Origin of the sequence: Dehalobacter sp. TeCB1, assembly GCF_001707455.1 — a bacterium.
Lineage (GTDB): Bacteria > Bacillota > Desulfitobacteriia > Desulfitobacteriales > Syntrophobotulaceae > Dehalobacter > Dehalobacter restrictus.
This window is the reverse complement of record NZ_MCHF01000056.1, coordinates 172,671-230,341: the sequence shown is the minus strand read 5'-3', so window position 1 is coordinate 230,341 and position 57,671 is coordinate 172,671. Positions and strand designations below refer to the sequence as shown.

Genomic DNA, 57,671 nt, shown 5'->3' with positions numbered 1-57,671 from the left:
TCCCCTCTTCCGACCCGAAGCGAAACGTTGTCAACTGCGGTAAAGTCACCAAATTTTTTTATCAGGCCTTCGGTAATAATCACATTTTCCATCTATTTTCCTCCTGCCATGATGACAAAGACATCTTCAATGGAAGGGGCCACTTTTTGCAGCTGGCTAAAGGTGCAGCCCTTTGTCGTAAGGGTCTGTTCAATAAAGGCTTCTGCCTCGACGTTCTTGTCCATGATCAAACGGTACTTGTCTCCAAATAGGGAATAATCCAGGATTCCATCTGTTTTCCCGAACAGCCAGGGTTCTTTTGTATCAGCCATAACCTCCCAGACCTGATAAGGGAATTTTTCTTTCAGGCCCACTGGCGTATCCAGCACATGAACGCTTCCTTCATTCATGAACGCTACCCAGGTACAAAGTTCCGCCTCATCCATATATGGGGTAGACACCAGCATGGTCATTCCTTCCCGGTTCAACTGGTATAGAATCTTCCAGAACTCCTTCCGGAATTCCGGATCAACACCATAGGTCGGTTCATCGAGAATCAACAGTTTCGGCCTGGTGACAAGCGCGCAGGTCAGCGCCAGTTTTTGCTTCATTCCGCCGGAAAGTTGATCCGCAAATCTTTTTTTAAACGCAACCAGGTTGGTGATTTCCAGAATCTCTTCCGAACGATGGATAATGACTTCTTTTTTAAGGCTGTACATCTCCCCGAAAAAGAGTAAGTTCTCCATGACCGTAAGGTCGCCATAGAGGCTGAAACGCTGCGGCATATAACCAAAATTTCTGGCACCGGCGTCTTTTCCTTTTTCCCGTTCTCTGTCCGTGAGCCCCAAAACCCTTACTTCACCGGCATCTGGGGTCAACAGCCCGCAGATAACCCGAATGAGCGTCGTTTTACCTGCTCCATCCGGACCAATCAAACCAAAAATCTCTCCCTCGCTGACGTTCAGACTTACATCGTTAACGGCCAGCAGAGATCCAAATTTTTTAGACAGCTGATTTACCTTAATCATTGGCCGTCTCTACCATTTTGATCACAACATCTGCCGGCATGCCTGGTTTCAATAATCCTTCGGGATTATCCACTGCAATTTTGACTTTGTAGACAATATTGGCCCTTTCTCTTTTGGTTTGAATCGTTTTGGGCGTAAATTCTCCCTGGCTGGCAATTTCAGCAATCGTGCCTGTAAACACCCTGTCCAGACCACTGATCGTGAAATTCGCTTCCCTTCCCAATTCTAAAAAAGGCAGGTCATCTGTCGGTATATATACGTTAATCCAGACCTGGTCCAGATTGACAACCGTGGCCAACGTGGATCCGGCCGTGACATATTCACCAATTTCATAATCTTTGGCTTGAATGGTCCCGTCAATCGGAGATTTTATCTGCAGATCAGCCAGCTGCGCCTCCGTTGTTTTGACGACAGCCTGCATCAGCATTACCTGATCTTGGGCAGCTGTAATTGTATGGTCACTGCTTCCCGACGGCAAAGCATCCAGATTGTTTTGAGCAATTGCTACATTTAGTTTATCCCTTTCCAGCTGGGCTGCCAAATCATTACGCTGTATCTCGGCAATGATATCTGCTTTCTTGACCTTATCCCCGGATTTTACCTGAAAATTCTGAACCTTGCCGGCGATCATCACACGCAAGTCCACGGTGGTAGCTTCAATTGTACCGGATGCCTCAACCGTCTCGTCATCAGAAGAATAAAAATATTCCCACCCCAGATAGCCTGAAAGCAATACAGCTGCAGCAATAATGGCTGCCACGATTTTCTTTTTTTTCGCCATTTTCGCGTCCCCTTTTCAAATATGCTTTTTTCTCTGCCGTTTCAGCAATATCATACAGGATGTGATACAGTTTATCCATTTATATTTTATACGGAAGTCACGAATTTATGACTATAGTGACATTGTAGCATGACAACATTGTTTTGCAAGATAGAAAATCAAACAGAATGAAAAGTTGGCTATATTATTATTTTTTTGGCATACTGAAAATAGTGTTGTATCATTTTTTAGACTGCAAAGGAGGCTAATTCAATGAAAATTGTCCCCGAACCTATTACACATGTATTAAAGAAAAAGCATGCCCTCTGGAGCATTATCGTTCTGGCTCTCTTGTTTTTTAACGGATGCTCTCTCGCCAAACCGGAACCGAAACCGGCCCCTTCTCCCTCCAGCGAGCAGACTGAAAATATTGCCGCGTACATTCCGTTGAGTGTCGGCAATTACTGGTTCTATGAAGGAATCGGTAACGAATATGCTTCTTATACAGAAAAAGTTACGTACCAGCAGCGTAATCAATACCAGGTCATAATTGACAATGGCGGCACTGTTACAGCTAACAGATATGAAGTTGCAGCAGACCGTATTGTTAATACCTTTAGACAGTCTGAATTCTATGAAGATAAAAATATCTTGGATCAACCATCAAATATTGAGGCTATCCTTCTGCAATCACCGCTTACCTCAGGCAATTCGTGGACCAGTGAAGGAAATTCATATGAGATCATTGACACGGCCGCCACGGTAGAAGTGCCAGCCGGGATTTTTGAAAATTGCCTGACTGTAAAAATCACGTATCCTGAAAGCGGAAATTACAGCTTATATTACTATAAGAAAGACGTCGGTCTAATCAAATCTGAGTATGTGATGCCGGAAAACGAAAAAGTAGTCTCGCAGCTTAAAGAATATGATGTCCAGCACTAGTGCCTTGTCAACCCTCTAATTCATGTAAACCACCGAGGAAAACTCTGTATGGCAAGGAGCTGCAAGACAACGCCGTATACTGAAATTTTACCAGTAGGGATATGTAGATTTAGGATAGGCATGATACTAAATAAAGAGGGTTTGCTCTGAATCAATGTTCAAACAGCAAACCCTCTTTATACTTAAATCGAATGCTTGTTCCTTTTTTTCAGGATAGCCAGACTTAAAATTATAAGCACGAATGCCGCACCGCCAATAAGATAATCTTCTCGACGGTTTATCCATCTATTATTAGAATTCTGACCGGGCGCTTCCTGCCAATTTATGCCCGGTATCTTTTGCTTATAATCCATTCCTTCTGGCATATTTCCCGGTGGCTGCATGCCTTGATCCTGTCTTATATCGGGATGTATTCCCTGCAGCCCTTGCTCTGCCCGTTGTCCCCATTGCGCCTGTTGTCCCTGTCTTGTCAGCGGCGGCTGTAGCCCACCTGCATTTTCACCGGCCGCATCCTCTGTTGTTCCCGATGAAGGTAGTTCCCCGCTTAGCTGTTTGGAGACATTATCAATCCGGTCCCGGATAAATGCAACCAATCCTATCAAATCTCCGCTTCCCGGCATATTCTTTCCAGCCCCAAAGCCGCCTCGGGATGTGGTCTTACTGTCTGTTATAGGTTCCTGAGAAGAGCCTTCGCCGATTGCTTGTTCAAATTGTTCCAGCGTATAGAACTTGGTTGGGTCACTTGCGACATAAGGTCTAATCAGATCAGCGGTTTTCTCGATTTTAGCCGTTATTTTCTCCAAAGCAAAAGGCCCTTGGATAAAAGCTTTCATGTATTGGTGATAGACGTCCTTATACGCCTGTACTTCGAGTAGTTTGCCCAGCAGTGGGCGCTGGTCTAATGACGTTCCGGAAACCGGCTGATCAATAGACAGCGCAGTACCTCCGCCAAATCCACCAAAGGACAAATTATAATCCCAGGGGAGGAAACTGAATACTCCGTTCTCCTCATATAAATAATAATTGTGGGTAAACTGTCCCTGATAGCTGTCCATATTGACAAGTACGGTATTAACTGCAAAATATCGTAGGATCTCGTCAATATTCAGGTACGTTTCTAAATCCCCGCCCTCATCTAGTGCTTTGATCATCTTAACTAAAGCCTCATTGCTGCCTTCTTTCAAGGCGGTCACAGCTTGCAGGCCGCTGTAGGATTCAATATTGTCATCACTGTAAACCAAATCGTTTCCTTTACCCCGATCGCCATACGGTTTATAGAGTGTCCCATGGTCCTGGCCAAAGTACCTTTCCGCATATGCTTCTTCAACGCCCTCAACTGCCAGATACAAACCTGCTGGATGATTATTGATATAAAGGTTCGCGTAGCAATAAGCAGGAACAGGAACGTTCATCTCTTTCAGCAGCGAGTAGGATAGGTATTCCCGCATACAGGACGCATCACCCCAGCCATTGTTCAAATTCAGTTTGGTCAGACCCGAAAGGCTTTGCCCTTCAATATAATGATCAAAATCAATTTTAAAGCTGTAGCGGTCGGAATTGCTTTTCAGGACTGAATTAAGGCTGGAATTGCCTTTGGTGCGGATTCCGACACTTTTTGTCTTCAAGCCATCAATCACAACCTGAGCCTCTTTATATTCTTCCTCTGCGGGATTTTGCAGCATGTCCTGATAATCCGCCTCAGGGATTGAAATGCGAATTTCGATGACTTTGTCAGGATCGAAGAAACGTTCCATATAAGCAGAATAAACTGACCCTGTGGAGGAGCTGCCTGTTCCTGTTCTTCCAGTGTTCAAATGGACGGCACTGTCTCCCTGCTTGGAAGACAGTACTGAATAGGCGGTCGTTAAGGTGCATACTGCAAGCAGGGCCGCAACAATCCCTGTAATTTTTTTGTCCATGTTTTAACCCCTCTTTTTCAGGCGTCGGATGCAATGCTGCTTAAAGGATGATTACACTGCAAGCTCTCCGTTATAACTTACCAGGACAACATCGTTTACTCCTTCTATAGCTGCCAAGGTATTGACAAAATCTGTGTTATCAACTCTTAATCGCACTTCAACGGTAAGCTCGATTCCCTGTCCACCGCGAACTGCTTTTGATTTAATTTTCATTCTTTTGACATGCTCCGCCAGCTTTATCAGCAGCATTCTTTCTGCCTCGCCGTTATTGCAGTTTGCAACCACCATATAAGGAATTTCATTGGTTGTCTTACTTGTAAAAATAATCAGCATGATTCCGACGACAATCGACCCGCTAATGGCCAGCAGATACTGCCCTGCCCCGCTGACGATTCCCGCTGCGATGGCCCAGAAGATAAAGACAATGTCCATTGGATCTTTGATTGCTGATCTGAAACGTACGATACTTAAAGCTCCAACCATGCCGAGAGAAAGAACGATGTTAGACGTGACACCCATGATGATGAGTGTGGTAATCATTGCCATCCCTACAAGAGAAACGTTAAAGTTCCTGGAATACATGACCCCATTGAACGTCTTCTTATACACCGCATAGATAAACAGTCCGAGTAGAAAAGAAATCAGTAACGTAATCGCCACATCAACAATAGAAAAATTTGTGACTGCGTTTTCAAGAAAATTGTTTTTAAAAATATCTGCAAAGGTAAATGTTTGATCTGTAGCCGCCGTTGTAACGGCAGTCGTTGTTGCATCCATAATACTATCCTCCATTAAGATTCTAAATTATTTTGATGTTGAGGTTCAATTTTGCGCATTTAATCCGCATTCTTTGTATTTATTTATCTTTTGCGTTTTTATCCGTATTTCCGGCATAAAACATATTTTGAGATTGCTGCCTTCTGTCTGCTGTCTAATTGAATCAGGTTGGCAATATGACTTGGCAGGTAACAGTCATATTTAATTTCCAGAATCGCTGTATCACTCGCTAAAGCATAGGCCAGTGGGGTGGTAAAATCCAAAAAGCTGGTTGCAGCGAGTCCGGTTTTTACATCACCGTCGATCGTGATTCTTACCCTACCCGGTTCCCATATGTAGGCCTGCCGTTGATACTCTACAATTGTCTTTGGCTTAAACAGGCCAGTTCTCATTTTCGTATAAAGATGCCGGCATACAGCTTCCGGACAATTTTTCAAAAATTGATAGTTGCCGTTGATTAAGTCTTGACATTCCTCTTCGGTCAAAATCGCACTCTCTTTAAAGCCTGACCCATCGTTCTTGACTTTTTTCTCAAGCCGGATGATTGCTGTAGAATGATCATATGTTCTGATTCTAAATTTTTCCCGATATTTAGCCCCTATCAACTTCTCCAATAATGCCGTATCATTAATATCATCAAAGTAAAGACTTCTGACGGTATTAAAGCCTTCCGGCCCGGTATGTTTGTCCTTGGGAAGCACCCTATTTAAACGGTTGACCAGTACTGCTCTGTCGAAGTTATTGATGCTCATTTTAATTTCCTGGCGATATTTGCTCACATGCTCACCCCCTGTCGCATATTCCAACGATCTTTTGATGATGCTATTTTATCCACTCTATGTGTCATTAATGTGAACGCTGGTTAACAAATTTGTGAAGAATTTAGGTGATGGCTATGTTAAGAAAACGTTGGCTTCCTATATTTGCAGCGGTGATCTTACTTCTTAGTGTTACCGTTTGGGAAAAAGCCAAGACACCGCTGGCTTCCGAATCCACAGAACTGATGCCTGCCGCCAATGATGCCGTTTCTGAAAGTAATTCGTCAGAGACCGCTGCTTCTGAACCTGAGGCTGCTGAATCTACGCAAATTAAACTTACGCTGCTTGGGGATATCATGTGCCATCCAACGCAATACGAGGCAGCCAAGATAAGCGGAGGCTATGATTTTAGACCTTCTTTTGAAGAAATCGGGGAGGATACAAGGCTCGCCGACCTGACTCTTGCCAATCTTGAAACGACCCTGGCCGGGAAGGAAATGACTTATAGCGGTTATCCTTCTTTTAATACCCCGGAACAAGTGGCTGACGCTGTCCGGAAAACACTTGGTGTAGATGTTGTCTCTACCGCTAATAATCACTCTTTAGACCGGAATTTTTCGGGCCTAAGCCGGATGATCGATTTTCTGGATCAATCTGGTCTGAAACATACGGGAACCTATCAGACCGCCGAAGACAGTCAGAAAATTCTGATCCAGGAAATTTCCGGCCTGCGTATCGCTTTCTTAAGCTATACCTATGGCACCAATGGGGTTACCCTTCCTGAAGATAAAGCTTTTGCTGTGAATTATCTGGATCGGGAAAAAATCCTTAGGGATGCTGAGAAGGCGCGCGCTCTGGGAGCAGACTTAGTTATTGCCTCTTTGCACTGGGGAACGGAGTATGCCGTAAAACCCTCCGCTGAACAGATTAATCTGGCCACCTGGATCTTTGAAAATACGGAGGTTGATATCATCGCCGGCAATCATGTCCATGCTGTCCAGCCGATCACCTTTCTCCAAGTAAAAAGCAAGTCCACTGGTAAAGAAAAAGAAGGATTGGTGATCTATGCCCAGGGAAATTTTATTTCCGATCAAAAAACAGATACGGCGAATATGGGCATCATGGTTGATATTTTTCTGGATATCCGTTCTGCTGAAAAACCAGTTATCACACATGTTGCATACTATCCGACCTGGATTGATGAAACTCCAAGAGCCGGTCCGAAGACATATCGCGTCTTAAATGTGACAAAGGCCCTGGCCAATTATCAGTCAGGGCAGGATCCGCTGCTGGACAGTGCAGATTATGCAGAGATGCTGGCCTATGTATCTCAAATTAAGCAAACTATCCCTTCTGAAAATAAGATTCGTTTCGCCAACAAATAATGTATACAGTATATTTGTCTGTATACATTATTTATCATTATTATCTCTTTACAGCCTGCTGAGTGTTCATTATATTTTTCTTAGGCAAAGGAGCCACAAAAAAAGCCAGCCTGCAGGCCGGTTTTTTGGGGGCTTCTTTTTTTGATGTCTATGGACGGCGGAACAGGAAGCGTGGAGGCGTCTAAATAGCCTTCACGGTGTTGAATACGTCACGGACGATAAAGTAATTCGACTGGACCAATGTCGCGATGCCATGAATGTCAAAAATCTGCTGGCAAGGATGGCAAGGATAAAAAGGAGAGATTGTAATGAATTATGGCGATATTGCCTTTATGCTTTTCAGCACCGCCCTAGTTTTTTTAATGATACCCGGACTCGCTTTTTTTTATGGAGGGCTCGTCAAAAGACGCCATGTCCTGTCGATCATGATGCAAAGCATCGCTGCAATCGGAATTATCTCGATTCTCTGGATTGTTATCGGTTATACCCTGGCTTTTGGGCCGGATATCGGGCATTTGATTGGCGGATTGGACTATGCAGGCTTAAGAGGTGTTGGTCTGAATCCCAAAACAGAAAGTGCAACAATTCCTCATATGTTGTTTATGCTCTATCAAATGATGTTTGCAATCATTACTCCAGCTATTATGACCGGAGCAACAGCGGAGAGACTGCGCTTTCCAGCCTATATCCTTTTAATCTCCCTGTGGAGCCTTTTGATTTATGTGCCTCTTACCCATTGGGTATGGGGCGGAGGCTGGCTGGCTGATCTGGGCGTCTTGGATTTTGCCGGAGGGATTGTTGTCCATATTAGTTCGGGCTTTTCAGCCTTGATTGCCGCTTTGTATATTGGCAAACGCTACCATAAAGACTCAGAACAGGCTATCCCACATAACATTCCATATGTGATTCTTGGCGGAGGTCTCCTGTGGTTTGGCTGGTTCGGGTTTAATGGCGGTAGTGAACTGGCTGCAGACGGTATTGCTGTGCTTGCCTCGACTACTACGCACCTGTCTGCCTGTGCCGGACTACTGGGATGGATAATTATTGAAAAACTGCTTCATGGCAAACCAACCGTACTCGGTGCTGTCTCAGGCATGGTTGCAGGGCTCGGCGCCATCACACCTGCCTGCGCTTACGTGACTCCGCTTGCTGCGGTCTTGATCGGACTGGTTTCTTCAGGTTTGTGCTACTTTGCAGTCGCTTGGCTGAAAGTTAAACTGGGTTACGATGATGCACTTGATGCTTTTGGTATTCATGGTATTGGCGGGACCTGGGGAACCCTGGCTGTCGGCATTTTTTGCACCACGGCTCTAAACCCCAATGGTGCGGATGGACTTTTCTATTCCGGGTCATTTTCCCAGGTTGGGATACAACTTTTGGCCATCCTCGCAACTTATGCTTACTGCGGCGTCATGACCTTCTTGATCCTTAAAGTCATCAGTCTCATTACTCCTCTTGCAGCAACGACTGAAGAACAGGAAACAGGCCTTGATATCAGCCAACATGGCGAAAGCGCCTATCCAGACATTGAAGGAATGACTTCGGATTCCGCCTGGAATATGGTGAATTAATAAATGGCTGTAACGAAATATACCAGATAGAAATTCTTCTATATAAGCCACTAAACCATTAAAAAAGGATTTTCACCGCGTTCACGGTGAAAATCCCTTTTCAATTTTGCCAGGAAAAAGTATACTTGAATTTTTAATTGTAACAATTATTGGGCAAAGGAACGGCTTAAAGATTCGACTTGAACTGCATAAGCCGATTTGTAATGCCCATTATTCTCGTAAAAGGTTAACCTGCCGTTGATCCCCAATCGATATGCCGTGTACGATTCATATTTATTCATATAGACATCCTCTAAATACTTCAGATATCCACCGGCTAAGTAGGTCGCATAATATTTGTCTGCCGACAGGAGTTCCCCGTTCGGATAAGGGATCTCTTTATGATAATATTCGGTGATGGCCATGTAGGCCGTTTTAGCTGTAGCCAATTTCATTTGGGTCGTATTGTAGGATAAGGATCCGCCATCCATATTGGTGGCAGGCACATATTTTGATTCTTGGGCAATTAAGGCAAACAGTTCATAAGGTTCCAGCTGAAAGGTCTCTTCAACGCTCGCAATATACGCTAGATATTCGGGGTCGACCTGATAGTCTCTGGCAATTCGTGCTAAATTCTCTTGTCTGTATGTTTGATCTTCTTTTGCACTAACGACGTTACATTCTTCTTGGCTTACTTTTTCCCTGTCTTCGGCAAAGGCGGCTGTCCCGACAAACATCACCTGTGCAGCAATCGTAAATGCTACCAGGAACATAGCCAGAAAACGGCCAATCCTTTTCTGTTGAAACACGGTCTTTCCTCCTTAAGGACTTTTGACAGCTTTTCGCCATCATCTTTTGTTATTTTGTCAGAATAAAATCTTTCTATGCTTGAGATCCTCCCATAATCTTTGTCCTGTATCTCAAGGTGACAAAATTCTACATTTTTTTACTTTAACCGATTTTACCACATCAAATCAAAAAACGCAAAAAAAGAGGACCATTAATTCCCTCTTTTACCATTATATATGCGGTTATTTTTTGATTAAAGGTGTCTTTAGAACGCCTCGTATCCGTTTAAAGGCCGGTCTGCAGCTCAGGAGAGGTCGGAATCCCTGATCTTCTTTTTTATTTGCAGATACGTCAGCAGTTCTTCCTGATCTTTTTCTTCCCAGAAATCAAAGTCGTCCAATTTCTCTAAAACTTCCCTGAAATGAACGCTTTTATCCGCCAGGGAATAATACTCAGGTTCTGAGCCCGCATCCATCGTTTGTTCACCTAAAAGGTAGGATACCGATACTCCTAGACCCAGGGCAATATCTGTCAGCCGGTCTAAAGAAGGCCTTCTTCTGTTTTGTTCAATATCACTCAAATAAGAGATGGAGATACCGCTTCTTTCAGAAAGCTTACGAAGTGTAAACTTTTTTTCTTTTCTTTGTTCTTTAATCCTATCCCCGACAGTCAACGCAATTTCCTCCAAATTTTCGATAATAGCGAATTAATACTAGTATAATCGCTGAAAAACGCCAGGTCTACTGAGCTGCTATACATTTTTGACGTAAACACGCGCAATGTGGAAGAATATCCTATATTTTCTTGGGATTGGAACCTATTTTTAGCAGACGGCTAAATTTAATCATTGCATAATTACGCTATATGCGTAATTATTAGACGGAGGTGGTGTTATGTCCCTTGGTTCAAAAATCCGGGAGATTCGGAAGAAAAAGCATTTAAAACAAAAGGAACTGGCTGAGATTGCCGGTATTTCCGTTTCTTATCTATGTGAGATCGAAAGAGATAAAACAAATCCATCTATTAAAACACTTTTCCATCTCACTCAAGCCCTTGGGGTCCGTCTATCGACGCTCCTCGGCGATCAGGAATATTAGGAACAGAATAATATTAGTATTTTTCAAAATGAAAAGGATTTTTCTATAGAATGAAGTCCTTTTATTTTTTTGACAAATGCATACAAGAATATTTTAAAAAAACTCCTTGAAATATTCAAACAAAAATGCTAGTATGAATAATTATCGTTTTTCCGATAATCTGTTCAGAGGATAAAAACGACAAGCGGAAATCTTTATTTACCTGAGTTCTTTAGGTAAAAATGTAGCCCAGTTTATGAAGAAACTGTAGAAGGAGACTGTACATGGATAAAAGTTTTGAATTCGGTAATAAAAGCATTGGGAAGCTATTATGGCAATTTTCCTGGCCGGCGATTGTCGGTATGTTGGTGAATGCCTTATATAATATTGTTGACCGGATTTTTGTGGGCCGCGGCGTCGGTACACTTGCGATTGCTGCAACGACAGTGGCCTTCCCAATTATGCTTCTGTTTATGGCACTCGCGATGCTAGTTGGTATTGGTGCAACAGCATTAATCTCCATCCGGCTCGGAGAACAGAAAAAAGAAGAAGCCGAAAAAATTGTAGGTAATGCACTTACTCTCTTGATTATGCTTCCGCTCCTTTTTATGGCTTTCTATTTCTCCTTTGCAGAACAGCTCTTAGTCTTTTTTGGTGCTAATCAGGAAGTATTGCCCAATGCACTTGATTTTACCAATATTATTGTTGCAGGATCCGTTTTTAGCACAATCGGTTTTGGCATGAACAATTTTATCAGAGCTGAAGGAAACCCCAGAATTGCGATGCTGACGCAAATTCTCGGTGCTGTGATTAACGGGGTATTGAATTACATTTTTATTTTCCATTTGGGATTAGGTATAGCGGGTTCCGCACTCGCAACGGTCTCGGGCCAATTCATTACGACGCTTTGGGTATTGGGCTATTTTCTTCTCGGCCACAGCACGCTTAAGCTCCGCCTGAAAAACTTAAAACCGGATTTTCCGATCTATCTGGCCATATTGTCTATTGGCTTTGCTCCGTTTGCGATGCAACTTGCCAACAGTTTGCAGAATATGCTTCTGAATAAGAGTGTCATGCTTTATGGCGGCGACCTAGCGCTGTCTGCCATCGGCGTCATTATGAGTATTTCAACATTGTTCTTTATGCCGATTATCGGTGTCAGCCAGGGTGCTCAGCCTATCATAGGCTTTAACTATGGAGCCGGGCAGTTTGAAAGAGTTAAGGCAGCATTGAAGAAGGCCATCATCGCGAGCACCTGTATTGCTGTTGCCGGCTATCTGGTCATACATTTCTGGCCCGAACAAATCATTGGCTTGTTCAGTGACAACGATAAGGCGCTTACAGAACTGGCAACTCACGTGATACTGGTATTTTTTACCATGTTCCCACTGATTGGTTTTCAAATTATTTGCTCAAGTTACTTTCAGGCAGTCGGCAAACCGCTTCAATCATCTGTTTTGAGCCTTTCACGGCAGGTACTGCTCTATATACCGCTTCTTTTGGTCCTGCCTCATTTTTGGGGAATTGAGGGTGTCTGGCGGGCTACCCCGATTGCAGATATCTTATCCGTTCTGATCACAGCAACGTTGATAACGCTGGAAATGAAACGGCTTAGCAAAAATCAGCCCGCTGTCAGCGTAGGATAATTCAGGCTGATATAAAACTGATATATCTAAAATACGAACAAGGACTTCACAACTGTGAAGTCCTTGTTCGTATTTAGATGACCCGTTCTTTCTCAGAGATCGGGACACTGAAGGATCATATTTTAGCATAGACTCTTATTTACGATATGATCTCCCGATTACACCAGGAACTTAAGCAAGGCGACCACCACAGCAGCAGTCACTGCTGACATGATGAGCGCAAAAATAAAGGCAACGCGCATCACTTTGTTTTCTTCACCAAGTTTATCAATAGATGCGGCCGCATTTTGGAGTTTTGCCGGGGAAATTACGCTGGCTAGTCCTCCACCAAAGGCTAACCCGGCTGTAACGATGATAATACCCTTAAGTCCCCAGTCAAGATTCGTTGCTGTTGACATGGTATATTTCGCAAACATCGCAATCGTCGAAGCTTCACTTCCGGTAATGAATCCTCCGAATAATCCAATAAAGCTTACAATAGCTCCGTAGGCTCCATGAAAAGCCTGCGCGGAATAGTCTGCGAGTACTTTCACCATACTTGGGCACAGTGTTTTCGGCAGTGCGGCATTGAGATTGGAAGCCATATTAAATCCAGACATATTCATGACTTCACCAATCGCAAAGAAGATCGCTGCTGAGAAAACAGGTTTTGGTGCCCTTCGCCACCAAACTTTTATCGAATCTTTAATTTGGGCGGCTTTTGGGCGCATAATCGGGATCGAAATCAAGATGCTGACCAGAATCCAGGTGTAGGCATTCCATAAAGCTCGGGTTGCTATCGGCTTGCCGTCTGCAGATAAGCCGGGAATGCTGAGCGTCAGTGTCCGGTATAAATAATCGAAAGATTCCTTCGGCAGGTTAAGTGCCAGAATCAGAACGATCAAAAGCAGCCAGGGCATAATGGCTTTCCACAAAGGATATTCTTTTTCATAGGCAAGTTCTTCTGGCGTCAGCCGGCTTCGATCAATAATTTTTTTACCCGTTAGCTTAAGGTACAGGATCATTACAAGAATGACTGCAAAACCACTTAAGACTCCTGTGAGGACAACCAGATTGTCATAATGATTGGTAAAATAAGCGACAATCGAAATGGTAATGCCCGTAACCAATACCGGGACGATCCCTTCTTTGACGGCTTTCCACTTTCCGACAATCCAAAGCATCGAAAAGCCGATCAGGGTAGATACAACCGGCAAAAACATAAAGAAGATGCTTCCGGCTTGAGAAAGGGTAATTTCATTGCCTTTTCCTAAAAAGCTGTTCGCGATATCCACAAACACCACGATCGGGGCGCCGAGTAAAGCATACGTACACAGGGAGTCATATCCGATCGCCGGTAAAGCTATGGCCACATACGTAGAGTATCCCATCGCAATCAAGATAGGCGGCAGAAGAGATACAGGAGTTGCCCCGACGGCAACCATCAGCGTTCCAAATCCAATGTTGATCATCATGATCTGAACGGCTCTGTTTTCACTGGCTAAGGTCTTAATAAATATAATAATTCGTTTTAAGGCCCCTGTCTTTTCCATATAGGCCATTTGCAGCAGCGATGTGGCTACGATCAGTGATACTGAAAAAGATTTAATCAGACCGGCCAGCGTCGAGCGTACAATGACTTCTCCCGACGTCTGAAAAAACAAAAACGCCACAAGAGAAACAGCAAGCCAACCCACAATTCCGCTGGTATGGGCTGGCTTTTTAAACACAATAAGCATAACAACAATGACTGCTATCGGCAGCAGTGCAAGCAGCAGTGGCAACATTCTCTCCCATCCTTCCATTCTACAAGTATAAATTTTTTATAACTACCTACTTTATAATATATGATTTTGCTCAAAAAAAAAAGCACTTTTTTAGCTTTTTACTTTTTGCATTATATGTTTCGAGCCAATAGAAAGGCCCGCTTTTCACCATGAAAAACGGGCCGAAACTGAAGATTTCCTCAACTAAGGGATCATGACATATTGCGCGGGTCCCGGAACAATGATCCATCCGTCGTAAATGATGCTGATACTGAAATAGTAGTACTCACCGGAAACTAAATTACCCTGGATATCACCCTGATAATAAGTGTCGGCGTTTATTGTCACCGAAGTCCTGTTCCGGTCTGTAATCCATTCCAGATAACCGTCATTTGGATATTTTGGGTTAGGATTACTCTTTGAAATGACCACTTTGTAGCCTTCAAAATTTGCTGCTTCTGAAGCTGTCCAGCTTAAAATCAAATTACTGCCGCTGGCTGTTGCCGATATGGCAATCGGATCTAGGCTCTGTCGGACACCTTCCTTCTCAGCTAGTGAATCGTATCCATCGGCCGGATACGTGACATGGACGGCATTTCCGGCAACCCTGCCATCGCTGTATAAAGCCGTCACACTAACGTAATATGCCTGTCCGGGAGTCAGATAACTGCCAAAGTCTCCGCCGTGATACGCTGTGCTGTTGTCGATTACCCACTGGCTGGTGCTTTGATTGGTAATGTAAGTCAAATAACCGCTGCTGGGATAGGCCGGCCTGGAATTATTTTTGGAAATAATGACCTTATAGCCCTGGAAGCTTTCACTGTAAATCGGATTCCATTTGACAATAAGCCGGTTGTTGTCCGTAGAAACGGTTACCTGAGGCGCCTTTGAAGAGGAAGAGGAGGATACAACTGGTTTGACAGCAGGTTTTGTTTCTGTAGCCGGTGTTTCCTTGGTGGGTTGTGTTGTTTCGGCCGGCGTTGCGATAGCTTCCTCGGCAGGTTCCGGTGAAGAGACAGCCGTACCGATCGGATACGTCAGTTGCAGGCTGTCACCCGGAACGGTCTTATCCGAATAAAGCACCGTGATGCTAAAATAGTATTTTTCACCAGGGACAAGTTTCTCGCCAAAGTCTCCGTTTTTATAGGCTTCACTGTTATTGATCACCGCACTGGTCATGGTCCTTTCAGTAATGTAGTATAAATACCCGTCATCTGGATACTTCGGATTCGGATTGCTCTTTGAAATCACCACTTTATAGCCGGAAAATTTGGGGTGATCAACCTGATCCCAATGTAAGATAATTTTATCGCCAGAAATCTCCCCGTTCACTGCCACAGCAACATAAGGAGTTTTATCCTCGCCTATTTTTAATCCGGGCCAGGAAGCATTTTGCGCATAACCATAGGTGACTATGCCTAAACAAAAAATGACTGCACATATCGCGATTGCAATATTTCTGGATAAACGAGGTTTCATGGTCTTTTCTCCTTTCATACCACCGTTTGCATACGAGTAACTTACTCTCAACTAAAAATAACGTAAAAAATAAGATCAACTATGTAAAATCTATAATTCTACAGTATTAATTTAATTCCTTTTTCTTCCTTAATATTTAGGAATTAAGTCCCATCAAATTAGGAAATATGGATCTGCATAATCCCAAATGTATAGTTTGATACGATGGAAAGGAGTATGTCATTTAATGTCGAATCATTGATTCTAAATAAACTTAATTAATTTTTCTAAAGGAGAGGAGGGAATATGATGAAAGAACCGGTTGAGTTGATCCAATCAAATCAAACATTTTTAATTAGACGTACCTTAGAATATGCAAAAATGCATAATTATACAAAATATACCTCTACTCTGGAAGAAGCTTGGCGTACATCAATTAACGGGTTATCCGAAGCTTTAATCTCAGTTCTCAAGTCCTGTGAATCTATACCTGAATTAAATGTGGATGAAGATTATGCAAATGATCCAATTGGTTCTTTTGGGATACTTGAGGCACAGCTTCATCGCAAACGTGGAGTTACCCTGGAAATGTTTTTAGGATTGATGAAATATTATCGTCAATCCTATCTCGATCTGATAATAGAAACCTATAGGAAACAAAATATAGATTGTGATTACTTTTTATTGTTTATTAATCGGTTTTTTGATCGTGTAGAATTAGCTTTTAGCAGTGAGTGGATCAACGAGAAGAAGGAAGTACTTACGTTAAGTCTTCAAAATACGAATCGTATGATGACGAATGAAAAAAATAAGTATTTAACAATATTTGAAAGTATTCCAACTCCTTCAATCATTTTGGATAGTAATAATATGATTGACAACATGAACAATGCAGCTAAAGAGTTCCTCAAGTCTGCGGGAATTGATGGGACATCTTATTATTCCAATGAAAAACATGAAATATATTTAGTACATGTATTCCCTTGGCTTGCAGAAGAATTTACTGCTTTTATCAACGGAAATGATATTGAAGTATCCATTGAAAAGAATTTGAAAATGCTCGAATTAGGAACCAGGAATCTGGTTATAAACTTTCACCGCATGTTGGACGTAAGTGAAAAATATAAAGGTACAGTGATCATATTTACGGATTTAACATATAGAAAACAAATTGAGGACAGGTTAAAATTTATCAGTTTTCACGATGATCTTACAGGATTATACAACAGAGCATTCTTTAATGAAGAATTGTTAAGACTGTGTTCAGGCAGGTCTAATCCAGTAGCGATTATAGAATGTGATGTTGACGGGCTTAAAGTGGTAAACGATACTTTGGGACATCATGCCGGAGATTTGCTTATTACTTCCACTGCTTCAATACTTCGTCGTTCTATCCGGGAAAACGACGTTGCTGCCCGGGTAGGTGGTGATGAATTTACAATTGTTTTACCAAATTGCTCACCTGGCTCATTAAAAGAGGTCTGTCAGAGAATCGAATTTGAACTCGAAAAACATAACAAAGAAAACTCTTATTTGCCTGTGAGTTTTTCCATTGGTGCTGCATTAGGGGATGCTCATAATGACAGCTTAGACCACATTTATAGGAATGCTGATAATGAGATGTATAAAAATAAACAAGAAAAGCGAGAGCAATACAAGCTTTGGTTCAACTCGTTATATGCTAAGTATGGGGACAAACTATTTAATAACTAATTTACTTTGCCGTCAGGCCATGGTACTGCCGGAGCGGCCGCCCGTTCGAATCCCACCTTCTTCTTTATTAAAATAAGCTTCATCTTGCGATGAAGCTTTATCTTCAGTGGCGGAGAAGGTGGGATTCGAACCCACGTGCCCTTGCGGACAACCGCATTTCGAGGGATAATTTTACAGGTTTTTCGCCCGTATCTCTTTATATGTTTTTGTATCTTTATCCCTCAAAGCCTTGATTTTATTGGGCTTTCCCAAAATTGCTATATATATGTGCATATCGTTTTACTGTATTATCCGGGGCAGTTTTATAACAATTTTACAACATGATAACATTTATCGCTCCATGTTTTTACTCATTTTCTTAGGCTTCTTCGACGCTGCTTTAGCAATCTCCTGCGGATGCAGGGCATTATGATAAGCATCGAGAACGGTCATTTTTCTGTCCAATCTTACATTCACATACTGTGCTGTGACTGCTTCAAGATTTGTGGAAATACCCAGTGATATGCCTATGCCTTTTAAGGTATGCCCTAAAATCTCGCCTACGGTGAAGAAGTCGCCAGTAAGCTGGTGCATGTTGGTTGCTGCCGAATGTCGCAAGTCATGAAAGCGGATATGTGGCATTTCAAGATAGCGCAACATTTGACCAAAATTGCTAGATACTCGGTCAGCGCGCAAAGGCGCACCGTTGGGCTTCGCAATGACAAGGCTATTATCGTAGTATTCCTGCCCAGATAATTGAGCCAATTCCTTTTGCTTATGTTGCAAAACAAGTTGACGCTCGAAATATGGCAGAGTCGTTTCTGTGATAGGGAGTATCCGGTCGTTGGATTTGGTTGGTGCCATTTCTGTAATACTCATGGTTCCCGGCGGAACTTTATAAGGTAATTGCTCCAAGATTGAAAAGGTTTTGTTTTGTAAATCTACATTGTCCCAGCGCAGGCCTAAAACTTCATTGCGACGCAGCCCATACATGCCGCTTAGAACAATAATCATTTCCCATTCTGTTCCTATGCAGTTGCCCATAAGCCGTTGCATTTGCTCAACCGTATATGGATCGGGAGTCTTGCCCTGTTTTCCAAACTTGGTGATAATGTCGCGGGCTGGGTTTGTTTCTATGTAGTGGTATTTTCGGGCTGCCTCTAATGCTACGCTCAAAATACGCTGCGCATAACGGACGGTGCTTTGGGAGAATTTTTTGTCAAATAGCTTTTGAAACATGTTATCTATCATGGCAGGGGTAAGTTGTTTTAAGGAAACATTGCCAATAAAGGGAAGAATATGGTTTTTGATATGGCTTTTATATCCTGCAAATGTGCTTGGGCGCAAGTTTGCCTTGCCGTGATTTTCCACCCAGGTCTCCAAATACTCTTTCACGGTTTGTTTGGATTTCACAGCCTGTAAAGGCTGGTATCCCGGTTTGGTCAGTTTTGTTCGCATCTCAGCTTCATGGCTCAAAGCTTCCTGCTTGGTCCCAAATCCGCGCTTACCATAAGTCTTATAGCCATCTTCTGTTTTATAACGGATAAAAACATCATAAACCGTTCCTGTGCGGGACGTGCTGACACCATCTTGATTCCGTTTATTTTTTACCTGCCTTGGTGTTACCGACATATTTCTCTTTACCTCCTTTCTTGCTTATACCCGCTGAAATTTTATTCCTTTCATACCAGTCCCATATGGCTGTATCAGCCAGCAAACGGCGGTTTCCGTTCTGTATATATTCAATTTCACCTTTGTCCATCAGTTCCCGTAGCTTGTTTTCGCCTATGCCGGAAATACGGCTCATTTGCTCTACTGTTTTCAGCATAGGCAGAGGTTCAATAGCTTTTACAGCCTGTTGTTTTACAGCCATACTACTGTCTCCTTTCATTAAAACATTGACAGACAAAAACCGCGCCTGTTTGCTCCTAGTTGTTTTTATATGGAATGCTGAGACTTGGAATTGTCTTATCTCAATAAGGTAACGAGATGCGACAGTTAAGGTATGCCGTAATTTAGAAATGCATTTACTTCTAAGCAAGCATACCCTAAGCCGCATTCTGTTTTGGTTATCATAAGTTATTAATTTTATCCGGCAGACGGCGGTTGACCGTCTCATAGGAATTCCACCTCCCCGTCAGCGACCGGGGCGCACTCTGGGACTTAACCTCGACTGCACGCAAGTATCATGATCCCTCCATATGCGTCTTCGCCTTAAATGCAACCAGCATTTATTTATTGCAAGGGTATAGATCGCTTCCACCTTACCTTCATCCAATCCATAAATGGCATTGATCCTTGGGCTGTAATCCGGCGCAATCCCGGACAGGTGATCATGGCGTACCTGCAATCTGGCTTCCCTTTACAGGACATACGGGGAAAGTACCCGATAAAACACTTATTCAATTGTCAAGGATCAGTCGAGGGGGTAGAGTATATCCCTCTATTAATCAGCAGATTTTTTAACCGTTTGTTGCCCCACTATAAATTTTTTTTAAAAATTTTTCTATATTCTTCAGTGCCTGATTGATCGAACGTGATACACGACTTTTACTAACTCCTTCGATCCTTGCGATTTGTGCATTACTCATATCCAGAAAGAAATAAGCATAGAGGCGCTTTGCCTGCTTTTCCGGCAAACTGCTTATAGCGGCATACAACTCTTGATTGCTGAGTTTTCTTTCATAGATTTCCTCCGGTGATAAAACCAGTAATACAACATGCTTTTCAATACCGTCGGCTGCGTCAAGAGAATAGTATGCCTTGTTTATACGCGTACGTTCAAAATCCGCATGGTCTTTTCGGCTAAACTGTTTGAGCAAATCTGCAACCGCTGGTGTCACTTCAACAAAACAATCTTGTATATCAACAGGGTAGTAATCCCGTAAATTGATCCTCATCATATAGAAACCTCCGTTTTGATTTTTGTAGAAACCAAAACAGAGGGCGGAGAACGGCACCTTACGCTCTCAATAACTAAGTTGTCTGTTTTCAGGGCGCAAAAGGAAAAGCAGGGTTTAAAAGGATTGTGCGAACGCGCATAAAAATGAAAATAGCCAAGTTTACATGAAAACGTAAACTCGGCTGTAAAATCTTTTATTTCAAGCAGCTCGCACCCCGTTGAATTATTATAGCCTCTTTGCTTGTGTTGTCTTTTAACTTGGTGACAAAACCCGTATCTACTTATGGGTTTTGTCTTATGTAGAATGGCCGGGGCAGTAAACGGCTTGATATTGCATCGAGCTTGTCTCATTTCAATATCAATTCCAACCTACACGGCGGCACCTGCTTAATATTAGATACGTTAAATTTGCACAGGAGTTATCAAGTCAAAGAGCTTGTGTTAATTTTCACACTTTTACTTTCATCGCATCCCTGCTAAATAAAACCCGTTACCACCGCCTTTCAATTCTTCAGTTTTTATAACTTCCTGTTATATTTACTAGTATTTTGTCGAACATAAAAAAACAGATGGCCTCGTTCAACTTCTGCTGATCCAAGAGCATCTGCCCATTTTCATTCATTTTGAGTAGTATTTTTGGTGTGATTAGTATTAGTATTCTTTTTACCATTTATATTATCTCCCTAGAATTCTATATGCTCCATTCCTTTTTGTTTAGTCGCTTTGAATATGAGAGGTTTTTAAGGCCTATCGTTATAAAAAAACACTTTTGTCAATTTTACTTTTAATACATTTTTCGCTTCAATTACGCTTATTTTACTATTTTATTACATCTTTGTATATGTTTGACATGCAAAAAGTATTTTAATACATCTTTATAAAAACAATAAAAAGTTTATGTAATTTTTGTAAATAACCTCAAATTGTTGCCCCCGCTTGTCAGTCAAGACACGATTTTGGAAAAGTTAAGATAAATTCTCCTTTCCTCAAAATCTGTTGCTCTGCTGGGGTCAAGAACACAGAGTCAACGTTGTTTATATTGCTTTCCTTTGAACACCTTCCTGATCATAATAGATGCTACTACGAGCGATACAATCCAGTGACTGATGTGGTCGATCCCAGGCATTGTGTAATTCGGGGCTGCTGAAAATCAGCTAAACCCGCATGGGATCTGGTAATTAATGGTCTATTGTGGTAAAATAGTACATGTAAACATAAACATTTTGTTAAAAAACCTTGCACTTGGGAGCGTGTTTTCATGTACAAACCTACCGAATAACAAATTACATTTCCGCACGAATTCTTTCTCCCTTTTGGCGGAAAATTGAATTCGGATAATAAATGGGTGTCAACTCGCCCAAATGATCCCCTTGGGCCGAAATCGAGAAGAAATATGCCCGAAGTTTTCCTGTCAGCCGTGGACAAAAAGCCTATTCGGTGCGTTTGGCACTCGGATCTCTAATCATTCAGAACATGAAAACATTATCTGACCGCGATACGGTCGAAGATATCACAGAAAATCCGTACATGCAATATTTCATTGGTCTGAACGCATTTGTAGATAAACCGCCGTTTAACCACTCGCTCATAACGCATTTCAGGAAATGGTTGGGTAAGGATATTATCAACGAAGTCAATGAGCTAATTACCAGACAAGCCGAAGATACTGAAGAACCAGAGGATCGCGACGTTCCGGACGACACACCTCCTTCTGATAGTGAAGACTCTGATGTTGCTGGGCAAGAAGAGGAAATGAAAGAAGATCCTTCAGCGGAAACCAAGAATTCAGGCAAGTTGATTCTGGATGTGACCTGCACCCCTTCGGATATTCACTATCCCACAGATCCCTGGCTTCTGAACACAACCCGGAAGACTTTGGAAGAAATCATTGATGTGCTGCATGCACCGCATACCGGAATCCTCAAGAAACCCAGAAGCTACCGTCATAATGCACGCAAAAGCTATCTGAACATCGTTAAAAAGAAACATAAGACAGCCAAGATGATCCGCAAAGGAATCGGAGGGCAATTACGATATATCCGCCGGAATCTAAAAAACATTATGGCTCTTGCTGAAAAAAGTTCGTTGACTCTCTTAAGTAAACGCCAATACCGCAATCTGCTCGTCAGTCAAGAAATCTACCGGCAACAACTTGAAATGTATAAGCAGGGTAAGCGTTCGGTAGAAGATCGCATCCTCAGCCTGCATATGCCGTTTATCAGACCCATCGTACGTGGCAAAACAAACGCAGATGTAGAATTTGGAGTTAAGCTTGCCATCAGTGTTGTGGGCGGATTCAGTTATATGGAGAGTTTGAGCTTTGACGCTTTCAATGAAAGCAACACACTGATGTAATCGGTTGAAAACTACTACCAAAGGTATGGGCTTTATCCTGAAGCCGTGATGGCAGACAAGATCTACCGGAACAGAGATAACCTCAATTACTGCAAGAATCTGGGCATTCGATTGAGCGGTCCCCCGTTGGGAAGACCAGCCAAAGATCAGGAACTATTAAGAGAACAAAAGAAACAAGAACGGCTGGATGCCGGGATACGAAACGCTGTTGAAGGAAAATTCGGAGAAGGAAAGCGGTTTTATGGACTCGGACGTATCATGGCGCGTCTCAAGGAAACCAGTGAGACTGTTATCGCCATGCAGTTGCTGGTTATGAACCTGGAGCGTAGGCTCCGGATTCTTATACTCAATTTTATGGAAACGTATTTTAGGCTGATCAGATTAGCTTATTGAATAGGCAGAGGTCTGTTAAGCAATCCCTAATTCACTTTTCCTTTATTAGTTTTGAAGTTATTAGGATACCTATCAAACACAATGCAATAACATAGTAAAATACATACTGATAATTTTGGAGCACATCTAGTAATATACCTGAGGTCACGACTCCAGTAATCGCCCCAATTCCATAAGCTGTAAAAACAACACCATAGTTTTGGCTATAATGTTTTGTGCCATAGAGTGCTAGTGTTGAGGTAGGGGCAATCGCTAACCAACCTCCCAAATTAAACCAAAATATCGAAAATGAAATAGAGTATAGTGTTACATCACCTTCATTGGCAAACAAAATCAAAACAGCGGAGGAAATAATCAATCCATAAGACAGATACATCGCATTTTTCGAAGAGAGTTTATCAGTAAGCCACCCAAAAGTAGGTCTGCCAATCCCATTAAATATGGCAAATAATCCCATTAATAAAGCAACATTGCTTGGTGATAATCCGATTAATTCAATCCCAACACTGCTCGTCAACCCAATTAGCATGAGACCAATCGTTGTACCAATTATAAAATTGATGTACAATCCATTAAAACTTTTAGTCTTTATCATGTTTGAAGTATTCAAGTCATTGAAACTATTTTTAACATGGTTAGCTGACTTTAAATTTAACAATTCCGAATCAGAAGGATATTTAAATGGTAATGAAAGTATCGGTATTATGACCCCAAAGCATATTCCCAGAATTTGAAATGTATTCATAATCCCGTATTGCTCAACAAAAATTCTAGCGAGTGGCGCTGTTATTAATGGCGACAAGCCAAATCCTATTAAAACCATACCAACAGCCAAACCTTTTTTTTCTGGGAACCATCTTGCTACAACTGTCATTGGTACGCCATATACAATACCCACACCTGCACCGCTTATTAATCCATATGTGATTGTCAAAACAAAAATATTGGGCGCATATGCTGATAAAATCCACCCAAGTGACACCAGAAGCCCACCTATAATAATAATATATCTCAAATTAAATTTATCTAAATACTTACCCGTTAAAAACATGAAGAATGCATAAAAAGCCAGTGATATCATATATGGCATTCCACTTTGTGTTGCACCTACATTGAAGAGTTTTTCAATTGGAAGTCTAAATACACTATAAGAATAAACAGTTCCAAGACACATCATTATGATGATTCCAAGAAGTACATACCCCCATCTCTTTAGGGTTTTATATTTGTTATTTTGCATCGAAAAATTTTGATTCATCCAAATCCCAACTTTCATTTAAACCTCCATTCCGCCGCACCGCTGGCGGCACAAATAGTAATGAAAAAGGGTGCGCGGCTTTCACCCGCTTTGTTATGATTAGCTTTGGAGCGAAGACACACTACAAAGCACGATGAGGTGAGTCGTAGACTGCTCTTCTCAGCTTAAATCAGTATTTAAACCAGTGTAAGAATCATCTTTCAAGCACAAATAAGTAGTTCTATAAGACCGCAAGCTAATCATTGTTTTAGATACTCGTTAAATGTGTGATGATTCAGTCAATGTCTTCCTCCTCAACTATTGAAAGGAGGTTATGTCATGAGAGTTGTTTACCCTATCTGTTGTGGTGTCGATGTGCATAAGACTTTTCTCGTCGCCACAATCATTACTTGATCCCCTATAAACCGATTCGTATTCTTCGGGAATACACCCGCTACCGCTTTAAACTTGTTTCCAGTAAAAGTAGTGAAAAGAACCGTTTCCAAAATACCTTCACTGTTTGTAATGTAGCCCTTGATGCTGTCGTCTCCGACATGTTTGGCAAATCTGCCTCTTCCATCACGGACTATTTGGTTTCTTCTGATTCCTTTGACCCGGTACATTGTTCGTCCCTTCTTCACAAATCCTTGAAGAAAAAAGTAGATACCGTGATTGAATCCATCGAAGGATATCAGATAACCAAGGAACAAAAGGAGCGTATCGTAATGGTTCGTTCTCATCTGGATTTCGTCCAACGTTCCATTGCAGAGCTGGATGAAAAGCTTGACCGGATGATTGCTCCTTATGAAAGTGCCGTTACGCTGCTTTGTACCATTCCCGGAGTTGACAAAACTTCTGCTATCACCATCATCTCCGAGATTGGTACTGATATGTCTCAATTTGCCAGCTCTAAGCGTTTATGCTGCTGGGCGGGCCTAACGCCTGGCAACAATGAATCTGCCGGTAAGGAGAAATCTGTCCGAATTACACGTGCCGGTGTTTACCTCAAACCTGCATTGGTACAAGTTACCCATACAGCCGTGAAATCGGATAAAGCTCCTTACTACAAAATCAAGTACGAACGCATTTATAAAAGAAGAGGCAAAAAAAGAGCAGTTATCGCTATCGCAATGATGATACTCACTGCTATTTACAATATGTTTGTTACTGGCGAAGAGTGGAATCCAAGCGATTTGTATAAAATTGATATGCCACAAGAAATGTTAGAAAAACAGAAGGAAAAAGCAACCACCAGCACCCACAATTATGACTTCAATATTTCTACTTTGAGCATTCTTTGCATATTCGAACATTCTTTCAGGTGTTCTATGAGCGGATATAACTTTTATTCCATAAGAAATCTCATATTGTTCCATGATAAATGTAGCCATTTTCATAATTTTCTAATCTGACTCACTTCCCATAATAACGCCAACCATCGGCTCTTAGGCATTTTCTTTTTTATAACAGTTCATAATATATTTCCTCCTACATTCTTGATTTCAAATTTCATCACAAATTAGGAACAAAATTTAACCTTTTAGCGATTAAGTTACCCAAGGCTTCCTCTAATTTTACCCATTTTTATAACCCACTCATTAAAAATTTTCTTTTCTTCATCTCCATCATCAATGAGATCCTTTTGTTTTCCAATCAAATGTAAGATTATTGGCCTAATTGATTTTAAAAGGGTATGATAAAATTCATCTTCATTGATTTCGGCATCTTCCTTTTGTATATTTAAAATTTTGCAAGCTAAATCAAAATCCTCCTGATATTCCAATCGTGCCGTTTCTTCAATTATTCCTTTCGAGATTTTTACATTGATATATTTAGATGCAAACATTAAATCCTTTTTTAATTGAGGATAGTAACATAATAATTTTTCAATACCTTCACTGCCGTATTTTTCTTCTACTTCTTTTAAACCTCTTCCTACGCCTATGAATTCAGGTGGTGCACCTAATGTATACATGGTAGATGTGAAAGATATTGCTCTTGGCACAGCACACTGTATGTCAGTATTAATCCCAATAAGTTCTTCTTTCAGTTTCTTGTCTTTTACAAGATTTGATAATTCCACCATATTTGCTATTTCTCTGATATATTCTAATCCAGTTTTTGTACTTGACAATCTATCGCGATTCTTCGGAATATATTTTGAAATTGTTTCAACTGTATTTATGATCTTCAAGAATGTTGTCATATAATTTTTAGTGAATATACCGATGAATTCTTTCATTAAATCTGTGTCTTCAAAAGTGAGTGCTCTTTTAACCTGCATTCCAATATTTCCTTTTAGACTATTGACCACCTCTTTTGTTTTTGACTCGCCATGATCATACCTTAAGCCTGACTGGATTGTAAATGTTCTTATTCCTGCATACGTCTCATATATGGAATTTATGGTTTCCTCAGTAAAATGCCCCCTAAAAGGCAATGCTCCACATCCTAAAATCGGAGCAACCTCAACGTGATTCAATTCTCCCCACTTAAGCGATTTATCAATGGCAATAATCACAGCTAAGACTGATGAAATCATTCCATATGACATAGCCGAATCTGAACGTGCGAACATGATTCTAATAGTTTCGAATGAATAGCCCTTACTTAATGAATCTTTACAGTACTCATCCAAAAGCACATCCACATTTACAAGCGCTGGGACGCTTTCTATAAGGGGAATAATTCTAATGCTGTTTATTGGGAATTGAATATTATAATTCTTATTACCAACTTCAATGACCGAGTTAATCCTTTCTTGCAACAAGATTATTTCATGTCCTGTTTCGATCATGGGCACAACAGTCTCCGAAATAGCTTGCAGGGAAGTTTGTTTATAGGCCAGAATATTGGTTTCTACAAGTGACATAATGCTCATAAGCTGTCTAAAAATTGATTCTTTCTTGTCATTTGGTATCCTTGGAGTAATGAAAACATCTTTTCCCGGAATGATTCCTTTATTGATAAGTCCTAAAGCGATTTGAGATGTCTGATGATACGGGGTAAGTTTACCTTCAAAATCTATCATGATTTCTTCAATCCCTAATCCACCATTCTCTTGGCACGTTAAACTATGAATAGCCTCTTCTGGTTCTTGTTGTATTGTTATATATTTATCAGCGTTGTCAGGGTGCTGTGTTGCCATGCTAGTTGGAAATCTTTTCATTTTAATGCTCCTCGTAACCTATTTTAATTTTGCTTATTGCACACTTGCTTTTATATTCGCTTTTCCAACCAAATCATCAAGTGCCGTGATATGTCCAATTTTCTTTAAAGGTTTAGACTCAAGCTTTCCATACAAATGAAAATGACAATCTTCAATGTTTTGAATCTCATCAACACCACTCACGTTATACGTTCCTTCCACGTGTTCATTTTCCAAAATGTTATACATCGCACAAGGGGATCTCAATTTAGAACACCCTAAAGACACAACTGTAATCATTGTTATGCTTTATTTTTCTTGAAATAAAACAAGCAGGTACAAAGCTGATTGCTGTACAGTCTAAAACTGCTGTACCTGCCATGCCTAAAATCAAACACCTTATTACCCTGCTACTGAATCCATACCCGCTTTAAACGCCTTCAAGTTGATATTAACCGTATTAGGTTTAACATTTTCACGGATTGCTTTTTCCCAATCTATATCTGTAAGCTTCATGCCCCTTACAAGTGCTCCGAAAAGTACCATGTTCATACAGCGTGCATTGCCCAGATTCTTTGCGATTTCGCCAGCTTTGATCGCTGTGCTCTGCACCTTACTCTTAATAATCTCCAGAATACCCTGGGGATAATCTTTATTACCAATTAAGATAGGTGTAGAAGGTATCTGATGGTCGTTTACTACAACTATTCCGTCGGGATTGAGAAACTGCAGCCAGCGAAGAGCTTCCATTGTCTCAAAGGAGACCAGTATGTCGGCCTGTCCTAGTCCTATAACCGGTGAATAAACCTTTTTGCCGAACCTTACTTGGGTGCTTACACTTCCGCCCCTTTGTGCCATACCATGCACTTCTGACATTTTTACATCGTAACCTGCCTCTATCAGTCCTGTTGTCATAATTTTACTTACAAGGATGGTTCCCTGTCCTCCTACGCCAACTAGCAGTATATTCTTTACATTAGAACTCATGCCTTTTCACCTACCTTTTCAATGGCATTGACTTTGCAGACCTGCTTACAGACAGCACAGCCTACGCACTGTGTATCATCTATTGCAACTTTCTTAGCTTCTTTGTTATATCTTAATGAAGGACATACCGTATTCAAGCACATCTTACACCCGGTGCATTTTTCCTGGTCTATCCTGTATTTGTGCATAAATTCTCCGAATTCCTGTTTGTCTGCTTCATTAATCTTTTTAAGTACACACGGCCATCTTGTAATGATTACTGAAGGCTCGTCCAGAGCAATTGCCCATTCCAAAGCTTCCCTTATTTCCTGAAGGTTGTTCGGATTAACGGTCTTAACGTATTCAATGCCCAGCGCCCTTACCAGTGGCTCAATTTCAATTATTTTTGCCGGTTCACCCTGCAGGGAATAGCCTGTTCCCGGGTTTTCCTGATGCCCTGTCATACCTGTGATACGGTTGTCAAGTATGCATGTGATATGACGGCTTTTGTTATATACAACAGTCAGCAAGCTGGTCATACCGCTGTGAAAAAACGTTGAGTCACCGATAGTAGATATAGTGTGTATGTTATTCCCAAATTTGTCCAAAACTTTCTGTACGCCGTGGCCCATGCTTATACTTCCACCCATGCACAGGATTGATTCCATTGCATTCATAGGTTCGGATCCGCCCAGCGAATAACAGCCGATATCACCAGTAACGATGACATCCTTTCTCTTGGACAACTCATAGAAGAATCCGCGGTGCGGACATCCTGCACAAAGAATCGGAGGCCTTGATACAAGTACATTTGAATCGTAATTTATCAGATCGCGCTCTTCATTTAAAAATGCCTTTGCTATAATATCGGTGGACAGCTCACCGATTACAGGCAGCTTTTCCTTGCCTATACATTTAATGCCTACAGCCTTTAACTGTTCTTCTATAAACGGCTCCAGTTCTTCGATAACATAAATTGTTCCGACTTCCTTTGCAAAAGCTTTGATCTTTTCCATCGGCATCGGATATGTGAAGCCTAGTTTCAAATAGGAAACCTTATCTTCGAAGACTTCCTTTGCATATTGGTAGGAAATACCTGATGAAATAACTCCGATTTTCTTATCATTCCATTCGATATAGTTCAGCGGAGTAGTATTTGAATATTTTTCTAGCTTTCTAAGCTTTTCTTCAAGAACCACATGAAGCTTTCTGGAATTAGCAGGTACCAGATTGTACTTTTCCAGATTCTTTACATACGGTTTCTTCTTCTGTTCAACAGTCTTTTCATTGTATTCTACAAGGCTCTTGCTGTGACAAATTCTTGTAGTCATTCTAAAAAGAACGCAGGTATCGAATAGCTCACTGATTTCCATTGCGGCGAGAATCATGTCCTTCGATTCCTGACTGTCGCTAGGCTCCAGCATGACAATCTTTGCGCTCTTAGCATAATAACGATTGTCCTGTTCATTCTGAGAAGAATGAAGTCCCGGATCATCTGCCGAAATAAGCACCAAACCGCCGTTTATTCCTGAATATGCAAGGCTGAAAAGCGGGTCTGCCGCAACATTGACACCAACCATCTTCATCGAAGCCAAGGCCCTTGCTCCTGCAAATGATGCGCCGAAAGCGCATTCCAGGGCAACCTTCTCGTTGGGTGCCCATTCAGCGATGATTTCATTTTTATATTCCGCAATATTCTCCAGGATCTCCGTACTGGGAGTACCTGGATATGCAGCGGCATAGGCAACTCCTGCTTCAAGAGCACCACGTGCCACCGCTTCATTCCCTGTTAATAATTTTTTCATATTATCCCCCTGCCTCATGACAGTTTATGCTAATAATCACACCAGCTTAATACCTGTAATTATTTCATATGCCTCTAAATACTTTCTTTCAGTCTGACTTATAACATCATTTGGCAGGTTTGGTGCAGGAGGTGTTTTGTTCCATCCTATATTTTCAAGATAGTCACGTACGAACTGCTTGTCGAAGCTTTTCTGGGACTTTCCAATTTCATATTCATCTAAAAGCCAGAATCTTGATGAATCAGGAGTGAACAGTTCATCTGCCAGTATCAGTTTTCCCTCCAGAAGACCAAACTCAAACTTGGAATCTGCTAGTATCAACCCCCTACTCTCAGCATATTTGCTTGCTCTTGCATAGAGTGATAAACTCTTTTCCATTATTTCCTGTGTTAATTCCTTGCCAATCAAATTTTCCAACTCACCTGTCGTTATATTCTCATCGTGCCCTTGATGCGCTTTCGTAGTAGGTGTAAATATCGGCTCAGGAAGTTTTGAACTTTCCATCAGTCCTTCAGGAAGTTTTATCCCACAAATGCTCCTAGTCTTTTCATACTCCTTCAGAGCTGAACCTGTGAGATACCCTCGCACTATACATTCTGCTTTTACCATGTCAACCTTCTTTACAAGCATGGATCTGTGCTGCAAGTATTCTCTATACTGCGAAAGCGGCTCAGGATATTCATTAACGTCTGTAGTTATCATATGATTTTTAACAATTTCTTCTGTATAGTTAAACCAAAATTCGGAAATCTTGTTCAGAACCATTCCTTTATTCGGTATTTTGTTTGGAAATACTACATCAAATGCTGATATTCTGTCAGTTACAACAATCAGTAGCTTATCCTTCAAATCATACACATCACGAACCTTACCTTTAATTAGTAGGGGAAGATCTAAAACCAAATCTTCATGTATCATTGTTATCTCACTACCTCCTTATTCTGCTTCTGCAAGCTTTTCTTTCAATGCTTTGTCTTTTTCCTCAACCTTTATTGCCAACTGTTTTTTGTATTCCATAAGTTTTTCCTTGATACCATTATGTCCCACAGCTAGAATTTGAGCGGCCAGTATGGCAGCATTTTCAGCTCCATCTATTGCAACAGTGGCAACGGGAATACCTGAAGGCATCTGTACGATTGATAAGAGTGCATCCAATCCATCAAGTGTAGAAGATTTAATCGGTATCCCAATAACAGGCAGGTTAGTGTATGCTGCTATGACTCCAGGCAGGTGGGCGGCTTTCCCTGCCGCTGCAATTATTACACTAAATTCATTTTTATCAGCACTTTTAGCAAACTCACTAGCCCTATCAGGTGTCCTATGTGCTGACATAACTGAAACCTCAGTTTTAATACCAAATTCCTTAAGAAGATTTATACACACTTGTAAAACCGGAAAATCAGAATCACTTCCCATTATGACTGCAACTTTGGGTTCCTTTGCGTTAATCAAAATAATTCCTCCTTAGCAATAAATATTTTCCTAAAAAGGCCAATACTCACCAACCTGAATAATCAAGTCAGAAAATATTGGCCTACACTACAACAAGTATTATCTACCCTTTGCTTGGTCAACCAAATATTAAATTAATCTGGACTCAAGGTCGCAATCAACCGTCAGCACAATTACTTTTTCGCCTGTTTTTGTACTAACGTCAGAATGAGTGCTTACAATATTAATATCCACTATCCCTTTGATAAGCGCCTCGAGATCCTCTCTTGTTTTCTCAAACAACTCAGTGCCAGTTTCCTTAATTAAGCTGATTCCCTTAATATCATAAGCAAGCTGCTGTTCTGATTTACTAAGAAATCCATCAATAAAAATCAGAATATGGTTTTGGATTATTTTTGTTTTTATATCCTTAGATCCTCGTCCCATGTAATCTTTCTCAAATTTACTGATGATATCACTTATACGAGATTCAATCTTAGCCTTATTCATTTTATCGCTGCCCATTGTGCACCTCTTATGCAAAATTTTGGTTTGCAAGCCTTTTATAGGTTTCGTACCTTTCTTTCGCATCTTGTTCCGCTGCCTCAAACAATTCTTCAGCTCTGTCCGGGAATGTTCTTGTCAGTGATGAATACCTGACCTCCCCCATTATAAAGTCTCTATATGAGGCAGTAGGCTCCTTTGAGTCAAGTATGAAAGGGTTCTTGCCTTCGGACTTAAAAATAGGATTGTATCTGTAAAGGTGCCAATATCCAGCTTCCACCGCATTCTTTTCTTCAAGCTGTGTGTAACCCATTCCAAGCTTTAATCCATGATTAATGCAAGGAGCATATGCGATTACCAGCGAGGGACCCGGATAACTTTCGGCTTCGAGAATCGCTTTCATGAGCTGACTCTGGTTTGCTCCCATTGCAACCTGTGCAACATAGACATAGCCATATGTCATAGCAATCATGCCGAGATCCTTTTTCTTGAGGACCTTGCCTGACGCCGCAAACTGTGCTACAGCACCGGTAGGGGTTGATTTTGAAGCCTGTCCGCCTGTATTTGAGTAAACCTCAGTATCAAGAACAAGGACATTAATATCTTCACCAGAAGCAAGAACATGGTCAAGTCCACCGAAACCAATATCGTATGCCCACCCATCACCTCCGAAGATCCACTGGGATTTCTTGATCAAGTGATCTTTTCTTTCGAGAATCTTATCAAGGATCTCTTTGGTCTCCTTCTTGCTGCTGCAGTTTTTAATTACTGTGACAAGTTCCGCGCTTGCTTTCTTTGAAGCGTCAGCCATGTTCATCGAATCGATCCAATTCTGCAATGAAATCTTGAGATTTTCAGGTAGTTCCTTGCTCAAAGCCTCTTTACAAAGATCTCTTACCTTATTGCGCTGTTGTTTGACACCAAGGTACATCCCAAGACCATATTCTGCATTATCTTCAAAAAGAGAATTTGCCCATGATGGACCTTTACCATCCTTGTTCTTGCAATATGGCGTTGACGGAGCACTTCCTCCATAAATCGAGGTACAACCAGTTGCATTTGAGATCATCATTCTGTCTCCAAACAGCTGTGTAATCAGCTTAATGTAAGGAGTCTCACCACAGCCTGCGCATGCGCCTGAGAACTCAAAAAGAGGCTGTTCAAACTGGCTGCCTTTGACTGTTCCCGAGATTGTAGGATTTTCCTTAAAAGAAAGAGCTGTTGCATAGTCCCAGTTCGCAGTTTCAAACATCTGTGTTTCAATAGGTCTCATAATCAGAGCCTTTTCTTTTGCTGGACAGACTTGAGCACAATTGCCGCAGCCAGCACAATCCAAAGGCGAAACCTGTATCCTGAAGTTATAATTTTCCAAGCCTTTGCCGATGGCTTTTTTGCTTACAAAGGTTTCAGGAGATTTTTTTACTTCTTCCTCGTTTAGAAGGAAAGGTCTGATTGAAGCGTGAGGACAAACATATGAACACTGATTGCATTGTATACATTTATCAGCCATCCACTCAGGAACGTCAACAGCAATACCTCTTTTTTCGTATTTTGTTGTCCCCTGGGGGAAGGTTCCATCCTCGCGACCGATAAATGCGCTTACTGGGAGCTTGTCGCCTTCCTGTCTGTTCATAGGCTCCATGATTTGATTAATAAAATATGGAACGGTCTTAACTTCTTTGTTTGTTTCAACGGCAGTAGCCCATGAATCCGGGATAGCTATCTTGACAACTGAGCCAATGCCTTTGTCTACAGCCAGATTGTTAATGGCCACAACCTTGCCACCCTTCTTGCCATATGAGTCTTCAATAGCTTCCTTCATGTATTTAACCGCTTCATCAATAGGAATGATATTGGCAAGTTTGAAGAAGGCAGCTTGCATTATCATGTTTATCCTGTTGCCGATACCGATCTCCTTGCCAATTTTGACACCATCAATGGTATACAGTTTTATATTGTGTTGTGCAAGATAATTCTTCATAGCAGCAGGTAATTTGTTGTCAAGTTCTTCAGCAGACCATCCGCAATTAAGCAGGAATGTTCCATTATCCTTAATTTCTGATACCATGTCATATTTGTCAACATATGATGAATTATGGCAGGCTACAAAGTCAGCCTTTTTAATTAAATATGTCGAACGGATAGGCTTATTGCCAAACCTTAAGTGGGACATGGTTACACCGCCGGATTTCTTTGAATCATATGCGAAGTATGCCTGAGCATACTTATCTGTGTGGTCGCCAATGATTTTAATCGAGTTTTTGTTTGCTCCAACAGTACCATCAGAGCCAAGACCCCAAAACTTACAGCTTATGGTTCCTTCAGGGGTTGTATCCACGTTTGATGTAACATCAAGTGACAGGTTTGTCACATCATCTGTTATACCAATTGTAAAGTGATTCTTTGGTGAAGCCTCGTCAAGATTTTGGTATACAGCTATTATCTGTGCAGGTGTTGTATCTTTCGAACCCAAGCCATAGCGTCCGCCAACAATTACTGGAGATTGATTGGTTTCAAAATAACAGGTACATACATCTTGGTAAAGTGGTTCGCCTAATGCACCAGGTTCCTTCGTTCTGTCAAGCACTGCGATTTTTTTTGCAGTTACAGGGACTGCCTGCAGAAAATGCTTAGCAGAGAACGGTCTGTAAAGATGTACTTTAACGACACCGACTTTTTCGCCTGTTGCATTGAGATAGTCAACAACTTCTTCAACGGTATCACAGACTGAACCCATTGCAATAATTACTTTTTCAGCATCAGGCACACCGTGGTAGTTGAAGAGGTTATACGACCTGCCTGTAAGCTTTGAAATGTCTTCCATGTATTTCTCTACGATTCCAGGTACAGCTTCATAGAATCTGTTTGAAGCCTCTTTCGCCTGGAAGAAGATATCCGGGTTTTGTGCAGTTCCTCTTAATACTGGATGTTCAGGATTAAGTGCATTGTCTCTGAATCTCTTGACTGCATCATAATCAAGGAGTCCTGCAAGATCATCGTAATCCAGCACTTCTATTTTCTGTACTTCATGGGAAGTCCTGAACCCATCGAAAAAGTGCATGAAGGGCACCCTTCCTCGTATAGCAGCAAGATGGGCAACTCCTGCAAGATCCATTACTTCCTGGACGTTACCAGAAGCAAGCATGGCAAACCCAGTCTGGCGGCATGCCATTACGTCAGAATGTTCGCCAAAAATTGAAAGCGCATGACCAGCTACTGCACGTGCTGTTACATGTATAACACCTGGCAGCAGTTCACCTGCAATTTTATACATATTGGGAATCATAAGAAGAAGTCCCTGTGATGCAGTAAAGGTGGTTGTAAGTGCACCTGCAGCGAGTGAACCGTGCACCGTTCCTGCTGCACCTGCTTCAGACTGCATTTCTACGACATTGACCTGCTGTCCGAAAAGATTCTTCCTACCATTTGCTGCCCACTCATCCACACTTTCCGCCATAGGTGATGATGGTGTTATAGGATATATCCCTGCCACATCAGTGAAAGCATATGCTATGTGGGCTGCTGCTGTATTTCCATCCATAGTTTTCATTTTATCCGCCATTTTAACTCCCTCTTTCTGTTCTTTTCTTATTAGCATAAATATAAAAAGACCAATACTTAAAAACCTGAATACTCAGATCAATAAATATTGGCCTACACTGCGACAAGCATGTTCTACCCTTCGCTTGGTCAACCAAAATATTATTTTGTATTAATTTCTTTCCTCGAGATTATTATCAATTGTTAAAACTATTATTTTTTCACCAGTTTTTGTGCTAACATCGGAGTGGGTACTAATCACTCGCACATTAACAATTTCCTTAATTAATTCTTCCAAATGATCTCTTGTGTTCTCAAATAAAGCTGTCCTCATATCTTTAATCAGTTTTATACCTTGGTTATTATTAGCGATCTTTTGTTCAGATTGGCTTAAAAACCCACCAATAATTATCAAAATGTGGTTTTGGATTATTTTAGTTTTGATATCTTTAGGGCCTCTGCCCATGTATTCCTTTTCAAATTTACTTACTGCATCACTTATCTGTGCTTCAATTTGACCTTTTGTAGCTTTAGTTACATATAATTCCAACTATATCAACCTTTCTTTTATTAAGAATACATATAACTCAAAGTGATGTCAAGTAACAACTTAATTTTCAAGCATTGCCTCTTATCGGCCTTATAAAGTTCTAACAATAATGCAAATATAAAAATAAAGATATTTCCGGATTCACTAATTCAGAAGCAATAATATAATAAAAAAATAGCGAGAGCCTTGCAAATGCAAGGTTTTTTCATATATTTTTAGTCAATTTATTTCATATTTATATGGCGATCATCCTGCTACAATAGCCAGCCATGAATTCTATCAGGAAACTGTTCCAGTGTCTTCGTCTTCTTCTCAAAGACTTTAATTAACCGCAATGCTGCAAGCCCGCTTAACTGTGTTAAAAATCGCGCATGGATTCACTAGCATTTGTGGAATTATGCTGGCGGATGTGGATACCCGCTTTTTCAACCCCCAGTATTTGATCGGATAAGTCTTTGACACAGATAAGCGATAACACCCGGCAGCAATGAGATGAATATAATCGCTAGGATAACAAGGGTAAAATTGTTCCTCACAACAGGTATGTTGCCAAAGAAATATCCGCCCATCACAAATAACAGGACCCAAACGATGCCGCCGACAACATTATAGCTGAAAAACTTCCAGTAGCTCATTCTCCCCATACCCGCTACAAATGGAGCAAATGTACGAATAATCGGTATGAACCTTGCTATGATAATCGTTTTACCTCCGTGTTTTTCATAAAACGCGTGCGTTTTTTCTAAATATTTCTGCTTGAAAAATCTGCTGTCTTTGATCCCAAATGCCTTGTGCCCAATGAATTTGCCTATGTGGTAATTCAGTGCATCTCCCCCTACAGCCGCAATGATCAATAGAATCGTCACAAACTGAATATCCAAGGCCCCAGAGGCTCCTAAAGCACCGATTACAAATAAGAGGGAGTCCCCGGGTAAAAAAGGAGTGATAACCAGACCTGTTTCACAAAAGATAATCAAAAATAATATTAAATAGGTCCACATTCCATAGATTTGAATGATTTCCGCCAAATGCTTGTCAATATGCAGGATAAAATCAATTATTCCTGTGATCAACTCCATAAGAACTCCTTCGTAAGCAATTCTTCCTGAAATTTACACTCCTATAAACGGACAGCAAAATCCATTTCATATAGGAATTCCCAACTTATTGCCTACGGAACAATCATTACCGGACAATGGGTCTCATGAAGCACATGGGTAGCAACACTCCCCAAAATGGCTCGTTTGACGGCTCCAAACCCTCTATAACCCATAACGATGAAATCGACGGATCTTTCTTTTGCTTCCTCACAGATCTCTTTGCCAGGATCTCCGTTCCTGACAATGGTGCGAACCGGAATGTGAAATTCATTGGTGATTTCAAGTGTGCGATCAAACACCTCTTTGCTCAATTCTTCTTGATAAGAATGAATTTGTTCTTGAGTAAAAAAACGCTTTACATTCGGAGTATTATAACTGGGTTGGACATTTAATAGAATTATTTCTTTATCCTTTCCTTCAGCAAGCGTAAGCGCAAAACGAACCGCTTTGTCTGAACCCGCCGATCCATCAACCGGTACCAATATTTTTGTCATGTACATGCACTCCTTTTATTTTATAATTTTTTCCAAGGTCATTTAACTCAAATCTCAGGATGGATTTGTTGATTGTTTGCTCTTTTTTTGTTTTCTAATCCTGCCTGTTAAGAGAACTCCGGCAATTATTACAATGCTCAATCCCCATTTTAGAATTGCATTCGCTTCGAAAAACCCTTTCAAGAAAGGTTCATCTGCGATCATCTTGGATGCGGTCCAAGCCAATACGCCGGCACCAATGTAGATGATGATGGGGTAACGTTCTACCCATTTGAGGATAAGTGTACTTCCCCAGACGACGATTGGAACACTAATCAACAGTCCCAAAACAACTAAAATGAAGCTCCCATGGGCTGCACCCGCTACAGCCAGGACATTATCCATCCCCATAACAGCATCGGCAATAATAATCGTTTTAATTGCACTCCACAGGCTTTCTCCGGACTTCATTTCACCATGCCCTTTTTCGTCAACAAGCAGTTTGAAAGCTATCCAGATGAGCAATATCCCCCCTATCAATAATAAGCCGGGAATCTTTAACAACCATACGACGACAAAGGTTAATAGTGTGCGAACAGCAATAGCGCCAAAGGTTCCCCAAATAATAACTTTCTTTTGTTTCTCTAATGGTACGTTTCGAGCTGCCAAGCCAATGACAATAGCGTTATCACCGGCTAAGACTAAGTCCGTAATAATAATGGCCAATAACGCCGACCAAAATTCTGGGGAAAAGAACTCCATCAAAAACCACTCCCTATTTGCTAATAACATTTTATTGATTCTCCAAAACCTACTCAAGCCTACTTCGGGATACTATTTCATTATTATTTCCCTTTTAGTTCTAATCTATCTAAAAAGACCTTTAACACAATTCGTCAAATAATGAATTGTGTTAAAGGTCTTGCTTCCCATCTGGAGTATAAAGCCAGGCAAGCGCGAATGCCGATTGTTGACTTTATAACTTATAAGCTACTCCCCTTTAATAAAAATAGCATACTATACTGCAAAGCGTTAGTCAACAGGAACACAAGCATTGCCACCGTCATTGCACCCTCTGCATTATGATTTACATACTTTTACCAACAGCACCCGTTTATCTTTTATTTTTTCTATTTTGAACACGAGCCCTTCATATTCAATAACAGGCTTCTCGGTAGCAGCAGATATCCTGCCAAGTTGCCAAATAAAAAGCCTCTGAGCGTATCATATTCTTCGACGGGAAGCTCCACCCCTGTTAAATCCCCTATTCGTTCCAGATGAACCATACCATTGACAAGAAATGTATTGCTGTCAATGACTTCAATTTCCTTTTCTTCTTCATCATACTCATCATTCAGATTGCCAACGATTTCTTCCAGGATATCCTCTACGGTTACGATACCTGCCGTCCCGCCATACTCATCAATTACTACGGTAATATTCTCTTTTCCCTTTTGAAATCTTTTCAGCATGTCATTGATAGGCCTACTTTCAGGAACTGAAATGAGACTGCGGATAATACTATCAATATTTTTTATATTGGTATGAATTTTCTGCTCGTATAAATCTCTTAAGTGTATGAAGCCGACGACATTATCCGTTTATAATATACTTTTCAAAGGAATCCTCTTTAAAAACGCATACCATATCCGTACGAGGGATCATGACATCTTTTACATCTTTATCCGTAAATTCAAAAATGTTATCGACATAGGTATACTCTGACTTTTCTATCAGACCGTGCTTATAGCTTTCCTCTCTTACACAGCAGTGGTCAACTGCGACCACTTGCCGCATCTGTCTCCCCAGCGGGCCAGAGTCTGACTATCCGATAATATTTCTATAACCTCACACAGGTTGGGACAGCCATGACATTCCCAGTTTTTAGCCTTATAGTTGCTGTTTGCAGCTTCAAAACCATAGAAATTGGTTATAGTGTTATTCCGTGAAATTTTTTCTTTTGCGAGTAATGCTGCCCCGTACGCTCCCATAACGGCATGATGCTTTGGAATTAATATTTTTTTATCCTATGCTCTTTCAAAGGCTGCCACAATACCTATGTTGGCTGCAACTCCACCCTGGAAAACGACAGGTTCTTCAATGTCCTTGCCTTTTGCCAGATTGTTTAAATAGTTCCGCACCAGCGCTTCGCATAATCCATTTATAATGTCCTTAACATTGTGGCCTGTCTGCTGCTTGTGTATCATATCCGATTCAGCGAATACAGCACATCTTCCTGCTATTCTTACAGATGAGCTTGAACGCAGGGCATAACCGCCAAATTCCTCAATAGGGCTTTCAAGCCTTGAAGCCTGCCTGTCAAGGAAAGAACCTGTACCTGCCGCACAGACGGTATTCATGGCAAAATCGGTCACCACTCCATTTTTAAGGATTATTATCTTGGAGTCCTGTCCTCCAATCTCCATAATGGTGTTTACCCCGGGCACCAAGCTCTGTGCTGCAACAGCATGAGCCGTAATTTCGTTTTTTACAACGTCTGCTCCCACAATCACACTTGCAAGCTTCCTGCCGCTTCCCGTAGTGCCAACAGCTTTTACAATAATGTCCTTTCCGAATTTTTCCGATATGATTCTCATAGCGTTGCACAGGACATTGATAGGGTGGCCGCTGGTTCTCAAATAAAGCCTCTCTATCATGTTATCGTCTTCATCGGTAATAACCAGATTGGTACTGACAGCCCCAACATCAATTCCTAAATAATATTCTTTTTCCTTCAATTGTTTTTCTCACTTCCGGAAATCTTTTAATTATTAAAAGTAATAAATAATAACAGCATTGGCAGAAAAATGCTACAGCCTATATAAAGGCGGGGTTACTAACCATCCCTTTACCTTTCCATATTTGATTAATCCATCAATGGCATCAATCTCCTCCGTTAACAGCCTGGCAAAGAGGTTCCTTATGCGGTCATTCGTTGTTGCTTTCTTGACCGCCTGAGCATGGATAATGCTTGCCGAATTTAGGCCATTTAAGAGCAAATTAAAAATAAAATCATCGTCTATGAATTCAGTGTTTTCCATATGGCCCAATTCTTTCGGCGGTTGCTTAGGGAAATTAATTCCAAAGCAATTTGCTTCTTTTTCAAGTTCTTTTTTTTGTTTTTTTAAAATGTCCAGTCCTTTTCCCAGCAATAGTTTAAAGTCTCCGTCATGAGCTAATTGTACGAACAAATTTGTTTGCTCAATATTTAAATAACGGAAAACTAAGTGATCCCAAATATGGTATGCTTCAGCAACATCAATTTTTTCGTTACATTCCGGAGGTACATTCTGCACCAATATTGGTTGTTCTATCCACCCTTTTAATTTTAAGTATTTTATTATTGAATTCAGGTTCTTGATATCTTCATTAACCAGGTAAATAAAGAATTCCCGAACCTTATCGACATATTGTGCATTACGGACACATCTCACTTTCATTTCAATCCGCTCTTGAGCAATTAACAGTAGATATTTCCCTATCAGCTCATCAGGCATTGCTTGAGAGTTAACGAAAGCAGGCACTTCTTTGCGGGGAGAATCAGGTGTTCTGATTCTGAAATGAGACATAATATTTTCAACTTTTTTTGAACGCCCCGAAATGTCGGAAATCGTATCATCAAGCTTTATTTTTAAATCTGGGTCATGGGTATAAATACGCAGCATTTTCAAGTACTCAAGAGATTCGTAATACCCAGTTATAACATCCCAGAGATTATATACTTCAGCTGTACTTATCTCTGGAGGTGGACTGTTTGGCTGCTTTATTTTTGAAAAAATCATATGCGATACTCCTTTTTTTGTTATATTTTCTAAACTATATTTCCCATAATCTATATTTTTATTACTGAAATTTGCCGGGACTACATAAAACGACATTAATCATGCAATAGAAAGTATATAATATAAGAAAAGTTTAACTATGAACCGATAAAGGCAAACCTGCCGAAAGGTAGGGACGCAAAGCCACGGGTCTAAGGCGAGCACCAAATCGCAATGATGGCCGGGTTGCCGTAAAGAATACGTGTATAACCTGCCCTTCACTTAAGAATCGGCAGGCTTTTTTATGCATGACCAAGGGATTTAATTGCTAAAATGAGAGTCGACAAAATATCACTGACTGCATAGTACGTTGCTAATCTGTAAGTACCGCTAGAGACCGTATAAGTTTCTGATATGGAAGCCGAGGATGATGTGGAAATTGTTGACCAACTTGCTACCATTGCCCATGATCCACTTGAATAACGCTTGAGAGTTGATGTAAGTTGAATGTATGTGCCCGAAGGCGTCCTTTGCACATAGCCATTAACGGTGGCTGTTCCATTAGAAATCGACAAGGTACTGCTTGCCTTGTTAACGTAGACATACTTCACCCCTATTGGAGATGTGAGCGTAGGGCTTTCATCTACCGCAAGCAGCGGTGCTGAAAACGAAAATAGGAGCAACATGCAGATTCCAAACGATACAAGTTTTTTTGTTACAGTATTTGGATATTTTTTCAAACATTTTGAACAGGTAAAAAAGTTCAAGAAAGTCACGTTTGAACACCTTTCTTACATAGCAGAAAAGGAAAAATAAATAAGGGTTTGGCATAATTCTTTACTTTTGATAAAGTTTAACACTTTTAGCTATGTCCAAGACCATATCTTTGTTTAAGGTTGAGGATATAATATACATATAATTATTATCATACCAAATAAGGTTTTGCACTCCCTGATTGGAATAATACTTAGCAGGCAAGCCGTTAAACTCCAGTTCTTCCAGATCAATACCTTCCGTATTGATCTGCATGGAAACCTTATCAAGTTTTTTTTGCTCATAATTCAGATAGTCATTTCCATTTTCATATTCCAGCGAAACGATGCCATTCAAATTCTCATTGATTAGCTCAAACCCTGCGGGTATTTGAGTTGGTGCATAGACTGAAAATCTTCATTGGTTGCCAGGGAAGACTGCATTTTCTCAAAAGATACCTGCGTGTATTTTTCATATACCTCTGTTATAAACTTAAAGACAGTTTCCCGTACAGCCGATACGCTCATTGCGGATCCAAACAATAATATGATGGCGGCAACAAGAATCGCGACCAACTTTCTATGTCGTCTGCTGACTGATTTATTATTTTTGCTTTGACGAATAAGCGCCTTCATTTTCCTTTCAAATTCCGGTGAAAACATATGGTCTATATTGTCTTCCGACGGCAAAGCGCTTAGTTCATACAGATCAGCTTTAATAACTGCAATTAACTTGCTCTAAGTTGCATTTGTTGGAGCTTAGAATAAGGATAAACCAACTTCCTATATTCTATAATTATAATTGTTAATATTTATGCGGCAGTGAGGAAACCTATCCTGCACAGCAAGCAGATGATTTTCCCTCGATATTATAACCTAAACAACCGCCGATACATTTCTTTTCGTCCCAGAACCTGCATCCAGCGCATTGCTTAAACGCTAGACTGCTATATCTTTTACTGTCAATCTCACGCAGAAAAAAATCGTTGACATCTCGAACGGTATTAAAATCTTTAATATTTACCCTTAGATAATCTTCAAAAACGAAACATCGGGCGACGCTCAAGTCGGGCCGTATATCCATAACCGGTGAACATATTCCCTTATGGATAAGATCAAAACCTGAGTAAATGAAATTTACAAGCTGCTCATTAGTAAAAATACACTTGGGTGGATTATTGCAATCAACATGAGGAGAAATCCCATTTTTATGGCAATCATCTAAGAAGTCAACTAATCCAGGAACAAAACTTTCATAATGTTCAAGACTGCCATTCTGCTTATTATCCGAGGGAACCGTAATACTATATCGTATGGTCTTTAATTTTAGTCTTTTGCTTTGCTCAATAATATATTGATATTTAAAATTCGGCTCGAAGATATTAATGCCGAGCGTAACTTGAGGTTCGATATTTCTTCTGCGATATTCAAATACCAGGTTTTCTACATTGTCTATTGTCTTATTATATAGATTTTCACCGATCACATCGGGCCCATTCAAATTAATCAAAAACGAAACCTTATTATCCACTATCGAGCGGCTCAATGCATTTTCCAAAGCAATGGCATTGGTGAAAATCTGAATTCTCCGGAAAAATGGATCGTCTGTTCCTTGATTCACCCATTTTTCAAAATTCGGATGCAGTGTCGGCTCCCCCCCGAGCAATCTTAAATCAACATGCGCCGACTTCTTAAAGAAATTGATTATATATCCATAATTATCATCAGAAATATCAACCTTGTTCTTCAGATTACAATTTGCAAAGCAATATGAACAATTTAAGTTGCAGTAATTATTTAACATAATATTCATGGTAACACTCCTTATAAACAAAATATCTTTAGAACATTCCGAACAATAGCAATGATGCTTTAATTTACCGGGTAATTACATTTTGAAAGTGTTTTACGTTTGTGACGGCAACAGCATTGCTCGATCCGTAACTATTACTGGCGGTAACATAAAAAGTTATCGGCTGAACAGTTGTCCTGGCAGGGATATTAAAATATCCCACCCATGTATTTCCGCCGGTATTTGTAAAGGCAATTACTGTTGAATTAAAAGTATTCGTCACAGTGACGGAAGTGGTGGTTCCGGTTGTTGTTGCTGTAATCTGAATTGTGGTGTCTGGAAATGCAACGGCCTGTACACTTGCGACAACCGACGGGGGCGGTGTCCAGTTATTCCAATCGCTATAATTGGAATAATTGCTATATGCGCCCCAATCACCATAATTACTGTAGTTGCTGTAGTTACTGTAATTCGAATAAGCAGTCCAATTCGAATATTGGCTCCATGTTTCACTATGATTTTCCCATTGCGAATGGTTTTCCCAAACACCAGCATTATTGTAATTTGCGTTCCAATTTACGTAATTGCCATAAGTATTGTTGTAGACATCACTATATGCGCCATAATTTTGATAATTGCTCCATCCAGAGTTGGGCCAGGACCATTCCACCCAAGCGAACGCCTTTTCGGGCTGCAAGGAAAACTTAAGGCCCAAAGCCTTGGAGTATTTGCCCTCCTTGGCTTTGGGCCGATCCGGATGATTGTTGTCAAGAACCAGGTCTTGGGTTATTGAAGTATGAAGGATGCTTAATGAAAGAAAGGCAAACAGCAATTTTTTCAATCTAGAAAAGGTTCTTGCCATGTCATTCACCTACTGCACAGGATAATGGATCTGCCTGCCCTTTCCCCGCAACATAATTCTCAATCTGTTCCGCTTTACTAAAACAATACTTGCATATAGCCCCGCACTTGGCGGCGCATTGCGGCTTATTTTCCATGAAATAATCGAGCTTCGGCAAAAACTCAAATATTTCCTTCATCTTCAGCGTCCCGTACGGATGGAAAACGTTGTTCATAAAACGCGAATTGTAAGTGTTATAGAATTCATTCAATGCATATTCCGGATCGGTAACGCCAAGCATATAGGCCTTAATCTTATTGACCAATTCCGGCTTGGGGTGATCCCTGCCAACAAGCTTGATGCTGTTGACCCCCATTTTCTCATAACAAGGGATTTCCCAAGGGTAAATAATCCGGTTCAGCACCATTTGAATTGCCGGACTTTTAAAGGTAATCTGATCGCAAATGAATTTAGGGAATTCCCGGAATAACGGGCTACATTTATGAATGTTTTCCTGCTTGCCAAACAAGGCATAGTGAATATTCTTGGTCGGACAACAAAATATGCAGCCCTCATCAGCCATCAATTCCAAGCCAACACCAGGCAGCAGCTTTTTAAACGATTCAATAAAAGCAAAATCCTTATTAAGATCGGATGCAGGAATGATATTGGAGATCCCTAGATTCTCGCTGACATACTTCGCTTGGTTGATTGACCGAATATCCATCATCGTTGAGGCGTTTACTGCCAACCCGCTGAATTCATCTTTCAGGAAGTCGGCGAGAAGCTGGCTTCCAACCGTAATGCTTCGCACCCCAATATCCGCCAGATGCTCGACAAACTGCTTCAGTTGGGGAATATTCGATTCAAAGTCATACAGGGAAATGGTTGAGATATTATTCATCAGATAAATGAACGCCAACCCGTTTTCTGAAAGTTCTTTTATATAGGGCCTCAAATCTTCCAGGGTCCGGATTCTACCGCTATCTTCCTGCAAATTAACTGACCGGCCATGTTCATGCCCTGATTTTGCATAGGAAGTAACAGGCAAACTGTTATAAACAGAGCGGATCTTATACTTCGTCTTATCCTGGCTGTTAAGCCTTGTCAATTCCTGAATATACCCATAGTCAAACAATAAAGGAACTGAGAAGTACAGTTCCTTTGGCTGGTTTGGGGGTTGGAATTTTTGTTTTTTCTTAAAAATATTGATCATAAATATCAACCTCTCTTAAATAACGAGAAACTCCTTTAGCTTATTTTCCGCATTAACAGGAGTTTCGATCCGTTTAATAGATTCTTCTAAAATATTTTTCATCATCTTGGCGCTCCTGAATTGATGCCGGAATAAAAAGTTTAAGAATCTCGGGTTATATTTCGGCATATCGTCAAAATCAATTTCATTAATAAGGCTTATGATATGGCTGATCACGTGCTGGTGCGTGTAGCAATTATCAGGCTCCGGTTTATTCATTGACAAGTCATACTGGATGTTGTCATTGTAGCAGCCGCTATGGCAGCTGTAGAAATAATCACAATCGCTGCAATGCTGCAGCATCCGCCGGGTTCCCTCGTGCCATCTTTTATGATTGGGATGATTTAAGATATCCTGAACCGATTCCATCTCAAAAATATTCCCGAAGGACACGGAAGCGCTCTCCGGCCAGTCCCGGCCGCAATGATAAATCGTACCGTCGGGCTGAGTTGAAAACCAGTAATCCTTCCCTGCGCAGTCCGTAAAAGCGCACGAACCGCCAGCATCCAAAGTGGCCATTAAATATCTCTCGCACAGATCAGAATCAGCAGGCCTATAAGTATCTAAAATCCAATAGTCAAAGAATTGGCAAATCTTCTCGGCAGTCATTTTCCCGTCCAGGGTATAGGAATTCATATTTTTATGGGCCGCAAAGATGAGATTCATCTTGCAGCCCAGGCCTAAGCGCTTAAAGTATTCATATTCGTCAATCATTTGGTGGATATTATCTTTCGTAATGATCATGATTGCGCCGCCCAAGACTTCGTTTTTATCCGCTGTGGCAATGGACCGCATTAATCTATTGGTATTTTTCCGGGTCAAATGGTTTGTTAAGCCATCGAAACTAAACCCCGGCCGGATGTTCCACTTCCTTAACAAAGCGGCGTTCTCATCGTCAATCAGCGTCAAATTGGATTGCATGCAAATATTTGCTTTCTTGAATTGCTGCTTGATCAGGGCATTTGCCTCTTCATAGAATTCTTTCCCGATCAGCAAAGGCTCCCCGCCGTGCCATATCCAGGTGCCGACATTCACGTCTTTGAACACTTTTAAAATCTGCGTGACCACTTCCAGCGTGATCTTGTTGCCTTCCGCATTAAGATCCTTACGAAACATCACGTCGTAACAATACGGGCAATGCAAGTTGCAGGCATGCGTCGTTTTTACGATCAAAGTAGTTTTATCGGGGTACGTAATATTTTCCGCCGCAGCCATCTTTTTGAAGTCGATATCCCCCTCAAAGTAATCGTTATGCCTTTTTATTTGCTTGAGAGACATAGAGAACATCATGCTTTTATTGCCGGCAATAACGTCCAGAATCTCCCCGGAACTCATGGCGGGCATAATTTCCTGGTAAACTGAGCTGCGCAACTCCCTTTCGTATTTGTTGTTGAATTTACGGAACTGATACAATTCATCTTTGGCTATTAAATTCATAGGTATACCCCCCTACATCTTCAGCTGGGTGTTTTCTTCAGAATCAACCTTCCAAACCCCGTTTGCCTGAAGCAAAATAATTCTTTCTTCATATTTGCTTACCCAATAGTTGCCCCCATTTTGCGCTGCATTAATTACGATGGTCAACTTCAGGAAAGCCCCTTCTTGATTATTTAACTGGGGGATTTGGCTAAAACTTATATCGTCAAGGCATAAAGACTTCACTTGTCTGGTATCCTTATTTTTGATGCTTTCCGATTTGAAATTCGGATAAAAGTTGTCCAACGAATTTTGGAAATTTGCCGTCGTGTAACTGCTTCCCGGCATTTGCGACATTGCCTCAAGCTTTTTATAATCGGTAGATTTGAACTCTACCAGCCACCTGGCGGCCGCTTCATAAACGACTTTCTCTTTGTCTGTTTTGGTAACATTGTTTTGGACATCAACCTGATGCCCCAAGCTATACAAAGATAACCCGGAGTTGGCGGGAGGTTTCTGCTCCGGCTCCGGCTTGCTTGGCTGATCCGGCTCAGGCTTTGGCTGGACTTTGGGCTCAGCACTGGACTCAGCTTTTGTTTCGCTTTTGACTTCCGGCTGTGGAACTTGCTCAGGTTCAGCCTCTTTAATCGGCTCAAGCTCCTTTTCCGGGCTTTGAATATTTTTTTGAGTCTGGGTATCCTGCTGGACCGGAACATTTTGTACCGGCTCGGCCTTTTTGGAACTGCACCCAAAAAGAATCAAGGACAAAACAAGAAGCAGAATAGAAAATGTTTTAACTCTTAACTTTAACATGGTCGTATCCTCCTTTCGGACCTACCGGAACATCCTCATCACCTATTTTAATATAGGTTTGGGAAAGTGTTTTTTTCTCCGACGGGTCAGCAGTTTTGCGACGTTCGTCCATATTCATCTCCATTTCCTCCAGCTGAGACAATATGGCAAGCGTGATAAACCTTTCCCTGCTCATCCCTATCGAAGCACTAAATCCTTCCGTTCTTTGATTTAAGTTATCCGAAACATCCAATTCCCATTTCACCATATCCACATCCCCTTAGAAATAATTTTAATACGAAAACAAGAATGATGTAACTATATAGCATAAAGAGATCAAAGCGGCTCCGCCGCCGGGGAAAAACCTGCTTTCTACACCATTTGCAAAGGAATTATTATTTTCTCCGATAGCTATCAAAACAAGGGAATCTGTTTTTACATCATTAATAGTTTGGGATAAGCCTTTAACCCGTACAGTTTGGAAAAAGAAATAAAAGAAAGCTGAAAACATGAAGAGAGCTGAATTAAAGAAGAAGGCCCCGGGTGTTAAAAACAGGCTGAGAGCCATCAGCAATTTAACATCACCTCCCCTCATCGCCCCGTGGGAATAGACGAATAAGAGAATTAAGAAAAGGAATAAAAAAGAAAAGCCATAACTTACTGAATATGTTTTGGCGTATATGATATAAATTATCCCAATAACAAAACCGGGTATTGTCACCCAATTATATATTTTCCGCTTCCGCCAATCCGTCAAAACACAAATTGACAGCATCATTAAAGGTACCAAAAATGCTAAATCATTGACCATTTCTTGCATCATCCTTACATTTCAAATTATGGTGAGATTTTTAAAGCAGCGTCTTTGGCTACTTTAATAGTCCAATATGGAGTTGAATTTACGATTTGTGTTAAGCCGCGACTTACTCTGACTTCAATATAAACCACATAGGACGGCTCAGTGATAGCGTGACTGTCTATCGGGCTTACTGCCGGCAAAACATCAGAATTATAGGTTTGATAATAAAGCGTTGCTTTATTAACATAAATCACCGGCGAGCCCGGTAGCGGATTGAGGTTATTGTCCAAAGATAAATTTTTCTTTAACATCTCTAAAAAAACAACATCCGCTTGCGTTGAGTCTATAGCCAAAATACCTTGGTTTAATCTGGCCTGGTCGGTTTGCTGGCTGGCCGCTAAAGCGGCAAATTTTATACTGTCTGTTATTCCTCGTTTTATGTTTATTGCGTGGTAGTAATCCGTCGCCCAGCCAATAAGGGCTAGAAAAATACCCAAAAAAATCAGCAGTTCAATTAAAGTTGAACCCCGGTCGTCTTTTATTATTTTATATAGCTTCTTCATAAACACCCTCATTTAAGGCAAATATTGACTCATGATTGTTTTGGTTACTGTAACCGTCTCCGATTTGGAAACCGGGTTCCCGCTTGACCAATCAGTAAATTTTCGGGGTCCTGTTATGGAAATTGTTATATATTGTCCATAAGCAACGCGGCTTGTATCACTGCCCGACCCTGTAATCGAAAATAAACCAGTATCGACGCCGGTGTGTTTCAGTTGATCTTTAATTAGATTTCGGACCTCTGTCGTAGTTCCTCCAACAATAGCAGCCCTTTCCAACCCGAGATTCACGGCATTAACCATTGAACCCTGTAAGTTATTAAGGAAAAACATCGATATAAATGTGAAGAATATCGCCATCCATAAGGCAAAGACAATCAAGAATTCAATCAAGGTAGATCCGCGTTCATTATCAGGGTTTCTCATTGGCTTTTTTCGTAATTTATGCATAATTGTAAGCGGATAGCATACGTCTGAACATATACTATCCGCCCTCTCCCTTCCTCCTCACAGTGAGGAATTTTTTCATTAAGGAGTCGTGATATTTGTTATACTGGTATTCATATCCGTCAGTTTACCCCGGATTGTAACAAACAGCACCGATACGGCTGCCACCGTGGCCAGAACACCACCGAAGATCCAAATAATATTTTGAACAAGATCTCCGCCTTCATCTTTGTAAAGGTTTTTTAGAATTTTTCCCATAAAAAAAATAACCCCCCTTCTTAATTAAGTTTGCTCATTCCGGCTGAGTCATTTGCTATTTTGGCTGTTATTGTATTGTAAAGAACCACTGCAATGCCTATCGTTGCCAGAATACCGCCGAGCAGCAAGACGATATTTTGAACAAGATCCCCCCTTTCATCATGCAGCACAGTTGCCAGATAGCAGACAATTTTTTTCACATATTGCCACCTCCCTACATTATTTGACCAAGGCTTTGGTTTGCCTGGTATAGCAGCGGGACAAGAATGATTACCGGGATCATAATAAAAGGAATTGCGGTCAAGACCTCGACAAGCATTTTCTTGTTTTTATACCGCCTTATTTCTTTTAATCCCTCAATATATTCAATGTCCCGTGACCGGCTTGCCAAATATGCAACCATATTTGAACTATCAATGGTGATAGATTGCATTAAAATATCCGCTAGGTTTTTTAATTCATCAATATCGGTTTCTTTACTCAATTTTGCAAGTGCAGGTTTTGGCCCTGTAATTGACATATCTTGCAAGAGTTTTTCTAAGTGAGGCCGTAATTTATTTGTCGCGAATAAGGCCCCGCGAATAGAATCGGGTATTGTTTGTCCTGCTTTTCTTAAATCAACGATATAGGTCATGATTTCCGACAACTCATTGATGAGATCATTTTTGTATTGGTTGTAAAAATACGTAAGAATAGCCGTAGGCGCTATTATCCCCACAAAAAAACCTGTACAGATCAACCCTGTTGCCATCAGCAAGTCTTTTACAGAAAAGCCTGCAAAGCCAAATAAGACCGCAAATATGAAAGGGGATAAATTCTTAATAGTCTTATATTCCGTATATCCTATCGGCATTGGTTTTCCAGGCTGTTTGAGTATTTCCAGCATGTAAGCTGAACGATTATGCCCTGGCTTTTTGCTTAATAATTTAGAGATATAATTTGCCGTCTTTTTGCGAAGTTTTTCTAAACTAGATTCCTGAGTTTGTCTATATGAAAGCACAGTAGTGTGAATAGAATTTATTCTTTTAGACTCCTTACGGTTTGTCCTAATAAAAAACGCCGCAAAAAGCAGCATTAAACCCAGTGAAATTCCTATAGAACAAATCAACACCATATTCATCACTAATCCTCCATTGATAAGAATTTCAGTAACAGAGCAGCCTCAATTAAAATGGAGATTATTATGGCATTGATATAAAGATGTCCTATTGAGGATTGTTTTACCAGGGCGATTGAATCCGGCCAAACAAGACTTACGCCGAAATACGTAAGAATCATTACCAGCGTAAAAGCCACAGCTTTAGAGATTAGCGGATTAAGATCCTCTTTAATTGATTGGGCCCTGTTTTTTCTTGATCTGATTTTGTCTGAAAGCCTGTATAAAAGATCTTCCGTGTTGCCCCCGGCCATTCTCGAAGAAACGATAACGTTGTAAAAATCCCTGAAAGACTGCAGTTTTAGAAGTATCGATATTTTATATATAACCGTGTCGAATTCTTCCCCATTATTGACCCGGGACTGGATTCGGCTAAACAAAGAGCGCATTTGAGAAGGCATGGCAGCAATTGAATCCCAGGTTGCAGCTTCAAGATTATTACGCACAATATAATTGTTTAATATAAGATTGAAAGTGTTCAAGGCTTGTTTATTCAGCATTCTTCGCATACTGTGATAGATTAAATTTAACAATACCCACGGGATCATGAAGCCGACAATCATAAAAATAACAATCCCGAAAATATTATGGCTTACGATTATAGCCCCCGGATTCTGATAGATTGGATTCGGAATTTTTTCAGAAAGGATCACTATTGACAGGAAAAAAGCAATAAAACAAAACCCTATACTAATAAAAAAAAGAGCTTTTAAGCTCAACTTCAAATTTGTAATATAGATTCTTTGATTGTAATATCTTGCAAAATTACTCATCCTATTGTTATTTTTCACTTTGTCATGCAAATAGTTTATTCTTTTATTTATGAAACCTGATATTTGCTTCTTTTCTTTTTTCCCGAGAAACCATACAATTACAGACAATAAAAGCCCAATGCTTATTCCATAACAAAGAACAAGCCTCATACCAACCACCTCTTAACATCACCAGCATTTTTTCTGCCCTTGGCAATAAGACGATAAGCAAGTTTTTTGCTTATGGGGTTAAAGATCATTTTCCCGTCGCTATCTCTTTTAAAAATATCTTTAATGACAATATTGCACTCCGGATTCAAATCCAATTCAGCTACTTGGGTGATTTCAATTTTTCTATCCACGATCCCCAACTGAATAATAATATCCACTGCCGTAACTATTTCAGTGTTAATTACCTTGTCACTGACATTGGAGATAGCTTGAACCTTGGTTCGTAATTCCTGACAGCATGATTCAGCATCATAGGTATGAATTGAAGCCATTGTATTTGCATGACCGGAGCGCATGGCCCGCAAAGTATACATTGCCTCGACCGGGAAACGGATTTCACCAACCAAAATCACATCCGGATCCATTCTCATAACCTGCGGATAAATTTCCTCTACACCTATAGGATTGTATTTAGTATCGCGTTCAAGCATTTCAACAACCTCAAGGCCAGGGTAGTATTTTGCCAGCTGCAGCTCCGGCCCGTTTTCGATAGTTATTATCCGCAAACCGCTTTCGGAATCGCCAGGACCGTTTTCATCCGGAATAAGATCTTGGAAAATCGAGGACAGGGTACGGATCAAAGTTGTTTTTCCGGTGTGAGTCCCACCGCTGACTATAATAGTAGCTCCCGCTCTTACCACATCCCGAATAAAATCAAGCTGCCGATAGGAATGTCCTTCGCTTGGAATACTTTTATTCTCTTCACAATCTTTATTAAGAGAATTAAGAGATCTGGTTTTCTCAGCTATTTTTAACGTCCCGATCTTTTCAAGTTCTTCCAAGGAAAAGTTTTTATCCCTGAATCTCCGGATATTTAATGTAATTCCGTGGCTGGGGACGATTGAGCTTTTATTGATTACAACCCTGCTTCGATCGGGAAGCCAAGCATTATCCACCATAGGGCTACCCTCGTTAGCTTCTGAGTGGCAGGTGAGCAATATTCGTTCTGTTATTTTTTCAAGGTGGGACAGATCTGTAAACTTAATATCCTTTGCTAAATACCTGATTCCATTCTTTTTATAAGTAATTTGATACGGACCATTTACGCATATTTCTGTTATCTCCGGATCAAGAAGAAGGTCATGGATAACATCATACCCAATAATGAATTTATATACGCCCCAGGCAATTTCATCGATACTCATATCGGGTACATCCAGTTTCTCATGCCGAATGATATCTTTTATAACATTGCGGATTTGTTTTTGACATTCACCTACCCCGTAAATAGCATCATTAAGCAATTTTTGGTGATTTTCAGTCAATACTGACTGGATAATACTTGTTGTTTTATCTAGATGATTTTTGCTATCTGTGTCATATGCTTTTTGTTCAACAGCTTTAGCTGAACTGATTCTCATTTAAATATCCCCCAATTCGAATTCCGCATCAAAAAAATATACGACGTTTTTTTACGGCTTTATATAAATGAAGCTGCAACAGAATGTTTTCAATTGATTTATCAAATTTACCGCATTTTAACAATGGCATCAACGAAACAGTCGCGTTATCATAAATTACCTTGGAAACACCCGGAATTGTTCCGAGCAACGGCAACGCAAGATTGCTCTCAATTTTATTTTTTGTGTACAGTGCCTTATTTGAATATTGGTTAATGATCAGTTTGAATTTGCTTATTTCCATATTTCGGGCATGCAAATTGTTAAGCCATTTAGCGGTGTTTTCAATTGTGTTTCTGTTCTGGTCAACAATAACCAAAACATCTGTTGCTGTTTTAAGCGATACGTCTGTAGGAATAATCAGCGTATCGCTTTGTACATCAATAAAGAGAATATCTACAAGACCGGACAACTCAGAGATTATTGTACGAGCTTGAATATCCCCAAGTTTATCTATCAATTCAGGTTTTTTTATTAATCCTGTCCAACATAATAAATTTGGAAGGTTCTTATTTATGTGGGCGTTTTCCTTAAGTAACTCGTGATAAGAATATTTATCCTGCCAAGACTTAAGGATATATTCAATCGAGCTTTCTTTATCTTCCAGATCTAAAAAAAAGTGGAGACAGGGCGTTATTAACGAAAAATCCAACAACCCAATTTTTAAGTTTGTTTCCTTTGCCAGTTTTCGGGCAAGATTGCAAGCAAGTGTCGACTTTCCAACACTGCACACACTCCACAACGCGACTATTTTCTTCACCTGCTCATTAACCGCTTTATTTTCATCAGCCATAAGATTTCCTCCCATAACATTTACTTTTGAAGCTGAAGCAATGAAACAATAAAATCTTTGCCAATATTCATCTGTGAATTTTCGATAACATTGTTTATGTTGTATAGATCTTTGGCATTCTTATCGCGCTGCCCCAACGAAATAGTTCCCATTGTTTCGGCCTGTTTTATTACTAAAAACTGTTTAGGAGTAACCTTTGCAATAATTTCTACTGGGATGCCGGTTGTTTGTTCACTACCTGATAAACTCACAACAGATGCTGATTTATTTAAATTCGGGATATCTGCAGATGATAATATCTTCCCCGATGAATCAGCAGTCGCTTCAATAAATAAACCCGTGACAATATATCCTGAAAGCGATAAATTGCCTGTTTGTTTCGGGTCAAGAGTTAAAACAAGGTCGACGGTTTGTCCGTATTTGGCGAGACCGGCAATGGATCCGTTGTAATCTGTTTTGAAGGCGATTAATCGGGAATTCTCAACCTCCGCCTTCGTGTTTTGTTCTATCTTATCCAACCGCACCGGATCGCCTTCTTTTAAAGGCCAATTAAGAGACTTATTTACTACCTGGTTGATACTTGCTGCAACTCCTGAAGGCACACTTTCCCTTGGAACATTTTTAACTTTCAATTGTTGTGCGCTTATAACGGTATCTTCAGTAATATTTGTGGCGGCATAAACCACAGAAATCAAACCTTTTGCATAATCCATATAAAAATAAAGGCCTATGCCGCTCCCTAAAGCGATAACCAAACCTAAAATAAATAATATTCTTCTCAAAAAAACCACTCCTTAATTTATTATCACCTTCAACAAATAATTTCAGGTTTTCCGAGGAAATAACCTTGTCCGTAGTGAGAACCGTTTATCCTTGCAGCCTGCAATTGTTCACGGTTTTCTATGCCTTCAACTATCACCTTGGTATTCATTCTTGTGGCATGTCCGACAAAAGCCGTTATCAGGCTATCCCGGCTTAAAATATTCTTTGATTGGATGAGGCTTTTATCAAGCTTAATATATTCAGGCTCGACAAGACACAAAGATTCTAATGTTGCCGAACCGGTACCAAAATCATCTAACGCCAAAATAAAACCTAAATCTCTTAGGACATTTAGGGCCGGAAAGCAAATTTTATCCGATTCCGTTATTTCTAAAACTACATTTTGACCTTTTAAACATTCCCAAAAATAAGGATCGGGGAAGCTTGGATGAGCGTTAATAAACGTCTTTCCTTTTGTACTTTTTCCGATCCGGCATATTTCCACCAAAATCAAAGTTTCCAATTCCAGCACTAAATTATTTTGGGCAGCCTCTAAGAAAACTTTATCGGGCCTAAGATTTCCCCATCGGGCTAATGCTTCAAAACCGAATACCTTCATTTTCTGCAAATCCCAAATTGGCTGAAAAGCTATTTCTGTTTTTATCCTGCCGGACAAAATATTGTCCAGAAAACAGGCAGAACTTTTTGATTGGCAATCCGTGATAATCACCCGCCTTTACTATCAAGATAAGGAGACAGCTATTCAAAAAATTTAGGTCTGCCAATCATATAGAAGCCTGATGAACTTGCGCCGGAAACACTGGTTACCGCTACATTGTTCTCTCCGGCATTGCAATTGGCAATCAACATATCTCCGTTTTGCTTGCCAACAACTATGCCCACATGGCTTAAGTCGAGATAGAACGCCAGATCCCCCGGCTGTGCGTTGCTCCAGTTTACCGGCGTACAGGCGGCATACTGGCTTGAAGTACCGCTTCCTATTATATCTACAGCATCTTTATTATTTTCCGCGTTGACGAATACCCATGCCACATATCCTGAGCAGTCCAGTCCGTAAGGCCGTACTGCCCCGGTGGTTAGGCTTCCCTCAGCTGTTACCTTGGTAAGTGTTCCCCACCGGCTGTCCCAGCCGATGACTGTGGATTTGCCGCCCCAAAAATAGCTTACTTTGCCGATAAGGGAATAAGCTGCCAGAACAGTATTTCTGCGCTGTTCATCTAAATCCGGCGGCAGGTTTTGTGAAATAGAAGCGATTTCCTGCGGAGAAAGAGTAATATTCGTATAGCTGCCGATAAGCTTCATAAATAGCTCTCGGTATTTGTCCTGTATCAACTCATTCAACATCCCCACTTGCTGCGGATTGAAATGATATTGGGCGAGCATGTCCGAATAAAATTTTGCGGTCACACAGATATGCAAAACAGTCTCGGTACTGGTTGTTTTCCCGTCCGTGTGCTCAATCGTTTCCAGCCAGTAGTCGATTTTATTCATATTCCAAAAGATGTCCCGCATTATTCCCAATTTTGTGTCGTCAAGGGTGGCAACTTCCATGCCTTTTTCCGGATCGGCAGCCACTTTCACCGCGTAAACTGCCAGGACGTCCCGCCAGTTGCTGACCATAGTGCTGTTGCCGTTGTTGGACAAATCCAGCGTATCATGCGGGTTTTCCTTCTCTATCTGTTCCAGTTGTGCCGTGAATTCTCCGTTCAGCCGACTGACGGCCTCCGACATTACCGGCGTGTTCTTGCCGCTGTCTTCGTTGGAAAAGAAAACCCCGAAAACCGAGCTTGACATAAGCCCTACAAGGCATACCAGCAGGATAACTACAACTGCCGCCCAGCCTCCTGCGGCAATCATAGCAATCAGGGTCTTTAATGCTGCAATGATCGCTTTAATTGTGGCCACCATTGTTTTTGTCGCCGCTTTTGCCGAGACAGCTGCTACTCTCGCTGCCGCCCGCGCTGCTTGTACCGCC

General features: G+C 40.8%; 57 protein-coding genes, 3 pseudogenes and 1 riboswitch (2 of these 61 cut by a window edge). Of the genes and pseudogenes, 8 read left to right on the top strand and 52 right to left on the bottom strand.

Annotated elements, in window-relative coordinates; translation table 11 throughout:
* The 3 genes in view from A7D23_RS12820 to A7D23_RS12810 are tightly spaced (each overlapping or abutting the next) and all read right to left on the bottom strand, a layout consistent with a single transcriptional unit that may run on beyond the window.
* Nucleotides 1-92, bottom strand: partial view of an ABC transporter ATP-binding protein gene (locus A7D23_RS12820; protein WP_019224875.1) — the beginning only. Its footprint begins 832 nt before the window's first position; only the first 92 of its 924 coding nucleotides appear in the window; it begins with the start codon at nucleotides 90-92; the stop codon falls past the left edge of the window.
* Nucleotides 93-1,007 carry an ABC transporter ATP-binding protein gene (locus tag A7D23_RS12815; protein ID WP_019224876.1) on the bottom strand — a complete coding sequence of 305 codons (915 nt, stop codon included), beginning with the start codon at nucleotides 1,005-1,007 and terminating at the stop codon, nucleotides 93-95.
* Nucleotides 1,000-1,788: an efflux RND transporter periplasmic adaptor subunit gene (locus tag A7D23_RS12810; protein WP_019224877.1), complete on the bottom strand. Its 789-nt coding sequence runs from the start codon at nucleotides 1,786-1,788 to the stop codon at nucleotides 1,000-1,002. The genes A7D23_RS12815 and A7D23_RS12810 overlap by 8 nt, the downstream gene beginning before the upstream one ends.
* Before the next feature lie 252 nt (nucleotides 1,789-2,040).
* Between A7D23_RS12810 and A7D23_RS12805 the strand changes: the two genes are divergently transcribed.
* Entirely contained in the window at nucleotides 2,041-2,709 is a 669-nt protein-coding gene (locus A7D23_RS12805; RefSeq protein ID WP_019224878.1) for a hypothetical protein, read from the top strand.
* A 182-nt stretch (nucleotides 2,710-2,891) separates the two neighbouring features.
* Here the strand turns inward: A7D23_RS12805 and A7D23_RS12800 are convergent, their stop codons facing one another.
* From A7D23_RS12800 to A7D23_RS12790, 3 genes are all read right to left on the bottom strand, one after another.
* Nucleotides 2,892-4,628, bottom strand: a complete 1,737-nt coding sequence (locus tag A7D23_RS12800) for a CotH kinase family protein (RefSeq protein ID WP_019224879.1) — start codon at nucleotides 4,626-4,628, stop codon at nucleotides 2,892-2,894.
* 51 nt (nucleotides 4,629-4,679) lie between these two features.
* Complete coding sequence (locus A7D23_RS12795) at nucleotides 4,680-5,405, bottom strand: DUF4956 domain-containing protein (RefSeq protein ID WP_019224880.1); 726 nt, start codon at nucleotides 5,403-5,405, stop codon at nucleotides 4,680-4,682.
* Between the two features lie 98 nt (nucleotides 5,406-5,503).
* Nucleotides 5,504-6,184 (bottom strand): polyphosphate polymerase domain-containing protein, encoded by a 681-nt coding sequence (locus tag A7D23_RS12790; protein WP_019224881.1) that lies wholly within the window; start codon nucleotides 6,182-6,184, stop codon nucleotides 5,504-5,506.
* Nucleotides 6,185-6,300: 116 nt separating this feature from the next.
* Here A7D23_RS12790 and A7D23_RS12785 point away from each other — a divergent pair, with 116 nt between their 5' ends.
* Together A7D23_RS12785 and A7D23_RS12780 are read left to right on the top strand one after the other, a co-directional pair.
* Complete coding sequence (locus A7D23_RS12785) at nucleotides 6,301-7,548, top strand: CapA family protein (protein WP_019224882.1); 1,248 nt, start codon at nucleotides 6,301-6,303, stop codon at nucleotides 7,546-7,548.
* Between the two features lie 308 nt (nucleotides 7,549-7,856).
* Complete coding sequence (locus A7D23_RS12780) at nucleotides 7,857-9,119, top strand: ammonium transporter (protein ID WP_019224883.1); 1,263 nt, start codon at nucleotides 7,857-7,859, stop codon at nucleotides 9,117-9,119.
* Nucleotides 9,120-9,265: 146 nt separating this feature from the next.
* On the opposite strand, the gene A7D23_RS12775 is transcribed toward A7D23_RS12780, so the two are convergent.
* Nucleotides 9,266-9,907 (bottom strand): hypothetical protein, encoded by a 642-nt coding sequence (locus A7D23_RS12775; RefSeq protein ID WP_019224884.1) that lies wholly within the window; start codon nucleotides 9,905-9,907, stop codon nucleotides 9,266-9,268.
* A 284-nt stretch (nucleotides 9,908-10,191) separates the two neighbouring features.
* On the bottom strand, nucleotides 10,192-10,560 hold the full coding sequence (locus A7D23_RS12770) for a helix-turn-helix transcriptional regulator (protein WP_019224885.1): 369 nt from the start codon (nucleotides 10,558-10,560) through the stop codon (nucleotides 10,192-10,194).
* Between the two features lie 220 nt (nucleotides 10,561-10,780).
* Between A7D23_RS12770 and A7D23_RS12765 the strand changes: the two genes are divergently transcribed.
* Both A7D23_RS12765 and A7D23_RS12760 read left to right on the top strand, forming a co-directional pair.
* Nucleotides 10,781-10,984, top strand: a complete 204-nt coding sequence (locus A7D23_RS12765) for a helix-turn-helix transcriptional regulator (protein WP_015042261.1) — start codon at nucleotides 10,781-10,783, stop codon at nucleotides 10,982-10,984.
* A 263-nt stretch (nucleotides 10,985-11,247) separates the two neighbouring features.
* Nucleotides 11,248-12,609 carry an MATE family efflux transporter gene (locus tag A7D23_RS12760; RefSeq protein ID WP_019224886.1) on the top strand — a complete coding sequence of 454 codons (1,362 nt, stop codon included), beginning with the start codon at nucleotides 11,248-11,250 and terminating at the stop codon, nucleotides 12,607-12,609.
* Between the two features lie 158 nt (nucleotides 12,610-12,767).
* Here the strand turns inward: A7D23_RS12760 and A7D23_RS12755 are convergent, their stop codons facing one another.
* Both A7D23_RS12755 and A7D23_RS12750 read right to left on the bottom strand, forming a co-directional pair.
* A complete protein-coding gene (locus tag A7D23_RS12755; RefSeq protein ID WP_019224887.1) occupies nucleotides 12,768-14,375 on the bottom strand; it encodes an L-lactate permease in 1,608 nt (535 codons plus the stop codon).
* A gap of 183 nt (nucleotides 14,376-14,558) precedes the next feature.
* A complete protein-coding gene (locus tag A7D23_RS12750) occupies nucleotides 14,559-15,833 on the bottom strand; it encodes a hypothetical protein (RefSeq protein ID WP_019224888.1) in 1,275 nt (424 codons plus the stop codon).
* 288 nt (nucleotides 15,834-16,121) lie between these two features.
* Between A7D23_RS12750 and A7D23_RS12745 the strand changes: the two genes are divergently transcribed.
* On the top strand, nucleotides 16,122-17,525 hold the full coding sequence (locus A7D23_RS12745; RefSeq protein WP_019224889.1) for a GGDEF domain-containing protein: 1,404 nt from the start codon (nucleotides 16,122-16,124) through the stop codon (nucleotides 17,523-17,525).
* Between the two features lie 330 nt (nucleotides 17,526-17,855).
* Here the strand turns inward: A7D23_RS12745 and A7D23_RS12740 are convergent, their stop codons facing one another.
* The 3 genes from A7D23_RS12740 to A7D23_RS12730 all read right to left on the bottom strand — a co-directional run bounded on the left by A7D23_RS12740 (nucleotide 17,856) and on the right by A7D23_RS12730 (nucleotide 20,407).
* Nucleotides 17,856-19,136, bottom strand: coding sequence for a tyrosine-type recombinase/integrase (locus A7D23_RS12740; RefSeq protein ID WP_021315614.1), 1,281 nt, complete (start codon nucleotides 19,134-19,136; stop codon nucleotides 17,856-17,858).
* Entirely contained in the window at nucleotides 19,105-19,377 is a 273-nt protein-coding gene (locus tag A7D23_RS12735) for a helix-turn-helix domain-containing protein (RefSeq protein ID WP_021315613.1), read from the bottom strand. The genes A7D23_RS12740 and A7D23_RS12735 overlap by 32 nt, the downstream gene beginning before the upstream one ends.
* Nucleotides 19,378-19,966: 589 nt before the next feature.
* Complete coding sequence (locus A7D23_RS12730; protein WP_021315610.1) at nucleotides 19,967-20,407, bottom strand: sigma-70 family RNA polymerase sigma factor; 441 nt, start codon at nucleotides 20,405-20,407, stop codon at nucleotides 19,967-19,969.
* Between the two features lie 1,281 nt (nucleotides 20,408-21,688).
* Here A7D23_RS12730 and A7D23_RS12725 point away from each other — a divergent pair.
* Nucleotides 21,689-23,154 (top strand): annotated as a pseudogene (locus tag A7D23_RS12725) (IS5 family transposase).
* A gap of 31 nt (nucleotides 23,155-23,185) precedes the next feature.
* Here the strand turns inward: A7D23_RS12725 and A7D23_RS12720 are convergent.
* Entirely contained in the window at nucleotides 23,186-24,430 is a 1,245-nt protein-coding gene (locus tag A7D23_RS12720) for an MFS transporter (protein ID WP_021315611.1), read from the bottom strand.
* A gap of 311 nt (nucleotides 24,431-24,741) precedes the next feature.
* Nucleotides 24,742-25,014 (bottom strand): hypothetical protein, encoded by a 273-nt coding sequence (locus A7D23_RS16645; RefSeq protein WP_021315609.1) that lies wholly within the window; start codon nucleotides 25,012-25,014, stop codon nucleotides 24,742-24,744.
* On the opposite strand from A7D23_RS16645, the pseudogene A7D23_RS16640 reads away from it, so the two are divergent.
* Nucleotides 24,946-25,383, top strand: a pseudogene (locus tag A7D23_RS16640) (transposase); the annotation flags it as partial. The gene A7D23_RS16645 and the pseudogene A7D23_RS16640 overlap by 69 nt on opposite strands.
* A gap of 231 nt (nucleotides 25,384-25,614) precedes the next feature.
* Here A7D23_RS16640 and A7D23_RS15715 read toward each other — a convergent pair.
* The 37 genes and pseudogenes from A7D23_RS15715 to A7D23_RS12545 form a co-directional block, all read right to left on the bottom strand.
* Entirely contained in the window at nucleotides 25,615-25,767 is a 153-nt protein-coding gene (locus A7D23_RS15715; RefSeq protein ID WP_242831463.1) for an AIR carboxylase family protein, read from the bottom strand.
* 176 nt (nucleotides 25,768-25,943) lie between these two features.
* Complete coding sequence (gene ppcA, locus A7D23_RS12705; protein ID WP_068884097.1) at nucleotides 25,944-27,560, bottom strand: phosphoenolpyruvate carboxylase; 1,617 nt, start codon at nucleotides 27,558-27,560, stop codon at nucleotides 25,944-25,946.
* 33 nt (nucleotides 27,561-27,593) lie between these two features.
* Nucleotides 27,594-27,788, bottom strand: coding sequence for a hypothetical protein (locus tag A7D23_RS16160; protein ID WP_021315218.1), 195 nt, complete (start codon nucleotides 27,786-27,788; stop codon nucleotides 27,594-27,596).
* Nucleotides 27,789-27,941: 153 nt separating this feature from the next.
* On the bottom strand, nucleotides 27,942-28,526 hold the full coding sequence (locus tag A7D23_RS12695) for an indolepyruvate oxidoreductase subunit beta (RefSeq protein WP_021315217.1): 585 nt from the start codon (nucleotides 28,524-28,526) through the stop codon (nucleotides 27,942-27,944).
* Nucleotides 28,523-30,310, bottom strand: coding sequence for an indolepyruvate ferredoxin oxidoreductase subunit alpha (gene iorA, locus A7D23_RS12690; protein WP_021315215.1), 1,788 nt, complete (start codon nucleotides 30,308-30,310; stop codon nucleotides 28,523-28,525). The genes A7D23_RS12695 and iorA overlap by 4 nt, the downstream gene beginning before the upstream one ends.
* A gap of 36 nt (nucleotides 30,311-30,346) precedes the next feature.
* Nucleotides 30,347-31,228, bottom strand: coding sequence for a phosphoribosylaminoimidazolesuccinocarboxamide synthase (locus tag A7D23_RS12685; RefSeq protein ID WP_021315211.1), 882 nt, complete (start codon nucleotides 31,226-31,228; stop codon nucleotides 30,347-30,349).
* Nucleotides 31,229-31,246: 18 nt separating this feature from the next.
* Nucleotides 31,247-31,762 (bottom strand): 5-(carboxyamino)imidazole ribonucleotide mutase, encoded by a 516-nt coding sequence (gene purE, locus A7D23_RS12680; protein ID WP_021315213.1) that lies wholly within the window; start codon nucleotides 31,760-31,762, stop codon nucleotides 31,247-31,249.
* Between the two features lie 129 nt (nucleotides 31,763-31,891).
* Entirely contained in the window at nucleotides 31,892-32,266 is a 375-nt protein-coding gene (locus A7D23_RS12675; RefSeq protein WP_021315216.1) for a Na-translocating system protein MpsC family protein, read from the bottom strand.
* Between the two features lie 10 nt (nucleotides 32,267-32,276).
* Nucleotides 32,277-35,807: a pyruvate:ferredoxin (flavodoxin) oxidoreductase gene (gene nifJ / locus A7D23_RS12670; RefSeq protein WP_021315214.1), complete on the bottom strand. Its 3,531-nt coding sequence runs from the start codon at nucleotides 35,805-35,807 to the stop codon at nucleotides 32,277-32,279.
* Between the two features lie 150 nt (nucleotides 35,808-35,957).
* Nucleotides 35,958-36,335 carry a DUF2294 domain-containing protein gene (locus tag A7D23_RS12665; protein ID WP_068884089.1) on the bottom strand — a complete coding sequence of 126 codons (378 nt, stop codon included), beginning with the start codon at nucleotides 36,333-36,335 and terminating at the stop codon, nucleotides 35,958-35,960.
* 425 nt (nucleotides 36,336-36,760) lie between these two features.
* Nucleotides 36,761-37,414, bottom strand: a complete 654-nt coding sequence (locus A7D23_RS12660; protein ID WP_021315505.1) for a DedA family protein — start codon at nucleotides 37,412-37,414, stop codon at nucleotides 36,761-36,763.
* Between the two features lie 92 nt (nucleotides 37,415-37,506).
* Nucleotides 37,507-37,929 carry a universal stress protein gene (locus tag A7D23_RS12655; RefSeq protein ID WP_021315513.1) on the bottom strand — a complete coding sequence of 141 codons (423 nt, stop codon included), beginning with the start codon at nucleotides 37,927-37,929 and terminating at the stop codon, nucleotides 37,507-37,509.
* A gap of 54 nt (nucleotides 37,930-37,983) precedes the next feature.
* Complete coding sequence (locus A7D23_RS12650) at nucleotides 37,984-38,670, bottom strand: TerC family protein (RefSeq protein ID WP_034378454.1); 687 nt, start codon at nucleotides 38,668-38,670, stop codon at nucleotides 37,984-37,986.
* Nucleotides 38,671-39,038: 368 nt separating this feature from the next.
* A complete protein-coding gene (locus A7D23_RS16290) occupies nucleotides 39,039-39,380 on the bottom strand; it encodes a transporter associated domain-containing protein (protein WP_021315508.1) in 342 nt (113 codons plus the stop codon).
* Nucleotides 39,381-39,501: 121 nt separating this feature from the next.
* Complete coding sequence (locus A7D23_RS16285) at nucleotides 39,502-39,705, bottom strand: hypothetical protein (RefSeq protein WP_021315510.1); 204 nt, start codon at nucleotides 39,703-39,705, stop codon at nucleotides 39,502-39,504.
* Nucleotides 39,669-40,646 (bottom strand): annotated as a pseudogene (locus A7D23_RS12640) (acyl-CoA dehydratase activase). The gene A7D23_RS16285 and the pseudogene A7D23_RS12640 overlap by 37 nt, the downstream one beginning before the upstream one ends.
* 72 nt (nucleotides 40,647-40,718) lie before the next feature.
* Nucleotides 40,719-41,690 carry a DUF3231 family protein gene (locus A7D23_RS12635; protein ID WP_021315514.1) on the bottom strand — a complete coding sequence of 324 codons (972 nt, stop codon included), beginning with the start codon at nucleotides 41,688-41,690 and terminating at the stop codon, nucleotides 40,719-40,721.
* 142 nt (nucleotides 41,691-41,832) lie between these two features.
* Nucleotides 41,833-41,923: riboswitch (cyclic di-GMP riboswitch) on the top strand.
* Nucleotides 41,924-42,506: 583 nt separating this feature from the next.
* Nucleotides 42,507-42,779, bottom strand: a complete 273-nt coding sequence (locus tag A7D23_RS16460; protein WP_021315509.1) for a DUF4367 domain-containing protein — start codon at nucleotides 42,777-42,779, stop codon at nucleotides 42,507-42,509.
* A gap of 11 nt (nucleotides 42,780-42,790) precedes the next feature.
* Entirely contained in the window at nucleotides 42,791-43,084 is a 294-nt protein-coding gene (locus tag A7D23_RS16455; protein ID WP_021315512.1) for a hypothetical protein, read from the bottom strand.
* A 169-nt stretch (nucleotides 43,085-43,253) separates the two neighbouring features.
* Nucleotides 43,254-44,234 carry a radical SAM protein gene (locus A7D23_RS12625; protein WP_025205164.1) on the bottom strand — a complete coding sequence of 327 codons (981 nt, stop codon included), beginning with the start codon at nucleotides 44,232-44,234 and terminating at the stop codon, nucleotides 43,254-43,256.
* Between the two features lie 64 nt (nucleotides 44,235-44,298).
* Nucleotides 44,299-45,075 (bottom strand): hypothetical protein, encoded by a 777-nt coding sequence (locus A7D23_RS12620; protein WP_025205163.1) that lies wholly within the window; start codon nucleotides 45,073-45,075, stop codon nucleotides 44,299-44,301.
* A 1-nt stretch (nucleotide 45,076) separates the two neighbouring features.
* Nucleotides 45,077-46,270, bottom strand: coding sequence for a U32 family peptidase (locus A7D23_RS12615; protein ID WP_025205162.1), 1,194 nt, complete (start codon nucleotides 46,268-46,270; stop codon nucleotides 45,077-45,079).
* Between the two features lie 15 nt (nucleotides 46,271-46,285).
* Complete coding sequence (locus A7D23_RS12610) at nucleotides 46,286-47,746, bottom strand: radical SAM protein (RefSeq protein WP_025205161.1); 1,461 nt, start codon at nucleotides 47,744-47,746, stop codon at nucleotides 46,286-46,288.
* 12 nt (nucleotides 47,747-47,758) lie between these two features.
* Nucleotides 47,759-48,538 (bottom strand): hypothetical protein, encoded by a 780-nt coding sequence (locus A7D23_RS12605; RefSeq protein ID WP_025205160.1) that lies wholly within the window; start codon nucleotides 48,536-48,538, stop codon nucleotides 47,759-47,761.
* Nucleotides 48,519-48,785: a hypothetical protein gene (locus A7D23_RS12600; RefSeq protein WP_025205159.1), complete on the bottom strand. Its 267-nt coding sequence runs from the start codon at nucleotides 48,783-48,785 to the stop codon at nucleotides 48,519-48,521. Before A7D23_RS12600 ends, A7D23_RS12605 begins: the two co-directional genes overlap by 20 nt.
* A gap of 24 nt (nucleotides 48,786-48,809) precedes the next feature.
* On the bottom strand, nucleotides 48,810-49,328 hold the full coding sequence (locus tag A7D23_RS15705; protein ID WP_141690677.1) for an A24 family peptidase: 519 nt from the start codon (nucleotides 49,326-49,328) through the stop codon (nucleotides 48,810-48,812).
* Nucleotides 49,329-49,354: 26 nt separating this feature from the next.
* Nucleotides 49,355-49,879 (bottom strand): hypothetical protein, encoded by a 525-nt coding sequence (locus A7D23_RS12590; protein ID WP_025205157.1) that lies wholly within the window; start codon nucleotides 49,877-49,879, stop codon nucleotides 49,355-49,357.
* A gap of 12 nt (nucleotides 49,880-49,891) precedes the next feature.
* Nucleotides 49,892-50,302 carry a hypothetical protein gene (locus tag A7D23_RS12585; protein WP_242871531.1) on the bottom strand — a complete coding sequence of 137 codons (411 nt, stop codon included), beginning with the start codon at nucleotides 50,300-50,302 and terminating at the stop codon, nucleotides 49,892-49,894.
* Between the two features lie 102 nt (nucleotides 50,303-50,404).
* Nucleotides 50,405-50,581: a hypothetical protein gene (locus A7D23_RS16155; RefSeq protein ID WP_021315957.1), complete on the bottom strand. Its 177-nt coding sequence runs from the start codon at nucleotides 50,579-50,581 to the stop codon at nucleotides 50,405-50,407.
* Between the two features lie 20 nt (nucleotides 50,582-50,601).
* Nucleotides 50,602-50,781 carry a hypothetical protein gene (locus A7D23_RS12580; protein ID WP_021315952.1) on the bottom strand — a complete coding sequence of 60 codons (180 nt, stop codon included), beginning with the start codon at nucleotides 50,779-50,781 and terminating at the stop codon, nucleotides 50,602-50,604.
* 14 nt (nucleotides 50,782-50,795) lie between these two features.
* The gene (locus A7D23_RS12575) at nucleotides 50,796-51,701 is read right to left on the bottom strand and encodes a hypothetical protein (protein ID WP_021315949.1); all 906 of its coding nucleotides are present in this window, start codon (nucleotides 51,699-51,701) and stop codon (nucleotides 50,796-50,798) included.
* 2 nt (nucleotides 51,702-51,703) lie between these two features.
* A complete protein-coding gene (locus tag A7D23_RS16450; RefSeq protein ID WP_242871530.1) occupies nucleotides 51,704-52,300 on the bottom strand; it encodes a type II secretion system F family protein in 597 nt (198 codons plus the stop codon).
* A 356-nt stretch (nucleotides 52,301-52,656) separates the two neighbouring features.
* Nucleotides 52,657-54,081 (bottom strand): ATPase, T2SS/T4P/T4SS family, encoded by a 1,425-nt coding sequence (locus tag A7D23_RS12565; protein WP_021315948.1) that lies wholly within the window; start codon nucleotides 54,079-54,081, stop codon nucleotides 52,657-52,659.
* Between the two features lie 28 nt (nucleotides 54,082-54,109).
* On the bottom strand, nucleotides 54,110-54,913 hold the full coding sequence (locus A7D23_RS12560) for a hypothetical protein (RefSeq protein ID WP_038603060.1): 804 nt from the start codon (nucleotides 54,911-54,913) through the stop codon (nucleotides 54,110-54,112).
* Between the two features lie 20 nt (nucleotides 54,914-54,933).
* Entirely contained in the window at nucleotides 54,934-55,704 is a 771-nt protein-coding gene (locus tag A7D23_RS12555; protein ID WP_242871529.1) for an SAF domain-containing protein, read from the bottom strand.
* Nucleotides 55,705-55,724: 20 nt separating this feature from the next.
* On the bottom strand, nucleotides 55,725-56,405 hold the full coding sequence (locus tag A7D23_RS12550) for an EAL domain-containing protein (protein ID WP_021315953.1): 681 nt from the start codon (nucleotides 56,403-56,405) through the stop codon (nucleotides 55,725-55,727).
* Between the two features lie 29 nt (nucleotides 56,406-56,434).
* Nucleotides 56,435-57,671: the 3' portion of an NlpC/P60 family protein gene (locus A7D23_RS12545; RefSeq protein ID WP_021315933.1), read on the bottom strand. 695 nt of this gene lie beyond the right edge of the window; the window shows 1,237 of its 1,932 coding nt (coding positions 696-1,932); the start codon falls outside the window, past its right edge; the stop codon is at nucleotides 56,435-56,437.

Coding starts and splice junctions, on each gene's coding strand:
- A7D23_RS12815 (WP_019224876.1), bottom strand. CDS start 1,007: ATGATTAAGGTAAATCAGCTGTCTAAAAAATTTGGATCTCTGCTGGCC.
- A7D23_RS12810 (WP_019224877.1), bottom strand. CDS start 1,788: ATGGCGAAAAAAAAGAAAATCGTGGCAGCCATTATTGCTGCAGCTGTA.
- A7D23_RS12805 (WP_019224878.1), top strand. CDS start 2,041: ATGAAAATTGTCCCCGAACCTATTACACATGTATTAAAGAAAAAGCAT.
- A7D23_RS12800 (WP_019224879.1), bottom strand. CDS start 4,628: ATGGACAAAAAAATTACAGGGATTGTTGCGGCCCTGCTTGCAGTATGC.
- A7D23_RS12795 (WP_019224880.1), bottom strand. CDS start 5,405: ATGGATGCAACAACGACTGCCGTTACAACGGCGGCTACAGATCAAACA.
- A7D23_RS12785 (WP_019224882.1), top strand. CDS start 6,301: ATGTTAAGAAAACGTTGGCTTCCTATATTTGCAGCGGTGATCTTACTT.
- A7D23_RS12780 (WP_019224883.1), top strand. CDS start 7,857: ATGAATTATGGCGATATTGCCTTTATGCTTTTCAGCACCGCCCTAGTT.
- A7D23_RS12765 (WP_015042261.1), top strand. CDS start 10,781: ATGTCCCTTGGTTCAAAAATCCGGGAGATTCGGAAGAAAAAGCATTTA.
- A7D23_RS12760 (WP_019224886.1), top strand. CDS start 11,248: ATGGATAAAAGTTTTGAATTCGGTAATAAAAGCATTGGGAAGCTATTA.
- A7D23_RS12755 (WP_019224887.1), bottom strand. CDS start 14,375: ATGTTGCCACTGCTGCTTGCACTGCTGCCGATAGCAGTCATTGTTGTT.
- A7D23_RS12750 (WP_019224888.1), bottom strand. CDS start 15,833: ATGAAACCTCGTTTATCCAGAAATATTGCAATCGCGATATGTGCAGTC.
- A7D23_RS12745 (WP_019224889.1), top strand. CDS start 16,122: ATGAAAGAACCGGTTGAGTTGATCCAATCAAATCAAACATTTTTAATT.
- A7D23_RS12740 (WP_021315614.1), bottom strand. CDS start 19,136: ATGTCGGTAACACCAAGGCAGGTAAAAAATAAACGGAATCAAGATGGT.
- A7D23_RS12735 (WP_021315613.1), bottom strand. CDS start 19,377: ATGGCTGTAAAACAACAGGCTGTAAAAGCTATTGAACCTCTGCCTATG.
- A7D23_RS12730 (WP_021315610.1), bottom strand. CDS start 20,407: ATGATGAGGATCAATTTACGGGATTACTACCCTGTTGATATACAAGAT.
- A7D23_RS12720 (WP_021315611.1), bottom strand. CDS start 24,430: ATGAAAGTTGGGATTTGGATGAATCAAAATTTTTCGATGCAAAATAAC.
- A7D23_RS16645 (WP_021315609.1), bottom strand. CDS start 25,014: ATGTACCGGGTCAAAGGAATCAGAAGAAACCAAATAGTCCGTGATGGA.
- A7D23_RS15715 (WP_242831463.1), bottom strand. CDS start 25,767: ATGGAACAATATGAGATTTCTTATGGAATAAAAGTTATATCCGCTCAT.
- ppcA (WP_068884097.1), bottom strand. CDS start 27,560: ATGAAAAGATTTCCAACTAGCATGGCAACACAGCACCCTGACAACGCT.
- A7D23_RS16160 (WP_021315218.1), bottom strand. CDS start 27,788: ATGTATAACATTTTGGAAAATGAACACGTGGAAGGAACGTATAACGTG.
- A7D23_RS12695 (WP_021315217.1), bottom strand. CDS start 28,526: ATGAGTTCTAATGTAAAGAATATACTGCTAGTTGGCGTAGGAGGACAG.
- iorA (WP_021315215.1), bottom strand. CDS start 30,310: ATGAAAAAATTATTAACAGGGAATGAAGCGGTGGCACGTGGTGCTCTT.
- A7D23_RS12685 (WP_021315211.1), bottom strand. CDS start 31,228: ATGATACATGAAGATTTGGTTTTAGATCTTCCCCTACTAATTAAAGGT.
- A7D23_RS12675 (WP_021315216.1), bottom strand. CDS start 32,266: ATGGGCAGCGATAAAATGAATAAGGCTAAGATTGAATCTCGTATAAGT.
- nifJ (WP_021315214.1), bottom strand. CDS start 35,807: ATGGCGGATAAAATGAAAACTATGGATGGAAATACAGCAGCAGCCCAC.
- A7D23_RS12660 (WP_021315505.1), bottom strand. CDS start 37,414: ATGGAGTTGATCACAGGAATAATTGATTTTATCCTGCATATTGACAAG.
- A7D23_RS12655 (WP_021315513.1), bottom strand. CDS start 37,929: ATGACAAAAATATTGGTACCGGTTGATGGATCGGCGGGTTCAGACAAA.
- A7D23_RS12650 (WP_034378454.1), bottom strand. CDS start 38,670: ATGGAGTTCTTTTCCCCAGAATTTTGGTCGGCGTTATTGGCCATTATT.
- A7D23_RS16290 (WP_021315508.1), bottom strand. CDS start 39,380: ATGCTGAAAAGATTTCAAAAGGGAAAAGAGAATATTACCGTAGTAATT.
- A7D23_RS16285 (WP_021315510.1), bottom strand. CDS start 39,705: ATGCGGCAAGTGGTCGCAGTTGACCACTGCTGTGTAAGAGAGGAAAGC.
- A7D23_RS12635 (WP_021315514.1), bottom strand. CDS start 41,690: ATGATTTTTTCAAAAATAAAGCAGCCAAACAGTCCACCTCCAGAGATA.
- A7D23_RS16455 (WP_021315512.1), bottom strand. CDS start 43,084: ATGTTTTCACCGGAATTTGAAAGGAAAATGAAGGCGCTTATTCGTCAA.
- A7D23_RS12625 (WP_025205164.1), bottom strand. CDS start 44,234: ATGAATATTATGTTAAATAATTACTGCAACTTAAATTGTTCATATTGC.
- A7D23_RS12620 (WP_025205163.1), bottom strand. CDS start 45,075: ATGGCAAGAACCTTTTCTAGATTGAAAAAATTGCTGTTTGCCTTTCTT.
- A7D23_RS12615 (WP_025205162.1), bottom strand. CDS start 46,270: ATGATCAATATTTTTAAGAAAAAACAAAAATTCCAACCCCCAAACCAG.
- A7D23_RS12610 (WP_025205161.1), bottom strand. CDS start 47,746: ATGAATTTAATAGCCAAAGATGAATTGTATCAGTTCCGTAAATTCAAC.
- A7D23_RS12605 (WP_025205160.1), bottom strand. CDS start 48,538: ATGTTAAAGTTAAGAGTTAAAACATTTTCTATTCTGCTTCTTGTTTTG.
- A7D23_RS12600 (WP_025205159.1), bottom strand. CDS start 48,785: ATGGTGAAATGGGAATTGGATGTTTCGGATAACTTAAATCAAAGAACG.
- A7D23_RS15705 (WP_141690677.1), bottom strand. CDS start 49,328: ATGGTCAATGATTTAGCATTTTTGGTACCTTTAATGATGCTGTCAATT.
- A7D23_RS12590 (WP_025205157.1), bottom strand. CDS start 49,879: ATGAAGAAGCTATATAAAATAATAAAAGACGACCGGGGTTCAACTTTA.
- A7D23_RS12585 (WP_242871531.1), bottom strand. CDS start 50,302: ATGAGAAACCCTGATAATGAACGCGGATCTACCTTGATTGAATTCTTG.
- A7D23_RS16155 (WP_021315957.1), bottom strand. CDS start 50,581: ATGGGAAAAATTCTAAAAAACCTTTACAAAGATGAAGGCGGAGATCTT.
- A7D23_RS12575 (WP_021315949.1), bottom strand. CDS start 51,701: ATGAATATGGTGTTGATTTGTTCTATAGGAATTTCACTGGGTTTAATG.
- A7D23_RS16450 (WP_242871530.1), bottom strand. CDS start 52,300: ATGATTGTCGGCTTCATGATCCCGTGGGTATTGTTAAATTTAATCTAT.
- A7D23_RS12565 (WP_021315948.1), bottom strand. CDS start 54,081: ATGAGAATCAGTTCAGCTAAAGCTGTTGAACAAAAAGCATATGACACA.
- A7D23_RS12560 (WP_038603060.1), bottom strand. CDS start 54,913: ATGGCTGATGAAAATAAAGCGGTTAATGAGCAGGTGAAGAAAATAGTC.